Source organism: Micromonospora sp. NPDC002389 (assembly GCF_040296095.1).
GTDB lineage: Bacteria > Actinomycetota > Actinomycetes > Mycobacteriales > Micromonosporaceae > Micromonospora.
The window spans coordinates 229,790-287,460 of sequence record NZ_JBEOWP010000006.1; the positions used below are offsets into that span (position 1 = coordinate 229,790).

The 57,671-nt window shown below is 71.7% G+C and carries 48 protein-coding genes (1 of these 48 cut by a window edge); 31 read left to right on the top strand and 17 right to left on the bottom strand.

What is annotated here, in order from left to right:
- Positions 1-9: 9 nt before the first annotated feature.
- The 6 genes from ABT008_RS14050 to polA all read left to right on the top strand — a co-directional run bounded on the left by ABT008_RS14050 (position 10) and on the right by polA (position 7,836).
- A complete protein-coding gene (locus ABT008_RS14050; RefSeq protein ID WP_350696477.1) occupies positions 10-1,161 on the top strand; it encodes a branched-chain amino acid ABC transporter substrate-binding protein in 1,152 nt (383 codons plus the stop codon).
- A gap of 46 nt (positions 1,162-1,207) precedes the next feature.
- A complete protein-coding gene (locus ABT008_RS14055) occupies positions 1,208-2,206 on the top strand; it encodes a branched-chain amino acid ABC transporter permease (protein WP_396743294.1) in 999 nt (332 codons plus the stop codon).
- Positions 2,203-3,360 carry a branched-chain amino acid ABC transporter permease gene (locus ABT008_RS14060; protein WP_350696480.1) on the top strand — a complete coding sequence of 386 codons (1,158 nt, stop codon included), beginning with the start codon at positions 2,203-2,205 and terminating at the stop codon, positions 3,358-3,360. Before ABT008_RS14055 ends, ABT008_RS14060 begins: the two co-directional genes overlap by 4 nt.
- A complete protein-coding gene (locus tag ABT008_RS14065; protein WP_350696481.1) occupies positions 3,353-4,312 on the top strand; it encodes an ABC transporter ATP-binding protein in 960 nt (319 codons plus the stop codon). Before ABT008_RS14060 ends, ABT008_RS14065 begins: the two co-directional genes overlap by 8 nt.
- A complete protein-coding gene (locus tag ABT008_RS14070; RefSeq protein WP_131053259.1) occupies positions 4,302-5,012 on the top strand; it encodes an ABC transporter ATP-binding protein in 711 nt (236 codons plus the stop codon). The genes ABT008_RS14065 and ABT008_RS14070 overlap by 11 nt, the downstream gene beginning before the upstream one ends.
- Before the next feature lie 124 nt (positions 5,013-5,136).
- Positions 5,137-7,836 carry a DNA polymerase I gene (polA, locus tag ABT008_RS14075; protein ID WP_350696482.1) on the top strand — a complete coding sequence of 900 codons (2,700 nt, stop codon included), beginning with the start codon at positions 5,137-5,139 and terminating at the stop codon, positions 7,834-7,836.
- A 19-nt stretch (positions 7,837-7,855) separates the two neighbouring features.
- Here the strand turns inward: polA and ABT008_RS14080 are convergent, their stop codons facing one another.
- From ABT008_RS14080 to ABT008_RS14100, 5 genes are all read right to left on the bottom strand, one after another.
- Positions 7,856-8,272, bottom strand: a complete 417-nt coding sequence (locus ABT008_RS14080; RefSeq protein ID WP_350696483.1) for a MerR family transcriptional regulator — start codon at positions 8,270-8,272, stop codon at positions 7,856-7,858.
- A gap of 7 nt (positions 8,273-8,279) precedes the next feature.
- Positions 8,280-9,032, bottom strand: a complete 753-nt coding sequence (locus ABT008_RS14085) for an SDR family NAD(P)-dependent oxidoreductase (RefSeq protein WP_350696485.1) — start codon at positions 9,030-9,032, stop codon at positions 8,280-8,282.
- 106 nt (positions 9,033-9,138) lie between these two features.
- Entirely contained in the window at positions 9,139-9,567 is a 429-nt protein-coding gene (locus ABT008_RS14090; RefSeq protein WP_350696487.1) for a DUF3140 domain-containing protein, read from the bottom strand.
- Positions 9,554-9,772, bottom strand: coding sequence for a hypervirulence associated TUDOR domain-containing protein (locus ABT008_RS14095; RefSeq protein ID WP_350696488.1), 219 nt, complete (start codon positions 9,770-9,772; stop codon positions 9,554-9,556). Before ABT008_RS14095 ends, ABT008_RS14090 begins: the two co-directional genes overlap by 14 nt.
- A gap of 38 nt (positions 9,773-9,810) precedes the next feature.
- The gene (locus tag ABT008_RS14100) at positions 9,811-10,635 is read right to left on the bottom strand and encodes a class I SAM-dependent methyltransferase (protein WP_350696489.1); all 825 of its coding nucleotides are present in this window, start codon (positions 10,633-10,635) and stop codon (positions 9,811-9,813) included.
- Positions 10,636-10,963: 328 nt separating this feature from the next.
- Between ABT008_RS14100 and rpsA the strand changes: the two genes are divergently transcribed.
- Together rpsA and coaE are read left to right on the top strand one after the other, a co-directional pair.
- Positions 10,964-12,451 (top strand): 30S ribosomal protein S1, encoded by a 1,488-nt coding sequence (gene rpsA, locus ABT008_RS14105; RefSeq protein WP_117227135.1) that lies wholly within the window; start codon positions 10,964-10,966, stop codon positions 12,449-12,451.
- Between the two features lie 139 nt (positions 12,452-12,590).
- A complete protein-coding gene (gene coaE / locus ABT008_RS14110) occupies positions 12,591-13,769 on the top strand; it encodes a dephospho-CoA kinase (RefSeq protein ID WP_350696491.1) in 1,179 nt (392 codons plus the stop codon).
- Between the two features lie 10 nt (positions 13,770-13,779).
- Here the strand turns inward: coaE and ABT008_RS14115 are convergent, their stop codons facing one another.
- Complete coding sequence (locus ABT008_RS14115; RefSeq protein ID WP_350696493.1) at positions 13,780-15,528, bottom strand: hypothetical protein; 1,749 nt, start codon at positions 15,526-15,528, stop codon at positions 13,780-13,782.
- A 300-nt stretch (positions 15,529-15,828) separates the two neighbouring features.
- On the opposite strand from ABT008_RS14115, the gene uvrB reads away from it, so the two are divergent.
- Together uvrB and ABT008_RS14125 are read left to right on the top strand one after the other, a co-directional pair.
- Positions 15,829-17,937, top strand: a complete 2,109-nt coding sequence (uvrB, locus tag ABT008_RS14120; RefSeq protein ID WP_350696495.1) for an excinuclease ABC subunit UvrB — start codon at positions 15,829-15,831, stop codon at positions 17,935-17,937.
- 111 nt (positions 17,938-18,048) lie between these two features.
- Positions 18,049-19,008, top strand: coding sequence for a helix-turn-helix domain-containing protein (locus ABT008_RS14125; RefSeq protein ID WP_350696497.1), 960 nt, complete (start codon positions 18,049-18,051; stop codon positions 19,006-19,008).
- Between the two features lie 175 nt (positions 19,009-19,183).
- On the opposite strand, the gene ABT008_RS14130 is transcribed toward ABT008_RS14125, so the two are convergent.
- The gene (locus tag ABT008_RS14130) at positions 19,184-19,477 is read right to left on the bottom strand and encodes an antibiotic biosynthesis monooxygenase family protein (protein ID WP_350696498.1); all 294 of its coding nucleotides are present in this window, start codon (positions 19,475-19,477) and stop codon (positions 19,184-19,186) included.
- A 101-nt stretch (positions 19,478-19,578) separates the two neighbouring features.
- On the opposite strand from ABT008_RS14130, the gene pnuC reads away from it, so the two are divergent.
- Positions 19,579-20,232, top strand: coding sequence for a nicotinamide riboside transporter PnuC (gene pnuC, locus ABT008_RS14135; RefSeq protein WP_350696500.1), 654 nt, complete (start codon positions 19,579-19,581; stop codon positions 20,230-20,232).
- Positions 20,229-21,341 (top strand): AAA family ATPase, encoded by a 1,113-nt coding sequence (locus tag ABT008_RS14140; RefSeq protein ID WP_350696502.1) that lies wholly within the window; start codon positions 20,229-20,231, stop codon positions 21,339-21,341. The genes pnuC and ABT008_RS14140 overlap by 4 nt, the downstream gene beginning before the upstream one ends.
- A gap of 50 nt (positions 21,342-21,391) precedes the next feature.
- On the opposite strand, the gene ABT008_RS14145 is transcribed toward ABT008_RS14140, so the two are convergent.
- Complete coding sequence (locus ABT008_RS14145) at positions 21,392-22,282, bottom strand: C40 family peptidase (RefSeq protein ID WP_350696504.1); 891 nt, start codon at positions 22,280-22,282, stop codon at positions 21,392-21,394.
- 147 nt (positions 22,283-22,429) lie between these two features.
- On the opposite strand from ABT008_RS14145, the gene ABT008_RS14150 reads away from it, so the two are divergent.
- On the top strand, positions 22,430-23,290 hold the full coding sequence (locus ABT008_RS14150) for a tyrosine-protein phosphatase (RefSeq protein WP_350696505.1): 861 nt from the start codon (positions 22,430-22,432) through the stop codon (positions 23,288-23,290).
- On the opposite strand, the gene ABT008_RS14155 is transcribed toward ABT008_RS14150, so the two are convergent.
- Together ABT008_RS14155 and typA are read right to left on the bottom strand one after the other, a co-directional pair.
- Complete coding sequence (locus ABT008_RS14155) at positions 23,244-24,143, bottom strand: serine hydrolase (protein ID WP_350696507.1); 900 nt, start codon at positions 24,141-24,143, stop codon at positions 23,244-23,246. The two genes, ABT008_RS14150 and ABT008_RS14155, sit on opposite strands and share 47 nt — an antisense overlap.
- A gap of 8 nt (positions 24,144-24,151) precedes the next feature.
- Positions 24,152-26,020: a translational GTPase TypA gene (typA, locus tag ABT008_RS14160; protein ID WP_350696509.1), complete on the bottom strand. Its 1,869-nt coding sequence runs from the start codon at positions 26,018-26,020 to the stop codon at positions 24,152-24,154.
- A gap of 126 nt (positions 26,021-26,146) precedes the next feature.
- Between typA and ABT008_RS14165 the strand changes: the two genes are divergently transcribed.
- Together ABT008_RS14165 and ABT008_RS14170 are read left to right on the top strand one after the other, a co-directional pair.
- Positions 26,147-27,517, top strand: coding sequence for a DedA family protein (locus tag ABT008_RS14165; protein ID WP_350696510.1), 1,371 nt, complete (start codon positions 26,147-26,149; stop codon positions 27,515-27,517).
- A gap of 102 nt (positions 27,518-27,619) precedes the next feature.
- Positions 27,620-28,510, top strand: a complete 891-nt coding sequence (locus ABT008_RS14170) for a transglycosylase SLT domain-containing protein (RefSeq protein WP_350696511.1) — start codon at positions 27,620-27,622, stop codon at positions 28,508-28,510.
- Here the strand turns inward: ABT008_RS14170 and ABT008_RS14175 are convergent.
- The gene (locus ABT008_RS14175) at positions 28,456-30,585 is read right to left on the bottom strand and encodes an MMPL family transporter (protein WP_350696513.1); all 2,130 of its coding nucleotides are present in this window, start codon (positions 30,583-30,585) and stop codon (positions 28,456-28,458) included. The genes ABT008_RS14170 and ABT008_RS14175 overlap by 55 nt on opposite strands.
- A 189-nt stretch (positions 30,586-30,774) precedes the next feature.
- On the opposite strand from ABT008_RS14175, the gene ABT008_RS14180 reads away from it, so the two are divergent.
- The 3 genes from ABT008_RS14180 to ABT008_RS14190 all read left to right on the top strand — a co-directional run bounded on the left by ABT008_RS14180 (position 30,775) and on the right by ABT008_RS14190 (position 34,100).
- Entirely contained in the window at positions 30,775-31,290 is a 516-nt protein-coding gene (locus ABT008_RS14180) for a MarR family winged helix-turn-helix transcriptional regulator (RefSeq protein ID WP_350696794.1), read from the top strand.
- A 4-nt stretch (positions 31,291-31,294) separates the two neighbouring features.
- Positions 31,295-33,037, top strand: a complete 1,743-nt coding sequence (locus tag ABT008_RS14185; RefSeq protein ID WP_350696514.1) for a CocE/NonD family hydrolase — start codon at positions 31,295-31,297, stop codon at positions 33,035-33,037.
- 166 nt (positions 33,038-33,203) lie between these two features.
- Positions 33,204-34,100 (top strand): hypothetical protein, encoded by an 897-nt coding sequence (locus ABT008_RS14190; RefSeq protein ID WP_350696516.1) that lies wholly within the window; start codon positions 33,204-33,206, stop codon positions 34,098-34,100.
- 64 nt (positions 34,101-34,164) lie between these two features.
- Here the strand turns inward: ABT008_RS14190 and ABT008_RS14195 are convergent, their stop codons facing one another.
- Entirely contained in the window at positions 34,165-34,368 is a 204-nt protein-coding gene (locus ABT008_RS14195) for a cold-shock protein (RefSeq protein WP_111219891.1), read from the bottom strand.
- A gap of 237 nt (positions 34,369-34,605) precedes the next feature.
- Between ABT008_RS14195 and ABT008_RS14200 the strand changes: the two genes are divergently transcribed.
- Positions 34,606-35,214 (top strand): DedA family protein, encoded by a 609-nt coding sequence (locus ABT008_RS14200; protein ID WP_350696518.1) that lies wholly within the window; start codon positions 34,606-34,608, stop codon positions 35,212-35,214.
- A 61-nt stretch (positions 35,215-35,275) separates the two neighbouring features.
- Here the strand turns inward: ABT008_RS14200 and ABT008_RS14205 are convergent, their stop codons facing one another.
- Both ABT008_RS14205 and ABT008_RS14210 read right to left on the bottom strand, forming a co-directional pair.
- Positions 35,276-35,929: an MBL fold metallo-hydrolase gene (locus tag ABT008_RS14205; RefSeq protein ID WP_350696519.1), complete on the bottom strand. Its 654-nt coding sequence runs from the start codon at positions 35,927-35,929 to the stop codon at positions 35,276-35,278.
- 7 nt (positions 35,930-35,936) lie between these two features.
- The gene (locus tag ABT008_RS14210) at positions 35,937-36,653 is read right to left on the bottom strand and encodes a maleylpyruvate isomerase family mycothiol-dependent enzyme (RefSeq protein WP_350696520.1); all 717 of its coding nucleotides are present in this window, start codon (positions 36,651-36,653) and stop codon (positions 35,937-35,939) included.
- Between the two features lie 121 nt (positions 36,654-36,774).
- Here ABT008_RS14210 and rsgA point away from each other — a divergent pair, with 121 nt between their 5' ends.
- From rsgA to ABT008_RS14225, 3 genes are all read left to right on the top strand, one after another.
- Entirely contained in the window at positions 36,775-37,800 is a 1,026-nt protein-coding gene (rsgA, locus tag ABT008_RS14215; RefSeq protein ID WP_350696521.1) for a ribosome small subunit-dependent GTPase A, read from the top strand.
- Between the two features lie 130 nt (positions 37,801-37,930).
- A complete protein-coding gene (gene uvrA / locus ABT008_RS14220; protein WP_350696522.1) occupies positions 37,931-40,912 on the top strand; it encodes an excinuclease ABC subunit UvrA in 2,982 nt (993 codons plus the stop codon).
- 157 nt (positions 40,913-41,069) lie between these two features.
- Entirely contained in the window at positions 41,070-41,555 is a 486-nt protein-coding gene (locus ABT008_RS14225; RefSeq protein ID WP_350696524.1) for a Rieske (2Fe-2S) protein, read from the top strand.
- A gap of 60 nt (positions 41,556-41,615) precedes the next feature.
- Here ABT008_RS14225 and ABT008_RS14230 read toward each other — a convergent pair whose 3' ends face one another.
- A complete protein-coding gene (locus ABT008_RS14230; RefSeq protein ID WP_350696525.1) occupies positions 41,616-44,882 on the bottom strand; it encodes a penicillin acylase family protein in 3,267 nt (1,088 codons plus the stop codon).
- A 194-nt stretch (positions 44,883-45,076) separates the two neighbouring features.
- On the opposite strand from ABT008_RS14230, the gene uvrC reads away from it, so the two are divergent.
- Positions 45,077-47,092, top strand: a complete 2,016-nt coding sequence (uvrC, locus tag ABT008_RS14235; RefSeq protein ID WP_350696527.1) for an excinuclease ABC subunit UvrC — start codon at positions 45,077-45,079, stop codon at positions 47,090-47,092.
- Between the two features lie 546 nt (positions 47,093-47,638).
- Here uvrC and recQ read toward each other — a convergent pair.
- Together recQ and ABT008_RS14245 are read right to left on the bottom strand one after the other, a co-directional pair.
- On the bottom strand, positions 47,639-49,519 hold the full coding sequence (gene recQ, locus ABT008_RS14240) for a DNA helicase RecQ (RefSeq protein WP_350696528.1): 1,881 nt from the start codon (positions 49,517-49,519) through the stop codon (positions 47,639-47,641).
- 308 nt (positions 49,520-49,827) lie between these two features.
- A complete protein-coding gene (locus ABT008_RS14245) occupies positions 49,828-50,481 on the bottom strand; it encodes a hypothetical protein (RefSeq protein ID WP_350696530.1) in 654 nt (217 codons plus the stop codon).
- A gap of 292 nt (positions 50,482-50,773) precedes the next feature.
- Between ABT008_RS14245 and rapZ the strand changes: the two genes are divergently transcribed.
- From rapZ to ABT008_RS14285, 8 genes are all read left to right on the top strand, one after another.
- Positions 50,774-51,649, top strand: a complete 876-nt coding sequence (rapZ, locus tag ABT008_RS14250; protein ID WP_350696795.1) for an RNase adapter RapZ — start codon at positions 50,774-50,776, stop codon at positions 51,647-51,649.
- Positions 51,646-52,623, top strand: coding sequence for a gluconeogenesis factor YvcK family protein (locus ABT008_RS14255; protein WP_350696531.1), 978 nt, complete (start codon positions 51,646-51,648; stop codon positions 52,621-52,623). Before rapZ ends, ABT008_RS14255 begins: the two co-directional genes overlap by 4 nt.
- A 54-nt stretch (positions 52,624-52,677) precedes the next feature.
- Complete coding sequence (gene whiA, locus ABT008_RS14260; RefSeq protein WP_350696532.1) at positions 52,678-53,658, top strand: DNA-binding protein WhiA; 981 nt, start codon at positions 52,678-52,680, stop codon at positions 53,656-53,658.
- A gap of 333 nt (positions 53,659-53,991) precedes the next feature.
- Complete coding sequence (gap, locus tag ABT008_RS14265) at positions 53,992-54,996, top strand: type I glyceraldehyde-3-phosphate dehydrogenase (protein WP_350696533.1); 1,005 nt, start codon at positions 53,992-53,994, stop codon at positions 54,994-54,996.
- A 51-nt stretch (positions 54,997-55,047) separates the two neighbouring features.
- Complete coding sequence (locus tag ABT008_RS14270) at positions 55,048-56,250, top strand: phosphoglycerate kinase (RefSeq protein WP_350696534.1); 1,203 nt, start codon at positions 55,048-55,050, stop codon at positions 56,248-56,250.
- Positions 56,251-56,253: 3 nt separating this feature from the next.
- On the top strand, positions 56,254-57,045 hold the full coding sequence (gene tpiA / locus ABT008_RS14275) for a triose-phosphate isomerase (RefSeq protein ID WP_350696535.1): 792 nt from the start codon (positions 56,254-56,256) through the stop codon (positions 57,043-57,045).
- Positions 57,046-57,140: 95 nt separating this feature from the next.
- Positions 57,141-57,401 carry a preprotein translocase subunit SecG gene (gene secG, locus ABT008_RS14280; protein ID WP_131052175.1) on the top strand — a complete coding sequence of 87 codons (261 nt, stop codon included), beginning with the start codon at positions 57,141-57,143 and terminating at the stop codon, positions 57,399-57,401.
- A 136-nt stretch (positions 57,402-57,537) separates the two neighbouring features.
- Positions 57,538-57,671 carry the beginning of an RNA polymerase-binding protein RbpA gene (locus tag ABT008_RS14285; protein ID WP_350696536.1) on the top strand. It continues 211 nt past the right edge of the window, so 134 of the gene's 345 nt are visible here — the first part of the coding sequence; the start codon lies at positions 57,538-57,540; the stop codon falls past the right edge of the window.

A 57,671-nucleotide genomic window follows, 5' to 3' on the forward strand; every position in this document is an offset into this window, starting at 1 on the left:
CAGGAAGCCGTGAGGCGAAGCTATTCAAGGGCGCTGGGTACTGCCGCGCTCGCCGCGGTGCTGGTCGCCGCCGCTGGGTGCCAGGACGCCGGCGGCAGCGGCGACAACACCGCGTCCGGTGACTGCGGTGGCAAGATCGCCATCTTCGGTGCGTTCACCGGTGACAACGCGGGTCTGGTGCTGCCGTCGCTGAACGCCGCGAAGCTCGCGGTCAAGCAGCACAACGACGCGAACGCCGACTGCAAGGTCGAGATGGTTGAGTTCGACACCCAGGGTGACCCGGCGCAGGCCACCCCGGTCGCGAACCAGGTCGCGGGTGACAACTCGTTCCTCGGTGTCATCGGTGGTCACTTCTCCGGTGAGTCGGACGCCACCATGCCGGTCTACGAGGCCGCCGGTCTCGTGATGGTCGCCCCGTCGGCGACCCGGACCGACCTGACCCAGAAGGGCAACAAGTCCTTCTACCGGGTGGTCGGCAACGACGGCACCCAGGCGGGCGCCGTGGCGACCTACCTGAAGGGCGAGAACGCGCAGCGGGTCTTCCTGATCGACGACGCCAGCGCCTACGGCGCCGGTATCACCGCCGAGCTGACCAAGAACCTGGGCGCCACGATCGCCGCCAGCGACAAGATCCAGGAGCGGCAGTCGCAGTTCGAGGCGACGATCTCCAAGATCAAGGCGGCGAACGCCGACTTCGTCTTCTACGGTGGCTACACCCGTGAGGCCGCGCCGCTGGTCCGCCAGATGCGTGCCGCCGGTGTGCAGGCGAAGTTCATCGGTCCGGACGGTCTGTACGACCCGGCGTTCCCGGCCGGTGCGTCCGGTGGCGCCGACGGCTCCATCATCACCTGCCCGTGCCTCCCGCCGGACAAGGCCGGTGGCACCTTCACCGCCGACTACCAGGCCGAGTACGGCCAGCTGCCGGGTTCGTACGGCGCTGAGGGCTTCGACGCCGCGCAGATCTTCATCGACGCCTTCAAGGACGGCAAGAACACCCGTGCCGACGTCCTGGACTACGTGAAGAACTACGACAAGCAGGGCGTGTCGAAGTACATCAAGTTCGACGCCAACGGCGACGTGGACCCGTCGAGGGTCGTCATCTGGGCCTACCAGATCAAGGGCACGGAGATCTCTCCGCTGCAGGAGCTCAAGCTCAGCTGACGAACAGTATCGGGGTGCGGCCGGGGTGATCCCCCGGCCGCACTCGATGCAAGGAGACCTGGTGAATTTCGCGGACCTCTTCAGCCACATCGGTCAGCACACCGTCGACGGGTTGTCCAAGGGGGCGATCTATGCCCTGATCGCTCTCGGCTACACCCTGGTGTACGGCGTCCTGCGCCTGATCAACTTTGCTCACTCCGAGGTCTTCATGGTCGGTACCTTCGCGGTGCTCGGCCTGTGGACGGCCTTCGGGGTGGAGAACAACCCGCCGCTCGGTCAAGCGGTGCTCTTCCTGGTACTCGGCCTGATAGTCGCGGCGATAGCCTCCGGCGGTACGGCCCTGGCGATCGAACGGGTCGCGTACCGACCGCTGCGGCGCAAGAACGCGCCGCCCCTCATCTTCCTGATCACCGCGATCGGTCTGTCGCTGGTGCTGGTGGAGGTCTTCGGCCTGGTGTTGCCGAAGCTGCTGGGCGACCTGGTGCCGTCCATGTTCGGCCGCGGCCGGATCATCCTCGGCATGCCGACGATCATCGAGCAGAAGACGCTGTTCACGATCGGCAACACGGAGATCAACAACGTTCAGTTGATCGTGATCGTGTCCGCGGTGGCGATGATGGCGGTGCTGGACTGGTTCATCAACCGCACCCGGTACGGCCGGGGTGTGCGGGCGGTGGCGCAGAACCCGGAGACGGCGGCCCTGATGGGCGTCAACCAGGAGCGCGTGATCATGCTGATCTTCGTGCTCGGTGGCATCATGGCGGGCGCGGCGGCGCTGCTGTGGGGCATGCGTTTCGGCTTCACGCAGAACAGCATCGGTTTCGTGCTCGGCCTCAAGGCGTTCACCGCAGCCGTCCTCGGCGGCATCGGTAACCTGCGCGGCGCGTTGCTGGGCGGCCTGTTCCTCGGCATCGTCGAGGTCTACGGCGCCACCATCTTCGCGTCCAACTGGGAGGACGTCATCGCCTTCGTGGTGTTGGTCGTGGTGCTGATGTTCCGCCCGACCGGCATTCTGGGCGAGTCGCTGGGGAGGGCCCGAGCATGATCGACAAGATTCGTGACCTGGACCGTAAGCGCACCAATGCGCTGCATTCGGTCGGCGACCGGTGGCGGGCACTGCCGAGGTGGCAGCGGTCGCTGTCCTTCGTGGCCTTCGTGATCTTCCTCTACTACCTGCCGCTGCTCGGCATCCCCGGCCTGACCTGGCTGCGCACCGACTCGATCTCGGGCGGTAGCAACTGGGCCGGTGTGCTGTTCACCTGCGCCATCTACGTGTTGGTGGCGATCGGTCTCAACGTCGTGATCGGCCTGGCCGGTCTGCTGGACCTGGGCTACATCGGCTTCTTCGCCATCGGCGCGTACGCGGTGGCGCTGTTCGGCTCGGTGAACTCGCCGGTCGTGAAGTGGATCCAGGCGGAGTTCAACCTCCCGACGACCTGGGCGGTGGCCTGGGCGATCTGTGTGTTCATCGCCTTGGTGATGTCGCTGATCTCCGGGGTGATCCTGGGCTGGCCGACGCTGCGGCTGCGCGGTGACTACCTGGCCATCGTGACGCTCGGCTTCGGCGAGATCATCCGGATCGTGGCCCGCAACCTGGAGGGCGTCACCCGGGGCCCGCAGGGCATCTCGGCGATTCCCGGGCCGGAGGGTCCGCCCTCCCCGGACAACCAGGTCTTCGGGCTGGTCGACGTCAAGCCGTGGTACTGGCTGGCGATCAGCGTCGTGCTGCTCATGGTCTTCGCGGTTCGCCGGCTGGAGAACAGCCGGGTCGGCCGGTCCTGGCTGGCCATCCGGGAGGACGAGGACGCCGCGGCGGTGATGGGTGTCTACCCGTTCAAGTTCAAGCTCTGGGCGTTCGCCATCGGTGCGGCGCTCGGCGGTTTCGCTGGCTTCCTGTTCGCCAGCCGGTACGCCTTCATCGACCCGACCCAGTTCAACGTGAACCTGTCCATCCTGTTCGTGGCGATGGTCGTGGTCGGTGGGTCCGGCAACATGGTCGGCGTCTCGGTCGGCGCGGTGCTGCTGGCGTACCTTCCGGAGCGGTTCCGTGAGGTCGCCGACTACCGGTGGCTGGCCTTCGGTCTGGCCATGGTGCTGGTGATGATCCTGCGTCCGCAGGGCCTGATCCCCAGCGGACGGCGGGCCCGTGAGCTGAAGGACCGCGCGGCGGAGGCAGAGGAGGCGCCCGCTCATGTCTGACGAGACCAACACCCCGTCCGACGAGACCGAGACCACGGCGGCGCCGAAGATCCCGGCGCAGCCGGGACCACGCAAGACGCTGCTGGAGATCGACGACGTCACGCTGCGCTTCGGTGGCGTGGTCGCGCTCAACGGGATCAGCTTCGAGATCAAGGAAGGCGAGATCCTCGGCCTGATCGGGCCGAACGGCGCCGGCAAGACCACCTGCTTCAACGTGATGACCGGGGTCTACAAGCCGACGTCGGGCGCGGTCCGGTTCCGCGGTGAGCGGGTCACCGGCCGTAAGCCGCACCAGATCAGCCGGATGGGCATCTCCCGGACGTTCCAGAACATCCGGTTGTTCCCGGAGATGTCCGCGCTGGAGAACGTCATGGTCGGGACGGACTCCCGGCACAAGACGAGCGTGCCCGGCGCGCTGTTCCGGCTCTACCGGGTGCGGCCCAAGGAGGAGGAGCTGCCGCAGGTCACCGCCTCCGGCGGGATCGTGCGGACCTGGCAGCAGGTGCGGCGTTCCTTCGCCAAGACCTTCGGTCTGTCCCGGCACATCCTGGAGGAGCGGGCGGCCGAGGAGAAGGCGATGGAGCTGCTGCGCTTCGTCGGCATCGCCGACCGGGCGAACGACGCGGCGCGCAACCTCCCGTACGGCTACCAGCGACGACTGGAGATCGCCCGGGCGCTCGGCACCGAGCCGAAGCTGCTCTGCCTGGACGAGCCGGCGGCCGGGTTCAACCCGGCCGAGAAGGAGGATCTGCTCGGGCTGATCCGCCGGATCCGGGACAAGGGCGTGACGGTGCTGCTGATCGAGCACGACATGCGGCTGGTGATGGGTGTCACCGACCGGATCGTGGTGCTGGAGTTCGGCAGCAAGATCGCCGATGGTCTGCCGGCCGAGGTCAGTCGAGACCCGCGGGTGATCGCGGCGTACCTGGGGGAGCCCGCCGATGCTGCTTGAGTTGAACGACGTCAGCGTCTCGTACGGCCGGATCGAGGCGTTGCACGGCATCAGCCTCACCGTCAACGAGGGCGAGGTGGTGGCCCTGATCGGTGCCAACGGCGCCGGCAAGACCACCACCATGCGGGCGATCTCCGGTATCCGTTCGCTGTCCGGCGGTCGGATCACCTTCGACGGCGAGGACATCAGCAAGCTCCGTGCCGACCTGCGGGTGGTCCGGGGTCTGTGCCAGTCACCCGAGGGCCGGCAGATCTTCCCCGGCATGACGGTGCTGGAGAACCTGGACATGGGGGCGTACACCCGGCGGGACCACGCCGGCATCGCCGCCGACCTGGAGAAGGTGCTGGAGCTGTTCCCCCGGCTGCGCGAGCGTCGCAAGCAGGCCGGTGGCACGCTCTCCGGCGGTGAGCAGCAGATGCTCGCCGTCGGTCGGGCGCTGATGAGCCGGCCGAAGCTGCTGCTGCTGGACGAGCCGTCGATGGGCCTGGCCCCGATGATCATCCAGCAGATCTTCGACATCATCGTGGAGATCAACCAGCAGGGCACCACGGTGCTGCTGGTGGAGCAGAACGCGCAGCAGGCGCTCTCCCGCGCGCACCGGGCGTACGTCCTGGAGACCGGGCGGATCGTCAAGGAGGGGACCGGGCAGGAACTCCTGCACGACCCCTCGATCAAGGAGGCGTACCTGGGCGTGGCCTAGTCGCCGCGTGCCGTCGACGGCCGCCCGTCCCCGTGTCCCGGGGGTGGGCGGCCGTCGACGTTTCCGGTCGGCCGCCGGTGCCGCCGCGCGGGGGGTGTCGGGGGCACGGGCTAGAGTCGCTGCCGTGACAGCTACGACGCCGCGCCTGCTCCTCGTCGACGGACACTCCCTGGCATACCGGGCGTTCTTCGCCCTGCCGGTGGAGAACTTCTCCACCACGACCGGGCAGCCGACCAACGCCGTCTACGGCTTCACCTCCATGCTGATCAACGTGCTGCGCGACGAGCAGCCGACGCACATCGTGGTCGCCTTCGACGTGTCCCGCCGCTCCTTCCGCACCGAGAAGTACGCGGAGTACAAGGCCGGCCGCAGCGAGACGCCGACCGACTTCAAGGGCCAGGTCAGCCTGGTCAAGGAGGTCCTGGAGGCGTTGCGGGTGCCGGTGGTGGAGAAGGAGGGCTACGAGGCCGACGACGTCATCGCCACGCTCGCCTGCCAAGCCCGTGACCAGGGCATGCCGGTGCTGATCTGCACCGGTGACCGGGACGCCTTCCAGCTCGTCGGCGACCACGTCACCGTGCTCTATCCACGCAAGGGCGTCTCCGACCTGGCCCGGATGGACCCGGCCGCGATCGAGACGAAGTACGGCGTCGGCCCGCAGCGTTACCGCGACCTGGCCGCGCTGGTCGGCGAGACCAGCGACAACCTGCCCGGTGTCCCGGGCGTCGGCCCGAAGACCGCGGCCAAGTGGATCAACACGTACGGCGGGGTGGAGGGTGTGATCGCCCGCGCCGACGAGATCAAGGGCAAGGCCGGTGACAGCCTGCGCGAGCGGCTGGCCGACGTGATCCGCAACTACGAGATCAACTGCCTGGTCACCGACCTCGACCTGCCGGTGCGGCCGGAGGACGCTCGCTGGCAGGGGTGGGACCGCGAGGCGGTGCACCAGGTCTTCGACACCCTCCAGTTCCGCATCCTGCGGGACCGGCTCTACCAGTACCTCGACGCCGTGGAGCCGGAGGCGGAGGCCGGCTTCGACCTGACCGGTGAGGTGCTCGCCGCGCCCGGTGCACTGGCCGGGTGGCTGGAGACGCACGCGACGGCCGGCACGCCGGTCGGCGTCGCGGTGAAGCTGGACACCGGCCCCAACCGCCGACACACCGCCGTGGTCACCGGCATGGCGCTGGCCACCGCCGACGGCGCGGCCGCCTGGTTCGACCCCGCCGCGCTGGCGCAGGACGACGAGACCGCCCTGGCGGGGTGGCTGGCCGACGAGAGCCGGCCCAAGGTGCTGCACGACAGCAAACCGGCCGTGCTGGCCTTCGGCGCGCACGGTTGGTCCCTGGCCGGCATCGCCCGGGACACCCAGATCGCGGCCTACCTGGCCCGCCCGGACCAGCGCTCGTACGACCTGACCGACCTGGCGCTGCGCTACCTGCACCGTGAGCTGCGGGTCGACACGCCGGACGACGGCCAGCTCACGCTGGACGGGTTGGGCGGTGACGGTGAGGCCGAGCAGAACCTGATGCTGCACGCCCGGGCCACCCTCGACCTGGCCGAGGCGATCGACGCCGAGCTGTCCCGCGACGGGGAGCAGTCGGCGCGGCTGATGGCCGGGGTGGAGCTGCCGCTGATGCGGGTGCTGGCCGCCATGGAGCGCATCGGCATCGCGGCCGACACCGACTACCTCTCGGAGTTGGAGGCGCACTTCGCCGCCGAGGTGAAGGCCGCCGCCCAGGGCGCGTACGCGGTGGTCGACCGGGAGTTCAACCTGGGTTCGCCCAAGCAGCTCCAGGAGATCCTCTTCGGTGAGCTGAACCTGCCCAAGACCAAGAAGATCAAGACCGGTTACACCACCGACGCGGACGCCCTGCAGTGGCTCTACGCGCAGACCGAGCACCCGCTGCTGCACCACCTGCTGCGGCACCGTGACGTGGCCAAGCTCAAGTCGACCGTGGACGGTCTGCTCAAGTCGGTCTCCGACGACGGGCGCATCCACACCACGTTCAACCAGACGGTGGCCGCCACCGGCCGACTCTCCTCCACCGAGCCGAACCTGCAGAACATCCCGATCCGCACCGAGGAGGGGCGCCGGATCCGTCGCGCGTTCGTGGTGGGCGAGGGATACGAATGCCTGCTCACCGCCGACTACAGCCAGATCGAGATGCGGATCATGGCGCACCTGTCGACGGACGACGCGTTGATCGAGGCGTTCAACTCCGGTGCCGACTTCCACGCCGCCACCGCCTCGTCGGTCTTCGGGGTGCCGGTCACCGAGGTCACGCCGGACCAGCGCCGCAAGATCAAGGCGATGAACTACGGCCTGGCGTACGGGTTGAGCGCGTTCGGTCTGTCCCAGCAGCTCGGCATCACCGCCGAGGAGGCGCGGGGGCTGATGGAGGACTACTTCGCCGGGTTCGGCGGGGTCCGCGACTACCTGCACGAGGTGGTGGCGCGGGCCCGCCAGGACGGCTACACCTCCACCATCCTCGGTCGCCGTCGATACCTGCCCGACCTGGTCAGCGACAACCGGCAGCGGCGTGAGATGGCCGAGCGGATGGCCCTCAACGCCCCGATCCAGGGCTCGGCGGCGGACATCATCAAGGTCGCCATGCTGCACGTCGACACCGCGTTGCGGGAGGCGGGCCTGGGGTCCCGGATGCTGTTGCAGGTGCACGACGAACTGGTCTTCGAGGTGGCGCCGGGCGAACGGACGGCGCTGGAGGAGCTGGTACGCCGCGAGATGGGTGCGGCCTATCCGCTCTCCGTGCCGCTGGAGGTGTCGGTCGGCGAGGGCCGGGACTGGAACAGCGCCGACCACTGACCCGTGCGGCGGTCAGCGGTCAGACGGTGAGCGCGGTGTCCGGGGACGCGGCCGGCGTGGCGGTGTCGAGGCCGGTGGCCGGGGTGGCGTCGCGCAGTGCGGCGGCGAGCCGGTCGCGGAGCGCCACCTGGGCGGCGATGCGGGCGTCCAGCACGGCCAGACGGTCCCGGGCGATCCGCAGCCCGACGGGGGAGGGCGCCGCGGCGGCCACGTCCCCGTCGAGGCAGGGCAGGAACGCCCGGACGTCGGTCAGCGTCAGCCCGGCGGCCAGCAGGTGCCGGATGTTGCGGACCCGGACGACGGCCCGATCGTCGTACTCGCGGTAGCCGTTGGCGGTCCGGTGCGAGTCGATCAGGCCGTGTTCCTCGTAGTGGCGCAGCGCCCGGGGCGTGCTGCCGGTGCCCCGGGCCAGTTCCCCGATCCGCAATCCGGGCACCGTCCTCTCATGCGACGACCGCTCCGCCGTCGATCGGCAGCACCACTCCGGTGACGAAGGCGGCTGCCGGTTCGCAGAGCCGCAGGATCGCCCACGCTACCTCCTCGGGGTGGCCGATCCTGCCCAGCGGGGTGTGCGCGAGCTGCCAGGCGCGTACCGCCGCGCGTTGCTGCGGGTCGAGGCCCTGGTGCGTACCGATCGGGGTGTCGATCGCGCCGGGGGCGACCGCCACCACGCGAATGCCGTGCGGCGCCAGTTCCACCGCCCAGCTTCGGGTCAGCGAGTCGAGGGCGGTCTTGCCGGCGGCGTAGAGCGCGGAGCCGGGCCAGGCGCGCTGTCCGACCGCCGTGGTGACGTTGACGATCACGCCCCGGGTGGCGGTCAGCGCCGCAACGGCGGCGTGCGCCAGCCGGACCGGGGCGAGCAGGTTGGTCTCCAGTTGCCGGCGGGCTGCGGTCTCGTCCAGGTCGGCCAGGTCACCGCTGCCGGCGATGCCGGCGTTGTTGACCAGTACGTCCAGTCGTCCGTGGCGGTCGACGGCGGCGCGGACCACCCGGTCGGGCGCGTCGGCGGCGGTGACGTCGACGGTCAGCGGGGCGATCAGCGGGTGGCCGGCGGCGGTCTCCATCAGCGGCGCGGCGCGGCGGCCCACCGCGATGACATGGGCCCCGGCGGAGCTGAACGCCCGGGCGGCGGCCCGGCCGATTCCGGTGCCGGCACCCGTCACGACGACGACCCGGCGTGGCATGTGATCGTTCATGCCGCCGATCGTCCGACCCTGCCGTCAGTGGCAGGGTCAAGCCGCACCTCGGCCGGGCCGGGTCGGGTCGCCGAGGTCAGCGCGGGCCGCGTGTCGCTTGCCGGGGTCAGCGGGCCGGGCCGCGCCGGTTCTTCGGTGGGGCGCCGTGCCGTTCCAGTGCCTTCCGGGACGGGCCGCCGGGCGGCGGCAGCGGGGCCTTGACCGGGTCGTGACCCCAGTTCATCAGCGAGTACCGCCAGCGTGTCTCGCGGACGTCGCCGCTGGGTCGTTGGGCCATGTGCCGCCGGACGTAGCCGACGACCTTGCGCATGTGCTTGTAGTCGGCCGCGCTGAGCTGGTCCCGCTTGCGGCGGAGCAGGTCGACGATCCGGCGGCCGGATTCGTGCCCGACCGACTCGCCGCCCTCGGTCCCCTTCTTCTGCCAGCCGACGTGCTTGGACTCCGGCGTCTCCAGCCACTGCTGCAGTTCGCCGGGCTTCATGTTCACCGCCTCGGTGAACTCCCGGTAGGTCTGCTGGTCGTCAGTCCCGCTCACGGCGCAGCACCTCCGGATGGTGGGCGACGTCCCGGCCCGAGTCGTCGTTGCGGATGCGGTACTGCGGGGCCTGCGGGGACGCGTTGACGGCGTGTCCGCGTACCCGGGTGCGTTCGGTCAGTTTCTCCTGCACCACGCCGTGCGCCCGGCCGCTGTGGCTGGCCCAGGAGACGTGGTCGCCTCGGCGGAACTCCTTCTCGGCCATGTCGCGGGTTACCCGGGGGAGTGGGACGGAAACGGCGGCTACGGGCGCGCGCCGACAGCTCGGTCGGGTCGCTCGGTGACGAAGATCGCGGTGCCGGGGAAGAGCCGGCCGCGCAGTGGGCTCCACTGCCCCCAGATCCCCTCGTGTCCCGCCGGCCACTCCGGCTCCACCAGGTCCACCAGGCGGAATCCGGCACCGACCAGTTCGCGGATCCGGTCGCCGAGGGTGCGGTGCTGCTCGACGTAGGTGGCCACGCCGCCCTCGTCCTGCTCCACGTACGGCTGCCGGTCGAAGTAGGAGTGCACGGCGGTCAGTCCGCCTTCGCCGGGGTCGTCGAGGAAGATCCAGCGCATCGGGTGGGTGACCGAGAAGACCCAGCGACCGCCGGGGCGCAGGATCCGGTGCACCTCGCGCATCAGGGCCGCCGAGTCGTCGACGAACGGCACCGCGCCGAACGCCGTGCAGGCGATGTCGAAGCTGGCGTCGGCGAAGGGCAGCGCCAGCGCGTCGGCCTGGGCCAGCGGTACGCGTACGCCGCTGCGGTCGGCGGCGCGGGCGGCGTGGCGCAACATGCCGGCGGACAGGTCCACCGCGACCGGGTGGGCGCCTTCGGTGGCCAGCCAGCGGGCGCAGGACGCCGCGCCGGCGCCGACCTCCAGCACCCGGCGTCCGGCCAGCTCGCCGAGCAGCCGGGCGTCGGCCTCGCGCAGCCCCTCCGGGCACCAGACGAAGTCCACGTCGCCCAGGAAGGCCCCGTGTTCGGCCTGGTAGGCGTCGGCGTCGGTGTCCCACCAGCGGCGGTTGGCGTGGCGGATCTCGGCGTCGCCGACCCGGCGCCGGGTCACCCGGTTGTCGTCGTTCACCCGCTCACGCTAGGCGTCCGGAGGGGGTGGTATGACGGTGGGCCGGGGTGTCGTGGCACCGGCTGGCCGAAATCTCCGCTTTCGCGGGTGGTGAGGTGATGAGGAGACGGGAGGGCTTGCACGCTGTGGTAATGCAGCGGGTAGGGTAGACGATGCGCTCGCGGATCGTGTGCCTCGGCAGGGAGCAGGTGCGCGGTCGACGGAGTCACATCAAGATCTCGTTCAGCGATTTCCGGGTGGTGGGTCCGCCGGCGGATCCGTTGGCGCGCACAGGTCACCGCGACACCAGCCTGCTGTGACACACCATCCGACCGGAGCAACCGCCCACATGACGAGCAGCATCGAGGCCCCCTCGAGCGCCACCAAGGTCACCGTCGACGATCTCGGCTCTGAGGAGGCTTTCCTCGCCGCGATCGACGAGACCATCAAGTACTTCAACGACGGCGACATTGTCGAAGGCACCGTCGTCAAGGTCGATCGGGACGAGGTCCTGCTCGACATCGGCTACAAGACCGAGGGTGTCATCCCCTCTCGTGAGTTGTCGATCAAGCACGACGTGGACCCGGCAGAGGTCGTCTCGGTCGGTGACCACATCGAGGCCCTCGTCCTCCAGAAGGAGGACAAGGAGGGTCGGCTGATCCTCTCCAAGAAGCGGGCGCAGTACGAGCGGGCCTGGGGCACGATCGAGAAGATCAAGGACGAGGACGGTGTCGTCCGCGGTTCGGTCATCGAGGTGGTCAAGGGTGGCCTCATCCTCGACATCGGGCTGCGCGGCTTCCTGCCCGCCTCCCTGGTCGAGATGCGGCGTGTGCGCGACCTGCAGCCGTACGTCGGCCGCGAGCTCGAAGCCAAGATCATCGAGCTGGACAAGAACCGCAACAACGTGGTCCTGTCCCGCCGTGCCTGGCTGGAGCAGACGCAGTCCGAGGTGCGCACCGAGTTCCTCAACAAGCTCCAGAAGGGGCAGGTCCGCAAGGGCGTCGTCTCCTCGATCGTCAACTTCGGCGCGTTCGTCGACCTCGGCGGCGTGGACGGTCTGGTGCACGTCTCCGAGCTGTCCTGGAAGCACATCGACCACCCCTCCGAGGTGGTCGAGGTGGGCCAGGAGGTCGAGGTCGAGGTCCTGGACGTCGACCTGGACCGCGAGCGGGTCTCGCTGTCGCTGAAGGCGACCCAGGAGGACCCGTGGCGGCAGTTCGCCCGCACCCACGCGATCCAGCAGATCGTGCCGGGTAAGGTCACCAAGCTGGTGCCGTTCGGCGCGTTCGTCCGCGTCGACGACGGCATCGAGGGCCTGGTGCACATCTCCGAGCTGGCCGAGCGCCACGTGGAGATCCCCGAGCAGGTCGTGCAGGTCGGCTCCGAGGTCATGGTCAAGGTCATCGACATCGACCTGGAGCGCCGCCGGATCTCGCTGTCGCTCAAGCAGGCCAACGAGGGCTTCGTCGAGGGCGAGGAGCACTTCGACCCGACCCTCTACGGCATGGCCGCGACGTACGACAACGAGGGCAACTACATCTACCCGGAGGGCTTCGACCCGGAGACGGGCGAGTGGCTCGAGGGGTACGACAAGCAGCGCGAGACCTGGGAGAACCAGTACGCCGAGGCGCGGCAGCGCTGGGAGGCGCACCAGAAGCAGGTGCAGACCTCTCGGGCCGCCGAGGCCGAGGCCGCTGCCAACCCGCAGCCCGCCCCGACCGGCACCACCACCTCGACCAGCGCGGCCCCGAGCCGTCAGGCCGAGGAGCCCGCGGGCACCCTGGCCACCGACGAGGCGCTCGCCGCTCTGCGGGAGAAGCTCGCCGGCGGTAAGTGACCCGCTGCTGACGACGACGGGCCCCGCCCCGACCCGGATCAACCGGGTCGAGGCGGGGCCCTCGCCGTCGACCGGCCCGCACGCGCGACCCCCGCCACCCGGGCTTGGCGCAACCGCCCTGGTCAGGTTGACTGGTGCCGTGTTGAAGATCGGACTCACCGGCGGGATCGGCTCGGGCAAGAGCGCGGTGGCGCGCCGGCTGGTCGAGCGCGGGGCGGTACTCGTCGACGCCGACCGGATCGCGCGGGAGGTCGTCGCCCCCGGCACCGACGGGTTGGCCGAGGTCGTCGCGACCTTCTCCGAACGGGTACTCGCCGCCGACGGCGCCCTGGACCGGGCCGCCCTCGGCGAACTGGTCTTCGCCGACGAGTCGGCCCGCCGCCGGCTGGAGGCCATCGTGCACGGCCGGGTGCGGGCCCGTACGGCGGAACTGGTCGCCTCGGCGCCACCGGACGCCGTGGTGGTCAACGACGTGCCGCTGCTGGTGGAGGTGGGGCTGGCCGCCACGTACCACCTGGTGGTCGTGGTGCGCACGGAGGTGGAGACCCGGCTGCGTCGGTTGGCCCGCGACCGGGGGATGAGCCGCGACGAGGTGGAGCGGCGGATCGCCGCGCAGGCCGACGACGCCCGGCGCGCGGCGGCGGCGGACGTGCTGCTCACCAACGACGGCACCCTCGACGAGTTGCACGCGGCGGTCGACGCGCTCTGGCGGGACCGGCTGGTGCCCTACGAGGTCAACCTGCGACAGCGACGGCCGGTCCGGCTGGATCGGGTACGCCTGACCGAACCCGATCCGACCTGGCCGCAGCAGTACGCCCGGCTTGCCGCCCGGATCCGGCACGCGGTCGCCCCCGCCGACCTGCGCGTCGACCACATCGGGTCGACCGCGGTCACCGGACTGGCCGCCAAGGACGTCATCGACATCCAGCTCAGCGTGTCGTCGTTGGTCGACGCGGACGGGCCGATGGCCGACCGGCTCGCCGACGCCGGGTTCCCCCGGTTGCCCGGCGAGTGGTGGGACACCGCGCGCACCGGCGGCGGCCGGTGGGAGAAGCGGCTGCACGGCAGCGCCGATCCGGGCCGCCCGGTGCACCTGCACATCCGGGAGACCGGCTCGCCCGGCTGGCGGTACGCCCTGCTGATGCGCGACCACCTGCGCGCCGATCCGGACCGGCGGGCCGCGTACCTGGGACTCAAGCGGGAGCTGGCCGCCTCCGCGCCGGAGAGCGGCGCGTACGCCACGGCGAAGGACCCGTGGTTCGACGAGGAGCACCTGCGCGCCGAGAAGTGGGCCGCCCAGACCGGGTGGCGTCCCTGACCGGACGCTCTCAGGTCGGCGGGGTCAGCCGGGGCACCCGCCCGACGGTCAGGTCGAGTTGTGCCCAGGCCCCGGCCGGGGTCCGGGCCTCCAGTCGGCGCAGCAGCCCGGTGCGGTCGACCCAGTAGCGGGTCGGCCCCCGGGCGGTCTCGACCTCGACGACGTCCACCGGGACGCCGTCGTGGCTGTCGCCGCGGACCCGGCGGGTATCGCCCTGCGGACCGGCGCCCCGGGCGGCCCGCAGCGCGGCGGACACCAGCGGATCCAGCGCCGAGGTGCGGTGCGGGCCGGTCCGCCAGCCGGTGGCCGGGGGTGGCAGCGGTGGCCGTGCCGCCGGATTCGTGGCGGGCCGGGTCTCGATCCGCGTCACCGCATGTCGGTCGTGCCGGACCAGGACACGGCGGTCCGTGGTGTCGAGTTCGGTGACGCCCAGGTACGCGGTGCCCGCCGTCCAACTCAACCAGCCGGAGCCACGCAGGTCGAGGCCGGTGCCGACCGGGCCGACCAGGGTGACGGTGGCGCCACCGGCGGCGCGCAGTCGGGCGGGCAGCCGTCGCCAGCGGTCCCGTTCGGCTGTGGTGAGGGCACGGGGCAGGCCGGGTCGGCCGCCCAACGCGTCGACCGGGCGCAGCGTGGGCCGGTCGGCGCGGTGCACCTGGAGGTGCACCGTGCCGACGCCGGGCAGTGCGGTCTCGAGCCGGTGCAGCCGTCCGGCCGCGTCCAGCCAGTACCGGGCGGTGTCGCCGGGGACGGTGCGGGGCGCGGCGGTGGGCGACCCGGTCGGGGAGGGGGCGGGGCGCGGCAGGGTCGCCTCCAGCACGTCGACCGTCTCGCCGTTGACCTGCTCGTCTCGCAGCCAGCGGCCGGACAGTTGGTCGGCGGGTTCGGGCCGGTCGCGGGCGAGGTCGAAGAGCAGGTCGAGCAGGGGGCCGAGGCTCGGGTCGGCGGGCAGTCGCCAGCCGCCGCCCGGGGGCATCAGCGGTGGCATGGCGGGGGTCGACATCGCCTCCGGGTCGGGGCGGACCACGGTCACCGTGGGGGTGGCCTGGGCCAGTCCGCGCAGCGGGCCGGCGCCGGGACCGCTGACGTCGAGGTAGACCAGTCGGCGGGCCCAGTCGACCCAGCCGAGCAGGTCGGTGCGGCCGGCGGTGCCGCTGACCGTGAGGTGCAGCCCGGCGCGGACGTCCCGGTAGTTGACGACCCGCATGGCGGCCAACCGGTCCCGCTCGGCCGCCGTCAGCTCGCGGGCGGGCGGTGCGGCGGGCGTCCAGTTCACCAGCGTCGCGACCAGGGTGACGGCGGAGGCCGCGGCGGTCAGGGCGAGTGCGGCCAGGACGACGCGGCGACGTCGGGCGGCGGCCTGCCGGAACTGCTCGACCTCCTGGCCGGTGCCGGCGAGGTCGTCGTCCTCGGCCGGATTGCCGGCCGCCGGGTCGAGCATGCCGTGCACCACGGCCGCCCGGCGGACGCCGGGGCGCGGTCGGGGTGCTCCGGTGGCCGGATCGGGCCCGGACAGGCCGAGGATCGCCGGTGGGGTGATGCCGGCGCGGTGCCGACGGGCACCGGCGCGGTGGCGACGGCTGTCCCGTCCGGCGGGGCCGTCCGTCGGAGGGTCGGCCGTGGTGCGCGCGTCGGCCGTGGTGCGCGCGTCAGGCGGGGTGTGCGCGTCGGCCGTGGTGCGCGTCGGAGGCGGGGTGTGCGCGTCGGGCGGGTCGCCGGGGCCGGTGTCGTCGGAGGCCGGTCGTGAGGTGTCCTTCACGGGAGGTTGAACGGGACGGACCGGGCTGGGGTGACGAGGTGGCGGCGCTCGCGGCGGCCGGTCTGCGCGTTCGGCGCGACCACGTCGGGCGCGCACGCCGGGCATGCCGGGTGCTGCGGCCTTCGGTGCCGGGGGCGGCGTGGCCTGTGGGGCCCGCCACCGGCCCGGTCGGCCGCCGCGAGCGGCCTACGGAAAAATCGTAGCCGGGTGAGAAGAACCACACAATGCGAATATCGAAGCCGATCAGGTGCCGCCTGTAGTCGCGGCGGAGTGTCGGTCTCCGGGCGTACGGTTGACGTCATGGCGCTCGACATTCCCCGGCTCGACGGCCGTTTCCAGGTCGTCAGCGATTTCCAGCCGGCCGGTGACCAGCCGGCGGCGATCGACGACCTGGAGCGACGGGTCCGCCGTGGTGACCGGCACACGGTGCTGCTCGGCGCGACCGGCACCGGCAAGAGCGCCACCACCGCCTGGCTGGTCGAGCGGCTGCAACGGCCCACGTTGGTGCTGGCGCCCAACAAGACGCTCTGCGCCCAGCTCGCCAAGGAGTTCAGCGAGCTGCTGCCGGACAACGCGGTGGAGTACTTCGTCTCGTACTACGACTACTACCAGCCCGAGGCGTACATCCCGCAGACCGACACGTACATCGAGAAGGACTCCTCGATCAACGAGGAGGTCGAGCGGCTGCGGCACTCGGCCACCATGTCGCTGCTCACCCGGCGCGACGTGGTGGTGGTGGCGACCGTCTCGGCGATCTACGGCCTGGGCACCCCGGAGGAATACCTGGACCGCGCGGTGCGGGTCGCCGTCGGTCAGGAGTTCGACCGGGACCAGTTGCTGCGCCGGCTGGTCGACATCCAGTACACCCGCAACGACATGGCCTTCCAGCGGGGCACGTTCCGGGTCCGGGGCGACACGTTGGAGATCATCCCGGCGTACGAGGAGCTCGCCATCCGCATCGAGCTCTTCGGCGACGAGGTGGAGAAGCTCTACTACCTCAACCCGCTGACCGGCGACGTGGTGCGCGAGGTCGACCATCTGCTGATCTTCCCGGCGACGCACTACGCCGCCGGGCCGGAGCGGATGGAGCGGGCGATCGGCGACATCGAGACCGAGTTGGGTGTGCGCCTGGAGGAGCTGGAGCGGCAGGGCAAGCTGCTGGAGGCGCAGCGGCTGCGGATGCGCACCACGTACGACATCGAGATGATGCGGCAGGTCGGCTTCTGCTCCGGCATCGAGAACTACTCGATGCACATCGACGGTCGGTTGCCCGGCAGTCCGCCGCACTGTCTGCTCGACTACTTCCCCGACGACTTCCTTACGGTGGTCGACGAGTCGCACGTGACGATCCCGCAGATCGGCGGCATGTTCGAGGGCGACGCCTCGCGTAAGCGGATGCTGATCGACCACGGGTTCCGGCTGCCCAGCGCCGCCGACAACCGTCCGTTGCGCTTCGACGAGTTCCTGGAGCGGGTCGGCCAGATGGTCTTCCTGTCGGCCACCCCGGGGCCGTGGGAGCTGGAGCACGCCCAGGGCGAGTACGTCGAGCAGGTGATCCGCCCGACCGGTCTGGTGGACCCGGAGGTCGTGGTCAAGCCCACCAAGGGCCAGATCGACGACCTGATGCACGAGATCAAGCTGCGCACCGAGCGCGACGAGCGGGTCCTGGTCACCACGTTGACCAAGAAGATGGCCGAGGACCTGTCGGACTATCTGCTGGAGAACGGCATCCGGGTGCGTTATCTGCACTCCGAGGTGGACACGTTGCGTCGGGTCGAGTTGCTGCGGGAGTTGCGCCGGGGCGACTACGACGTGCTGGTCGGCATCAACCTGCTGCGGGAGGGGCTGGACCTGCCCGAGGTGTCGTTGGTGGCGATCCTGGACGCGGACAAGGAGGGCTTCCTGCGCAGCGGCCGGTCGTTGATCCAGACCATCGGTCGGGCGGCCCGGAACGTCTCCGGCCAGGTCCACATGTACGCCGACAAGATCACTCCGTCGATGGCGGACGCGATCGAGGAGACCGACCGGCGCCGGGCCAAGCAGATCGCGCACAACGAGGCGCACGGGATCAGTCCCGAGCCGCTGCGCAAGAAGATCCACGACATTCTCGACGACATCTACCGCGAGGCGGAGGACACCGAGGCGACCCGGGTCGGCGGTGCGGTGCGTCAGTTGTCGCGGGGCAAGGCGCCGGTCAAGGAGACCCGCAGCCGGTCCCGGGGTGGTGCGGCCACCCCGGCTCGCGAGGGCATGGCGCGGGCCGAGTTGGCGCAGCTCATCCAGGAGCTCAACGACCAGATGCTGGCTGCCGCGCGCGAGTTGCAGTTCGAGTTGGCCGCCCGGATCCGCGACGAGGTCGCCGACCTCAAGAAGGAGTTGCGGGGGATGGACGCTGCCGGAGTGACGTGACCGCAGGAGCGGGTGTGGTGGCGCGCGGTGATATCGGTTCGTTGCATAGCGCAAGCGAGGTATTGCCGTGCGTGACTGTCCTGCGTACTCTCCGACGGTGGGGAGGCCGGGATGCCGTTGTCAGCAAGTCCTGTCATCCGCCGGGTACGGCTCGGTGCAGAGTTGCGCCAGCTACGCCGCGGGGAGTCGCTCACCTTGGAGCAGGTCTGTGGCCAGCTCGGGTGGGCGTCCACGTCCAAGTTGTCCCGCATCGAGCTGGGCCAGAGCCGGCCGGACCTGGCCGACGTGCTCGACCTGCTCGACGTCTATCAGGTGCCGGCACCGCAGCGCGAGGCGTTGATCGTCATCGCTCGGGACGCGGCGGCTGGTCGTGGCTGGTCTCGGGCGCTGGGTGAGATGGGGGAGCGGCAACGCGCGTACGCGGAGCTGGAGGCGGGTGCGGCCGGCATCGTCGAATACCAGCCTGCTGTGCTGCCCGGGTTGTTGCAGACCCCGGCGTACGCCCGGCTGCGGCTGACCGCCGCAGCGCTGATCGCTCCCGAGCTGGACCTGGAGGCCGAGGTGCGGGCTCGCGGGCTGCGGCAGCAGGTGCTGCGTCGGGCCGATCCGCCGCACTACACGGCCCTGCTGGACGAGCGGGTCTGCGCCCCCGACGGCATGCCGGTGGACGTCTGGCGGGAGCAGGTGTCGCACCTGGTGGCGTTGACCGAGCTGCCGCACGTCACCATCCGGCTGGTGCCCGGTGACGCCGCGCCGCACAACGGTGTGCACCCGCTGGCCGGGTTCTCCTGGTATGTCTTTCCCGATCCGGCGGATCCCCGCACGGTGATGCTGGAGACGCTCACCACCGACCTGCGGTTGGTCGCCGAAGCCGACATCGCGCGCTACGAACGGATGGTCGACTGGCTGTCCGCGGTGGCGCTGCCGGCCACGGAGACCGCGTCGGTGCTGGCCCGGCAGGTCGAGCGGCCGGAGATCCCCCGGCCCGCCGACCCCGTCGAGGACGCCGCGCCGCCATCCGTCGAGGAGGTCCCGGCCGTGGAGCGCGACGCGGAGCGCCTCGCCCGCTGACGCGCCCCGCTCCCGACGGGACGCGTCCGCAGGACGCGGGTGATCGGGTGGGGACGCGCGGCCGTCGGGCCCGGCGCGCCCCCGAGCCCGTCGGGACCGGCGACCGCGCGTCGCGGGCACGATAGACGAGGGGTACGACACTTTCCGGGCGGCAGCCCGGCAGCCGCAGGTGTCGTCAGGCGGGTACGTCGACGAAGTGCTCGACGAGCGGCGGACCGGCGAAGTACGGGCCGATCAGCCCGCGCCACTGCGCGAAGCGGTCGGTCTGCCGGAAGTTGACCTCGTGCGCCTCGACCGAGTCCCACTCGACCAGCAGCACGAACCGGGTGGGGGACTCGACACCCCGGGTCATCCGGACCGATCGGCAGCCGGGCGTGTCGGCAAGGACCGGGTGCGCCGTGCGGTACGCGGCGGCGAACTCGTCCTCCTGCCCGGGAATCACGTCGATCAGCGCGACTTCAAGCACCATGTCAGCAGCCTCGCACGGCGGCGGGGCCGAGGTGGCCGCAGGGGTCTGTTCCGCCGCCGGTCGGCGCTCTAGGGTGAGCGCGCGAAGGACCGGGAGGACCTGTGATCGACTGGCTCACCAGCACGGCGTTCAGCGTCGCCGGGGCGGGCATCAGCTGGGCGGAACTGCTGGGCTTCGGCACCGGTGTGGTGAACGTCTGGCTGATCGCCCGGCAGCACATCGCCAACTGGGCGATCGGCATCGCCAACGTGCTGCTGCTCGGGCTGCTGTTCTGGACCGCCGGCCTGTACGCCGACGCGAGCCTGCAACTGGTCTACGTGGCTCTCGGCTGCTACGGGTGGTGGCACTGGCTCTACGGCGGCGAGCGGCGCAGCCGGCTCACCGTGACCCGCACCGGACGGCGGGAGTGGTGGGCGCTCGGCGTGGCCGGGGTGCTGCTCACCGGTGCGATCTGGCTGCTGCTGGACCGGGCCACCGACTCGACCGTGCCGCTGCCCGACGCGCTCACCACCGCGCTGTCGTTGCTGGCCACGTACGGGCAGACCCGCAAGCTGGTGGAGAGCTGGTGGCTGTGGATCGCCGCCGACCTGATCTACATCCCGCTGTACGGGTACAAGGGACTCTGGCTGACCGCCGTGCTGTACGTGATCTTCCTCGGTCTCTGTGTGGTGGGTCTGCGGGCGTGGCGGTCGGATCTGCGGCGGCGTGAGTCGCCCGCGCCGGTGCCGCCCGGTCCGGCGCCGGTGGTCGCGTGAGCGGCGGGACCGACCCGGCGGCCACCTCGTCCGGGGCCGCGTCCCGGTTCCGGCACGGCATGGTGGTCGGGAAGTTCTATCCGCCGCACGCCGGCCATCACGCGTTGATCGAGGCGGCGACGGCCCGTTGCGCGACGGTGACCGTGGTGGTCGCCCCGTCGCGGCGGGAGTCGATTCCGCTCGCCGAGCGGGTCGCCTGGTTGCGGGAGGCGCACGCGGGCAGCGGCCGGGTGCGGGTGGTGGGTCGCTACGACGACCATCCGGTCGACTACGCCGATCCGGCGGTGTGGGACGCGCACTGCGCGGTGTTCCGGGAGGCGGTCGGGCCAGAGCCGGTGGACGCGGTCTTCTCCTCCGAGGAGTACGGCGCGGAACTGGCCCGTCGCTTCGACGCGGTGGCGGTCTGCGTGGACCTGGACCGGCGTATGGTGCCGGTCTCCGGCACGGCGGTCCGGGCCGATCCGGTGGCGCACTGGCGGTGGTTGAGTCCGGCGGTGCGGGCCTGGTTCGTCCGCCGGGTCGTGGTGGTGGGCGCCGAGTCGAGCGGCACCACGACGATGGCGCAGGCCCTGGCCGCGCACTACGGCACGGTGTGGGTCCCCGAGTACGGCCGCGAGTTGACCGCCCGCAAGCTGGCGCGACTGCGTCGGCGGGAGCCCTCGGCGACGGTCTTCGACGTGACCTGGGACCGGAACGACTTCGTCGAGGTGGTCCGTGGTCAGCAGGCGGCCGAGGATGCAGCGGCCCGGGTCAGCGGCCCGCTGCTGTTCTGCGACACGGACGCCCGGGCCACGGCGGTCTGGGAGGAGCGGTATCTGGGCTCGACCTCACCGGCGGTGCGGGCGGCAGCCCGGAGTCCGGCGCAGTATCTGCTGACCGACCACGAGGGCGTGCCCTTCGACGACGACGGCCTGCGCGACGGCGAGCACCTGCGGGCCTGGATGACCGAGCGGTTCCGCACCGAGTTGGCCGGGTGCGGGGTGCCGACGGTGGCGTTGCGCGGCTCGCACGCCGAGCGGCTGGCCACGGCGGTGGCCGCCTGCGACGCGCTGCTGGCGGCGGGGTGGTCCCTGGCCGATCCGATGTTCCCGGCCACCCACGACACCTAGCCTCCTAGGAAGCTGTAGCGGGAGAGTGCCATGTCACCCTGGCGGCCGGCTCAGATGCGGTGCGCGCCGACGAGAGTGGCGGTGCGCTCCTCGGGCAGCCGTTCCTCCACCACGCGGCGGTGCCGGAAACAGGCGTGCAGCATCCGCCGCTCGTCGTGTCGCCGGGGAGCGGCGGTGACGATGCCGATGTGGTGGATCCGCTCGCCGGGTCGGGCGAAGGTGTACAGGTCACCCGGCCGTTCGGCGCCGAGCGCCACCGGGCGGGTCGCGACGGCCTGGTCGGCGGCGTCGCGGGGGAGTCGCACTCCGAGCCGTCGCCAGGCCAGGTGCACCAGGCCCGAACAATCGATCCCGTACGCGGACAGGCCGCCCCACAGGTAGCCGACGTCGACGAGTCGTGCCGCCAGGGCGGCCACCTGCGCGACGTCGGGTGGAGCGGTCGGCGCGGTCGCCAGGTGTGCCGCCGGCAACCACAGCGGGTCGGCGTACCCGGGGGCGTGCACCGGGCGCCAGCCGTCGACGGCCGCACCGGCGGCGGCCAGTCGGGTGCCGAGGACGACGCCGGGGAGCACGACGCGTCCGCTCGGGCCGGTGCGCAGTGCGGTGACCCGGGCGTCGACGACCACTGGCGTGCCACGCTCGGCGGCGGTGGACGGGGCGAGTTGGGCCGCGGACAACCAGCCCGGATAGCCGCGCGGATCGAGCCGTGCCGAGGGCTGTTCGAGCGCCACCACGTGCGCCCAGCCGTCCGGCCGGATCTCGGTGACCAGCACCCGCTCGCCGAGCAGGAGTTGGCTCAGCACGCAGGAGTCGACCTGCTGACCGGCGTCCAGGCCGGCGATCCACGCCCCGACCTCGGCCGGTGCGCCGAGTGCCGGGGCGTCGACCGCCCGCACCTCGTCGGGAGATCGCCAGAGGGTGGCGACGGCGACCCGGACCACCGCTTCGGCACCGTGTCGCACACCCACCCCCGGCCGGTTGCACCCCTGGGTCCGGACGATAGGAAAGTTCTCGACGATCGACAATCCTCAGTCCGCATCTTTACCCCGGGTGGCACGGTCACTCCTGCCTGCACCGGGCGTGTGGTGATGATCGTCGGATCGGGCACGCTGGTGGGCGTGGTGTACAGCGATGGGGAGGATCTGAACGTGGGCCTGGAACGGGACTGGCGGCTCGTGGGCGCACCCAATGCGCGGGACCTGGGTGGTCTGGTCGGTGCGCGGGGACGGCGGGTACGGCCGGGGCGGCTGATCCGTACCCCGGCGCTGGGTCGGCTGACCGACGAGGACCTGACGGTGCTGGCCGGGCTCGGTCCGGCGTGCGTGGTGGACCTGCGGGACCGCTCCGAGGTGTCGGTGGCCCCGCCGGACCGGTTGGTCGGCGCGCCGACCGTGGTGCACCTGCCGGTGCACGACCCTGCCCATCCGGTCTTCACCTATGTCTCGGCGGTGCTGCTCGGGCACGACCTGGACGGGTACGCGGACCTGGCGCGGCAGGGGACCCCGGCGGCGATGGCGGACATCTATCGCTGGTTCGTGACCGGAGAGTCGGCTCGGGCGGGCTTCGGCGCGGCGGTGCGGCTGGCGGCCGAGTCGCCGAACCTGCCGCTGGTGTACCACTGCTCGGCGGGCAAGGACCGCACCGGGTGGCTGACCGTGGTGCTGCTGCACGCCCTGGGTGTGGACGAGGCCGCTATCCGGGCCGACTACCTGGCCAACAACGAGTTGACCGAGAGCCTGCGCGAGGTGCTGATCGAGGCGATGCGGCGGCGGCATCCGGGGTTGGACGACGCGACGGTGCGTCCGGTGCTGGAGGTCCGCCCGGAGTATCTGGACGCCGGGTACGCGCAGGTGCGGCGGGTACACGGGTCGTTCGACGCGTACCTGCGGGACGGGCTGGGGATCACCGACGAGACGGTGGCGGCGTTGCGGACGAACCTGTTGGAGTGAGGTAGTGGCGGTCGCGCCACAGCCGGGCGGAGATGTCGGCGACCAGCCGGCGGGCGTGCGTGTCGGCCGGGCCGCTGGGCTGCTGCGCGGTCAGCGGGGTGGTGGTGCACACCGCCAGCAGGTACGGGTCGGCGTCGGTGGGGAAGACCACTGCGGCGCCGTGGCGTACGCCGCGTACCCAGCCGTTCTTGTGGGCCAGCCGGGTGCCGGCGGGCAGGCCCTCGGCGATGTCCTGGCGGACCTGCTGGGCGCAGAGCACGTCGAGCATCGCGGTGCAGGCGGTGGGTGCGGCGATCGGTCCGGGGCGGGTGGCCCCGACGGCGACGGCCCGTAGCAGGGCGGCCAGGTCGGCGGCGGTGACCAGGTTGGTGATGCCCGCGTCACGGGCGGCGAGGTCCTCGATGCCCCGGGCGGTGACGCTGTGCCGGGCGCCGGCCGCCGCCCAGACCTCGGCGACGGCGGGGCGGCCGACGTGTTCGAGGACCAGGTTGGTGGCGAGGTTGCTGGACCGGACGATCATCCGTTCGGCGAGCCAGCGCAGTGGCTCCTTCCGCCCGAGCCGGTGCCAGACGTCCTGGTCGTTGTCGTACTCCCGGACGCAGGAGTACGCGGGTGCGTCCGGGAGTGCGGAGGTGAACCGGTTGCGGACCGGCACCGGGGTGTCCAGGTCGAGCCGTCCGGCCTCGGCGGTGCGGTGCAGCGCGGCGAGCACCGCGAGTTTCATGGTGCTCGCCGCGTAGTGGGTGGCCTCGGCGTGTCGGGTCCAGGTGGGCGGGGCGTCGAGCCGCCCCGCGTACACCGAGATCGTGCCGGGTTCCCGGTCCAGCCGCGCGTCGAGGTCGTCGGCGGACATGGCAGGGGTCAGCCGGCGTGCTTGCGGCGGGCTGCGGTGCGCGCCCGCTGGGTCTGGTCGAGCACGACCTTGCGGATGCGTACGGCGGCGGGGGTGACCTCGACGCACTCGTCCTCGCGGCAGAACTCGAGGGCCTGCTCCAGCGACAGCTTGCGCGGCGGGATCAGCTTCTCGGTCTCGTCGGCCGTGGAGGAGCGCATGTTGGTGAGCTTCTTCTCCTTGGTGATGTTGACGTCCATGTCGTCGGAGCGGGAGTTCTCCCCGACGATCATGCCCTCGTACACCTCGGTGGTGGGCTCGACGAAGAGCTGGCCGCGCTCCTGGAGGTTGGTCATCGCGAAGGCGGTGACCGCGCCGGACCGGTCGGCGACCAGCGAGCCGTTGTTGCGGGTCCGCAGCTCGCCGAACCACGGCTCGTACGACTCGAAGACGTGGTGCAGGATGCCGGTGCCGCGGGTCTCGGTGAGGAACTCGGTGCGGAAGCCGATCAGGCCGCGCGCCGGGACCAGCCACTCCATCCGGATCCAGCCGGTGCCGTGGTTGACCAGTTGCTCCATCCGGCCCTTGCGGGTGGCCAGGAGCTGGGTGATCGCGCCGAGGTACTCGTCGGGCGAGTCGATGGTGAGCCGCTCCACCGGCTCGCAGGTGCGGCCGTCGATCTCGCGGGTGACCACCTGCGGCTTGCCGACGGTCAGTTCGAAGGACTCGCGGCGCATCTGCTCGACCAGGATCGCCAGCGCCAGCTCGCCCCGGCCCTGCACCTCCCAGGCGTCCGGGCGCTCGGTGGGCAGGACCCGCAGCGACACGTTGCCGATGAGTTCCTTGTCCAGCCGGTCCTTGACCATGCGGGCGGTGACCTTGGCGCCCTTGACCCGGCCGACCAGCGGCGAGGTGTTGGTGCCGATGGTCATCGAGATGGCCGGCTCGTCGACGGTGATCAGCGGCAGCGGCTGCGGGTTCTCCGCGTCGGCGAGCGTCTCGCCGATCATGATCTCCGGGATGCCGGCGACGGCGATGATGTCGCCCGGGCCGGCCGACTCGGCGGGCTTGCGCTCCAGGCCCTCGGTCATCAGCAGCTCGGAGATGCGGACCCGCTGGGTGCTGCCGTCGGTGCGGCACCAGGCCACGCTCTGGCCCTTGGCGATGGTGCCCTGCCGGACCCGGCACAGCGCGAGGCGGCCGAGGAACGGGGAGGCGTCGAGGTTGGTGACGTGGGCCTGCAGCGGGGCCTGCTCGTCGTACGCGGGCGGCGGGATGGTGTCCAGCAGGGTGCGGAACAGCGGCTCCAGGCTCTGGCTGTCCTGGGGTACGGAGCCGTCGGCGGGCTGGGTCAGCGAGGCGATGCCGTCGCGGGCGCAGGCGTAGACGATCGGGAAGTCGATCTGCTCCTCATCGGCGTCGAGGTCGAGGAAGAGCTCGTAGGTGTCGTCGACGACCTCTTTGATCCGGGCGTCGGGACGGTCCACCTTGTTGATCACGAGGATGATCGGCATCCGGGCCTTGAGGGCCTTGCGGAGCACGAACCGGGTCTGCGGCAGCGGGCCCTCGCTGGCGTCGACCAGCAGCACCACGCCGTCGACCATGGTCAGGCCGCGCTCGACCTCGCCGCCGAAGTCGGCGTGGCCGGGGGTGTCGATGATGTTGATGGTGACCGGGTCCGAGCCGTCCGCCGGCAGGTAGCGCACGCCGGTGTTCTTGGCGAGGATGGTGATGCCCTTCTCGCGTTCGAGGTCCATCGAGTCCATCACCCGCTCGGTCACCTCGCCCCGGGCGCCATAGGCGCCGGCCTGCCGCAACATGGCATCGACCAGGGTGGTCTTGCCGTGGTCGACGTGAGCGATGATGGCGACGTTGCGAAGGTCGGTGCGCAGCTGCATGAGCTCCATCCTCCCGCCTGGGCGGTAGCCGCGTGGCGTCGGGGTCACCGGAGAGTGGGGCCGCGCGGTGACGGAGAGCACTGTCACACTTGCAGGGCAGTCCTGCCGAGGTGATCCGGGGGCGCCGTGCACGACCTGCTGAACTCGGTGCAGAGCCTGCCACCGGGTCTGATCTACGTGGTGGCGGCCCTGGTGGTCGCGGCCGAGACGGCGTTGCTCGTCGGGTTGGTCGCGCCGGGTGAGGCCACGCTGCTGTTGGTGGGCTTCCTCACGTACACGGGGACGTTGCGGCTCGGTCCGGCGCTGGCGGTGATGGTCGTCGCGGCGGCGGCGGGGGACGCGGTGGCGTTCCGCGCCGGGCGGCGCTACGGGCCCCGGTTGCGGGCGAGCCGGTGGGGTGCGCGGGTGGGGCCGCAGCGGTGGGCGCGGGCGGACGCGATGCTCGGCCGGATGGGCGGCCGGGGTGTGCTGACCGCTCGTTGGGTGGCGTTCGCCCGGACGCTGGTGCCCCGGCTGGCGGGTGCGGCGGGCATGCCGTACCGCCGGTTCGCGCCGTGGAACCTGGCCGGGGTGGCGACCTGGGTGGGCGGGTCGGTGCTGGTCGGGCACCTGGCGGGCGAGTCGTACGAGACGGTGTCCCGGCTGCTCGGGCGGGCCACCGGCGCGGTGCTGGTGCTGATCGCGGCCCTGCTCGCGGTGGTGCTGGTGGGGCGGTGGCTGGGGCGTAACCCGGACCCGGCGCGGGCGTTGTTGACCCGGGCCGCGCGGCTGCCGCCGCTGCGGTGGTTGTCGGCCCGGTACGGGTTGCTGTTCTTCCTGCTCAGTCTGCGGCTCGGTCCGGCGTGGGCGTTGCTGGCGAACCTGGCGGCCGGGGTGGTGCTGCTGTTCGTGGTCGGTCTGGTCATCGCCTGGACGTTGCGGGCGGTGGTCCGGCACAGCGGTCTCGCGCTGGTTGACGGGGCGATCGCGGGGTGGTTCGCGGCCCGGCGCACGCCGGACGCGGTGGAGGCGACGCAGGCGGCGGTGTCGGTGCTGCGCGGCTCGTCGTTGATCGTGGTGGTCGCGGTGGTGGCGCTGGTGCAGGCGTGGCGGCACCGGCCGTGGCAGGCGGACCTGCTCAGTGTGGTCGGCACGGTCGGCGCGTTCGTGCCGTTGGTGGTGCTGGCGGTGGTGGCCGACCTGGCCGCCGGAGGTCGGACGGTGCTGTTCTCCACGCAGAACGTGGTGGTCACCGCCAGTCTGTGCACGCTGGCCTGGTTGCTGTCGCGGGGGGCGCGGTGGCCGTTGGCGGTGGCGGCCTGGACGGTCGCGGCGGTCGGGGTGGTCGCCATCGGCGGGGCGCGGCTCTATCTGGGGATGAGCACGGCCAGCGGGACGGTGGGCGCGGTGTTGCTGGGCGCGGCGTGGCCGGCGGTGTTCATGGTGGCGTGGGCCACTCGGGACCGGGCGGTGACTGCCGGGTCGCGGGGCGATCCGGGCTACGGCTCGACGGTGTAGCCGAGAGGGGGGTTGACCTGGGCGGGGTGGATGTGCGGGCCCCGAATCGCGACCTGCGGCTGTTAGGGTGCGGCGGGCTCGTCACTGCCGAAGGGGGTCGACATGGGACGGAGCGTCACCAGGCTGGGCGCTGTGCTGCTCGCCGGAGTGTTGTTGGCGACCGGGGGAGGTTGCGCCAGAGTGGACGCTCCCGCGACGGAGGTGCCCGCGCCGGTCGCGTTGCCGACCGAGGCGGCGGAGCCGACGCAGGCCACCGAGTCGGAGGAGCCGGACGAGGCCAGTCCCACGCCGAAGGCGGTCCAGTCGATGGGGGCCGCGCCCCGGTCCGCTGCCGCGCCGTCGCCGACGGCGAGCGTGCGGCCGACGCCGCGACGGAGCGCCCCGGCACCCCGGGCGGTGCCGAAGCCGCCGACGGAGACCAACGTGCCGCCGAAGCCGCCGAAGCCCGCGCCCAGTGGCTGCCGGCCCACGTACAAGGGCGAGCAGGCCAGCCGGGCGCAGGCCAAGGCGGCGCTGACCGACGCGGCAGGCCGGACCTACTGGCCGACCTCCGCGCCGGACATCCGCGTCCCGCTGAACCTGATCAAGGCGACCGCCTGGCAGGAGAGCGGGTGGCAGTCCAACATCGTCGCCTGCGACGAGGGCATCGGCCTGATGCAGGTGATGCCGGACACCGCGACCTGGATGAACCAGCGGTTCGGGCAGAGCTACGACGTGTGGGACTACCGGGACAACGCCTACCTCGGCGGCACCTATCTGGCGTGGCTCACCAAGTACATCGGTGACATGTACTTCGACGCCGACTACCGGCTGGACGCGAGCCTGTGCACCTCGGGCGTACTGGACTCCTGTCTGCTCAACGCGGTGATCGCCGCGTACAACTTCGGTCACGGGGCGGTGGCCCGGCCGGGAGAGCCGTTGGCCATCCCCAATCCGGGTTACGTGCGCAACGTGCGGGCGCTCATGTCGGAGTGCGTCTGCCTGGGGTTCTGATCGCGGGTGATCCGGCCGGGCCACCAGAACTTCTCGCCGAGCAGGAACGCCAGCGCCGGCACGACGACCGTGCGGACGAGCAGGGTGTCCAGCAGGACGCCGAGGCAGACGATGATGCCGATCTGGGTCAGCGTGATCAGTGGCAGCACGCCGAGCAGCGCGAAGACGGCGGCGAGCAGGATGCCGGCGCTGGTGATGACGCCGCCGGTGGCGCGGAGCGCGGAGAGCATGCCCTCGCGGGTGCCGGTGGCGCGGGCGTCCTCCCGGGCCCGGGTGACCAGGAAGATGTTGTAGTCCACGCCGAGCGCGACGAGGAAGACGAAGGCCAGCAGCGGGACCGTGGTGTCCAGTGCCGGGAAGCCCAGGACGTGATCGAAGAGCAGCCACGCGCCGCCGAGGCTGGCGAAGTACGAGGCGACCACGGTGACCACCAGCAGCACCGGCGCGATGATGCCGCGCAGCAGCAGGACGAGCACCGCGCCGACCAGCAGCAGGATCAGCGGCAGGATCACCCGTAGGTCCCGGTTGTCGGCGGCGGCGGAGTCGTAGTCGCCGGCGAGGCTGCCGCCCACCAGGGCGCCGGAGACGTCGTCGACGCCGGCCGGGGCCGGGGGCGCCGAGTCGGGTACCGCGGCGACGGCGTCGCGCAGCGCGGCCAGGGTGCGGTTCGCAGCGGCGGTGCCGGGTTCGGCGTCGAGGACGACGTCGATCTGGGCGACGGCGTCTCCGGCGAGGCCGGGTCGGGCGGAGGCGACCCCGTCGACGGCGGTGGCGGCCTCGGTGACGGCCGGTACGGCGCCCGGGTTGGTCATCACGGCGACGGGTTGGGTGGTGCCGGCGGGGAAGGCGCGGCCGAGAGTCTGCGCACCGGCCACCGCCTCCGGCTCGACCCGGAACTGCTCGGTCTCGGACAGGCCGGTGCGCAGGCCCAGCCCGCCCAGGGCGAGCGCGGCCAGCAGCAGGGTGGCCAGCGCCGCGACGGGCACCGGGCGGCGGATCACGGCGGCGCCGAGACGGCCCCAGATCCGGCCCTCGCGGCCGACGCTGCCGACCTCGGGCACCAGCGGCCAGAACAGGCGGCGGCCGCCGAGCACCAGGGCGGCGGGCAGCACCAGCAGTGCCGATGCCATCGCGAGCAGGATGCCGGTGGCGCAGGCCACGGCGAGGGCACGGTTGAGTTCCCGTTCGCTGAGCAGCAGCGTGAGTACGCCGAGCATGACGGTGCCGCCGCTGGCCAGGATCGGCTCGGCGGTGCGGCGCAGGGCCTTGCGCATCGCGACGAAGCGGTCCTCCTCGCGGCGCAGTTCCTCGCGGTAGCGGGCGATGAGCAGCAGGGCGTAGTTGGTGGCGGCACCGAAGACGAGGACGCTGGCGATGCCGGTGACGGCGCCACCGGCGAAGTTGATGCCGACCGCCGGGATGATGGTGTCCAGGGCGCGCAGGGTGATCTGTTCGGTGGCCGCCACGATGGTCAGCGGGACCAGCCAGAGCAGCGGGCTGCGGTAGGTGACCAGCAGCAGGACCGCGACGACGGCGGCGGTGAAGGCCAGCAGGGTGAGGTCGGCGCCCTCGAAGACCTTGGTGAGGTCGGCGGTGAAGGCGGGCCCGCCGGTGACCTCGACGGTCAGTTCCCCGGGCAGGGCGGTGAGTGCCTCGCGCAGCTCGGCCACCTCTGCGCTGACCGCGTCCTGGCCGCCGGCGGTGGACATCGGCACGACGACCAGGGCGACCGTGCCGTCGGGGGAGACCTGGGGCGGGACGACCTGGCCGCCGACGGCGAACTCGCTGAGCCCGCTGGTGCCGTTGGTGATCGCGGCCCGGTCGGCGTCGGTCAGCGGGGCGTCGTCGTCGCGGCTGACCACGACCACGGCGGCGGCGACGTCGCTCTGGGGTAGTTCGTCCTGGAGTAGCTCGACCTGGGTCGACTCCCAGCTCTCGGACAGCCCGGTGGCGGAGACCGGCGCCGGGTTGTCGGGGGTGGGCAGGGCGAAGACGATCGCGCCGAAGACGACCGTCAGCAGGACGGTGAGCCAGGCTGCGCGGCGGCTGCGCGCGACGCGGGTTAACACGGACATCCGTAAGGGCCCCTCGAAACAGGTCTCTCGACAGCCAGATATCTAGACAGTCGAGAGTTTTACCCATCAAGATAGATGTGGCAACTACTGACGGGGTGAGAATCTCGACAACGGTGTGCAACGTCCGGCTGGGTATGCTCCGACGCGGGCGTTCGGGAGGGGAAGCGGCGCGACGTGGCGGCTCAGGGGATGTACCGGCGGCGGGATACCCGCCGGGACCTGCTGATCGCCGAGATCACCGCGGAGCTGCGCCGCTACGGCGTGGACGCCCAGCACGTGGGGCACGCCTTCGCCGGGCAGCACGGCCTCAACGTCACCGACCTGCAGGCGCTGATCGCGGTGATGGACGCCGAGCTGGCCGATGCGCCGATCACTCCCGGGCGGCTCGGCGAACACCTCGGCATCTCCTCCGGGTCGGTCACCGCCCTGATCGACCGGCTGGAACGGGGCGGGCACATCCGGCGGGACCGCGATCCCACCGACCGGCGCAAGATCCTGTTGCGCTACGCCGACCGTGGTGCCGCGCTGGCGATGGACTTCTTCCGGCCGCTGGGCGAGCGCACCGACCGGGTGATGGGCGGCTTCCGCGACGACGAGCTGGAGGTGGTGTACCGCTTCATCTCGGCCATGGGCGCGTCGCTGCGGGAACACCGGGACACGGTCCGCGGCGCCCGACCCGAGTCGCCCCGACGCCGGACGGACTGACCCGATGTGGGATCGGCTGACGTCGGCGCTCGCCGGGGCCGCGCTGCGACTGCCGCCGGCGCGTACCCGTCGGGTCACCGTCACCCGGGACATCCCGGTGCGGGCCCGCGACGGGGTGATCCTGCGTACCGACCACTACCGCCCCGACCTGGTGGACGCGCCCACCGTGCTGATCCGCACCCCGTACGGGCGGGGCGGGCCGATGCGGCTGCTCTGCCGGCTCGCCGCCGAGCGTGGATTCCACGTGGTCATCCAGTCCTGCCGGGGCACCTTCGGCTCGGGCGGGTCGTTCGACCCGTTCGTCTTCGAGCGCGACGACGGGCTGGACACCCTCGACTGGCTGCGCCGGCAGCCCTGGTGGCGGGGCGCGTTCGGCATGTTCGGCGCGAGCTATCAGGGTTTCGTGCAGTGGGCGCTGGCCGCCGACGCGGGTCCGGAGCTGCGGGCGATGGTCGCCGTGGCCACCGCCTCGACCACCCGCGACTCCACCTACGCGGGTGAGTCGTTCGCCCTGGACACGGTGCTGACCTGGGTGGAACTGCTCCAGGCGCAGACCGTGCCGTGGCTGGCCCGGCAGTGGGAGCTCAAGCGGGGCCAACCCCGGCTGGCCGCTGCCCTGGCACACCTGCCGCTGGTCGAGGCGGACCGGATCGCCACCGGGGTCACCGTGCCGTTCTTCCAGGAGTGGCTGGAACACCACACCCCGCAGGCCGACTACTGGCGTACCCGGGTCTTCGACGACCGGCTCGATCAGGTGCGGGCCCCGGTGGCGATGGTCAGCGGGTGGCACGACATCTTCCTGCCCGCCCAGTTGCGCGACTACGCGGCTCTGCGCGCCACCGGCGCCCGGCCGAGGCTGGTGGTGGGGCCGTGGACCCACGGCAGTCCCGGCCTGTTCGTGGCCGCGCTGCGCGAGGGATTGGGCTGGCTCGACGAGCACCTGAACGACCGCACCGCCGCGCCGGTCGGCGCGTCCTCGGCTGGCGGCGACGGGGATGCGGGTGCCGGTGAGCCGGCGACCGGCGACGATCGGGGCACCGGTGCCGGCGCGCCGGTGCGGGTGCACCTGGGCGGTGCTGGTGGCGGCTGGCGTGACCTGCCCGACTGGCCACCACCGGCCCGGACAGTCCGGTGGCACCTGCACCCGGGCTTCGCGCTGCGCACCTCGGCGCCGGTGCCGTCACCGCCGGACGGCTTCTGGTACGACCCGGCCGACCCGACCCCCTCGCTGGGCGGCCCGCTGCTGGTGGCCCAGCGCGCCGGGCCGTTCGACAACCGTCCGGTCGAGGCCCGTCCCGACGTGCTGACCTGGACCACCGACCCGCTGGCGCACGCGGTCGAGGTGATCGGTCCGGTGCGGGCGGAGATCCACCTGCGCAGCGAGCTGGCCCACCTGGACGTCTTCGTGCGACTGTGCGACGTGGACCGGCGGGGCCGTTCCTGGAACGTGTGCGACGGGCTGGTCCGCGTCGACCCGCAACGGTTCCGGCCGGACGCCACCGGTGCGGTCGCGGTGCCGGTGGAGATGTGGCCGGCCGCCCACCGCTTCGCCCCCGGGCACCGGTTGCGGTTGCAGGTCTCCGGCGGGGCCCACCCCCGGTACGCGCGCAACCCGGGCACCGGCGAACCACTCGGCGCCGCCGTCACTCTCCGTGGTGGACATCGGGAGATCATCCATGACCCGGGGCATCCGTCCGCAGTGGTCCTGTCGGTTGTCCACTCTGCCTCACAGCCTTCTCCAAGCTGAATTAAAGCGGCTCTGAGCTGGGCATTCGTCCAGAAGTGGGGCTATGGTGGGAGTACGCCCGGCGCTGTGCAACCACTGGCCGGGCGCCGTTGTGTAACCTTCCTAGCGCGCACGCGGTGTCACGAACGTGCCCGGCCCCCGACGAATCCGCAGAGGGGGGAGAACCATGACGCGGGCACCGGCGAACCTGATGGCCGTCCGCAGTTTGCTGCTCAAACACCTCAACCGCGACCCGAATCGGGTACGCGACGAGGACCTGGAACCCAACGAGGTGGGCATCGTCGGCGACGCCAACCACCGCGGGGGCTACCACACCGGTTCGGACCGGGTCGTCGCCAACGACTACTCGGTGGTCGAGTCGCCTCGGGACCGCAACGGTCTGACCCTGGACGCGGCCGCGCTGGACGTGGGCATGTTCCGGGTCAGCAGCGGCGGTCGCCAGCATGACCTGTTCACGTTCTCGACCTGGTGTGTGACCCAGTGCGCCGCCAACACGGCGGACACCCGGGACATCCGCGAGATCATCTACTCACCCGACGGCAAGGTGGTGCGACGGTGGGACCGACTGGGGCGGCGCAGCACCGGCGACAGTTCCCACCTGTGGCACACCCACTTCAGTTTCTTCCGCGACTCGATCAAGGCGGGGCGCGACCAGACGCCGCTGTTCCGCCGCTACCTGAGCACCATCGGACTCATCACGCCCGAGCAGGAGGAGAGGGACATGACCCCCGAGGAGCACAACTGGCTCAAGACCGTTCACCGCAACCTCACCGTCCTGGACGGGCGCAACCCGATCGGGCAGACGTACACCCGCACGACCATGGGTGAGGACCACACCGACCCGAAGTTCAAGGTCGGGCACCCGACACTGCGGAGCCTGGGCGCGCAGTTGACCGCGTTGCAGGCGGCGGTGGATGCGCTGGCCAACCGCGACTTCACCGACGAGCAGGCGATCATCGCCGGTGTGCTGGCCGGGCTCACTCCCGAGGAGATCGCGGCGGCGATCCCGCCGACCGTGGCCGAGCAGGTCGTGCAGGAACTCGGCCGGCGGCTGGCCGCCTGAGGCGAGGCGCCGGTGGACGTGCGGCGGCGGCCGGTCGTGCCGGCCGCCGCCACCCCGGCACGGGTCACATCGGTCGGACGTTGTCCGCCTGCGGCCCCTTCTGCCCCTGGGTCACGTCGAACTCGACCTTCTGTCCCTCGGTCAGCTCGCGGTAGCCACTGCTCGCGATGGCCGAGTAGTGGACGAAGACGTCCGGGCCTCCACCATCCTGTTCGATGAAGCCGAAGCCCTTTTCCGAGTTGAACCACTTCACGGTGCCGGTTGCCATGCGTCTCTCTCCCTGTTCCAGGCGGGCGACCGCCGGCTCCACGCCGGTGGCCGCCCGATACCTTCCCGACAGTAACCGGTGAATAGCGGATTTGCGGGGCGAAGCGCCTCAGGGAGTCGCCGGCGGGGCGATCCGGGCGGTGGAGAGACGGATCAGGGATGACCCGGAGCACACCAGCCGCAGTGTGGGGAGGAATCCTGATGTTCACCACCAGGGTCAGGCAATAGCGTACGGGGCATGGCGAACCAGCTGGCCCAGGTCGGAGAACTTCCCGTCGCCCTGTTGATGGCGGTGCTCGGGGTGGTCATGCTCTTCGACGCGGTCCCGCTGTTCGGTGTCCTCGTCCCCGGCGACGTGGCGATCCTCGCCGCCGTGGCGGTCGGCAGCCCGACCACGGGGCTGGCGACCTTCGTCGCCGTGGTCACCGGATGCCTCGCCGGATGGTCGCTGACCTTCCTCGTCGGCCGGCGGTGGGGCTCCGACCTGCGCCGCAGCCGCTTCGGTGGCTGGGTCGGGGAGACCCGCTGGGCCACCGCAGAGGTCATCCTGCGTCGCAACGGCGGCCGGCTGGTGCTGGTCGCCCCGTTCCTGCCGGTGTTCAACGCGCTGCTGCCGCTCGCGGCCGGCGGCCTGAACATGTCGTATCCGCGCTTCCTCGGCTTCGCCTCGCTCGGGGCGGGCGCGTGGGCCGGGCTCTATCTGGCGGTGGGCACCGCGTCGCGCTCGCTGGTCGGGCTGCTGCCCGGTGGCGCCAGCCCGATGCTGGTCACCATGGTCGGCGGCCTGCTGCTGGCCGCCCTGGTGCTGCTCGGCGTGCGTCGCCGGCTGCGCGAGGTCACACCCTGAGCTACGGACGCCGGTCCGGATTCGACGGCTGCGCATCGCACCCGGACCGGCGTCGGCCGACTCACCAGCCCCGGGCGCGCCACTCGGCCAGGTGCGGGCGTTCCGCGCCGAGCGTCGAGTCCCGGCCGTGGCCCGGATAGAACCAGGTCTCGTCGGGCAGCCGGTCGAACAGCTTGTGTTCCACGTCGTCGATGAGCGCGGCGAAACGCTCCGGGTCCTGGTCCGTGTTGCCGATCCCACCTGGGAAGAGGCTGTCGCCGGTCCACAGGTGCGGGGTGCCGGCCGGGTCGCGGTAGAGCAACGCCACCGAACCCGGCGTGTGCCCCTTGATGTGGATGACCTCCAGGGTGCAGTCACCCACCGGCACCGTGTCCCCGTCGGCCAGGGTCTGCGCCGCGATCGGCAGCCCCTGGGCGTCGTCGGCGTGCACCAGCGCGCGGGCCCCGGTCTTGGCGACGACCTCCTCCAGCCCCACCCAGTGGTCCATGTGCTGGTGGGTGGTGACCACGGTGCGCAGCCCGCCGTCACCGATCAGTTCCAGCAGCCGGGGCGCCTCGTTGGCGGCGTCGATCAGCACCTGCTCACCGGTGTGTCGACAGCGCAGCAGGTACGCGTTGTTGTCCATCGGACCGACCGACACCTTGGTGATGGTCAGCGCGTCGAGTTCGCGTACGGCCGGCGGGCCGCCGGGGGTGACATCTCCGCTGTAGGTCATCGTCTTCCTAGATCCATTCCGGTGGGCGGGGCAGGTCACCGTCGGGGACGACGGTCAGGGCGGTGCCGGTGCTGCGGCCGGTCAACCAGGCGGCGAGTTCCGCCGCCGGACCGGTGACGACGGGCGCACCCGCGCGCTCGCCCACCACCAGTTCGTGGCCGGCGCCGTCGAAGCGCAGCACCATCGGCGGTGCGTCGTCGCGGCCGGCGAAGCCGGTGGCCACCTCGTGCAGCAGCCGATGGCCGAAGGTCGGCGACCAGTCCGCCGGCCGGTAACCGGCGGCCAGGTCGACGTGGTGGATCTCCAACTCCCGGAGTCGTCCCCAGACCAGCAGGGCGGCCGGCCAGGGGCCCCGCCGGGTCTCGACGGTGGCCGCCCAGGCCGGCACCGGCATCGCGGCGACCGCCTCGGTGAAGCGGTCCGCGCTGCGGCGCAGGTCGTCCAGGTGCTCCTCGGGCGGGCGGGACGCGCCGGCCTCGATGTCGGCGTCGCGGGTTTCGAGGCTGGCGTACATCGGGATCGGCTCGCCGGTGCGCGCCGAGGTGAGCAGGTTGACGAATCCGTCGGCGTTGCGACAGAGGTGGGCCAGGACGTGGCCGCGGGTCCAGCCGGGCAGCAGCGACGGTGCGGCCAGCTCGTCGGTGTCGAAAGCGGCCGCCGTACGCAGCAGCCGGGCGGTGGCGTCGGTCACGTCACCGGTCAGTAAAAGGGGATCCGTCGTCACGTTCCGACCCTAGCCGTCCGGGCGTGCCGCGTCGCCGGGGAATTCACTTCCGGCGCGGCGTCGCCGGGCCTACCGTCTGCGGTGACTGACGACGCCGGAGTGGAAGAGGTGGCGGTCGAGCATGAGTATCACGTTGACCGCCCTGGGCTGGGACGCCGAGCGGGCGGCGCACCTACGACGGATCCGTACCGATCATCGTCCGGGCCGGGTGGCCCGGGTCGACCGTGGGGTCTGCACCGTCCTGACCGAGGCGGGGCCGGTGCGCGCCACCTCGGGTGGGGCGGTGCTGGTCGCCGCCGCCGGTGACCCCACCCGGCTGCCGGGCGTGGGTGACTGGGTGCTGCTCGGGCGCTGGCCCGACGCCCGGATCACGGTGGAGGCGGTGCTGCCCCGGCGTACCGCGTTGGTGCGGCGCACCGCCGGCAAGGACGCCGCCGGTCACCTGCTGGCCGCCAACCTGGACGTGGCCGCCGTGGTGGAGGCGGTGCACCCGGAGCCGGACGCCGCCCGCGTCGAGCGGCTGCTGGCGCTGGCCCACGAGTCCGGCGCCCGTCCCCTGGTGGTGCTGACCAAGACCGACCTGGCGGCCGACCCGGCGGCGGTGGCGCGGCAGCTCGCGGCGCTCGCCCCCGGCGTGCCGGTGCTGCCGGTCAGCGCCGAGCGCGGGACCGGTCTGGACCCGTTGCGCGCCGAGGTCGGCGTCGGTCGCACCCTCGGCCTGCTGGGGCCCTCCGGTGCGGGCAAGTCGAGCCTGGTCAACGCGTTGGCCGGGGCGACGGTCATGCCGACCCAGGCGATCCGGCGGGTGGACGGCAAGGGCCGGCACACCACCACCTGGCGGGCGCTGGTGCCGCTGCCGGGCGGTGGGGCGGTGGTGGACACCCCGGGGGTCCGGGCGGTCGGTCTGCTCGACGGCGCGGCCGGGCTCGACCGGGCCTTCGGCGACATCGCCGCACTGGCCGCCGAGTGCCGGTACGGCGACTGCGGGCACGAGGCCGAGCCGGGCTGCGCCGTGCAGGACGCGCTGCGGGTCGGCGAGCTGACCGCCCGGCGCTGGGAGAGCTGGCGGCGGTTGCACCGCGAGATCGCTCACGAATCCCGGCGGCGCGCCGCCCGGCGGCCCCGCCGTCGGGGCAGATTGTCGTAGGGCGGGTCTACAGTTGCCGAGGCGCTTTCTGGGCGCCGGCACAACCGCAGGGACACCCCCCATAACCTCGGGTTCGACCCGAAAGCGGACAGATCTTCCTTCGTCATTCTCACCCGGGAGTACACGGACCGTGGCCGACCGTTTGATCATTCGTGGCGCACGTGAGCACAACCTGCGTGACGTCAGCCTCGACCTGCCCCGGGACGCCCTGATCGTGTTCACCGGGCTGTCCGGGTCGGGCAAGTCGAGCCTGGCCTTCGACACGATCTTCGCCGAGGGGCAGCGCCGCTACGTCGAGTCGCTGTCGTCGTACGCGCGGCAGTTCCTCGGCCAGATGGACAAGCCGGACGTCGACTTCATCGAGGGGCTGAGCCCGGCGGTCTCGATCGACCAGAAGTCGACCTCCCGCAACCCGCGCTCGACCGTCGGCACCATCACCGAGGTCTACGACTACCTGCGGCTGCTGTTCGCCCGGGTCGGCGTACCGCACTGCCCGGTCTGCGGCGAGCGGATCTCCAAGCAGAGCCCGCAGCAGATCGTCGACCGGGTCCTGGCGATGGCCGAGGGCACCCGCTTCATGGTGCTCGCCCCGGTGGTGCGCGGCCGCAAGGGCGAGTACGTCGACCTCTTCGCCGAGCTGCAGTCCAAGGGGTACGCCCGGGCCCGGGTCGACGGGGTGGTGCACCAGCTCACCGACCCGCCGAAGCTCAAGAAGCAGGAGAAGCACACCATCGAGGTGGTGATCGACCGGCTCAGCGTCAAGGCTGGCGCCAAGCAGCGGCTGACCGACTCGGTCGAGGCGGCGCTCGGGCTCTCCGGCGGGCTGGTGCTGCTGGACTTCGTCGACCTGGCCGAGGACGACCCGGACCGGGAGCGTCGCTACTCCGAGCACCTGGCCTGCCCGAACGACCACCCGCTGGCGATCGAGGACCTGGAGCCCCGGGTCTTCTCCTTCAACGCGCCCTACGGCGCCTGCCCGGAGTGCACCGGCCTGGGCACCAAGAAGGAGGTCGACCCGGAGCTGGTCGTCCCGGACCCGGAGCGCAGCCTGCGCGAGGGCGCGATCCAGCCCTGGGCGACCGGGCACAACCTGGAGTACTTCCTGCGGCTGCTGGAGGCGCTCGGCGAGGCCGAGCACTTCACCGTCGACACCCCGTGGCGGGCGCTGCCGTCGCGGGCTCAGAAGACCATCCTGCACGGCTCCGACGACCAGGTGCACGTGCGCTACCGCAACAAGTACGGCCGGGAGCGCTCGTACTACACCGGTTTCGAGGGCGTGGTGCAGTGGATCGAGCGCCGGCACTCCGACACCGAGTCGGAGTGGTCCCGGGACAAGTACGAGGGGTACATGCGTGACGTGCCCTGTGCGGCCTGCGGCGGTGCCCGGCTCAAGCCGGAGGTGCTCGCCGTCACGCTGGCCGGGCGCAGCATCGCCGAGGTGTGCAACCTGTCCGTCGGCGAGTGCGCCGACCTGCTGGCCGGCATCGAGCTGACCGACCGGCAGAAGCTGATCGCCGAGCGGGTGCTCAAGGAGATCAACGCCCGGCTGCGGTTCCTGCTCGACGTCGGTCTGGACTACCTCTCCCTGGACCGGGCCGCCGGCACGCTCTCCGGTGGTGAGGCGCAGCGCATCCGGCTCGCCACCCAGATCGGTTCCGGCCTGGTCGGCGTGCTCTACGTGCTGGACGAGCCGTCGATCGGGCTGCACCAGCGCGACAACCACCGGCTGATCGAGACCCTGGTCCGGCTGCGCGGCCTGGGCAACACGCTGATCGTGGTCGAGCACGACGAGGACACCATCCGCACCGCCGACTGGATCGTGGACATCGGTCCCGGCGCGGGGGAGCACGGCGGGCAGATCGTGCACAGCGGCTCGGTGCCGGAGCTGCTGAGCAACCCGGAGTCGATGACCGGGGCGTACCTGTCGGGTCGCCGGGAGATCCCGATCCCGGCGGGGCGCCGCCCGCAGACGCCGGGCCGGGAGCTGGTGGTGCAGGGCGCCCGCGAGCACAACCTGCGCAACCTGACGGTGAGCTTCCCGCTGGGCCAGTTGATCGCCGTCACCGGGGTCAGCGGGTCGGGCAAGTCGACGCTGGTCAACGACATCCTCTACGCGGTGCTGGCCAACCAGATCAACGGTGCCCGGCTGGTGCCCGGCCGGCACACCCGGGTCGGCGGGCTGGAGCACGTGGACAAGGTCGTCGGGGTCGACCAGTCACCGATCGGCCGGACGCCGCGCTCGAACCCGGCCACCTACACCGGCGTCTGGGACCACGTGCGCAAGCTGTTCGCCGAGACCACCGAGGCCAAGGTCCGCGGGTACGGGCCGGGGCGGTTCTCGTTCAACGTCAAGGGCGGGCGCTGCGAGGCGTGTTCCGGCGACGGCACCATCAAGATCGAGATGAACTTCCTGCCCGACGTGTACGTGCCGTGCGAGGTCTGCAAGGGCGCCCGGTACAACCGGGAGACCCTGGAGGTGCACTACAAGGGCAAGACCGTCTCCGACGTGCTGGAGATGCCGATCGAGGAGGCGGCCGAGTTCTTCTCCGCCATCCCGGCCATCCACCGGCACCTCAAGACGCTTGTCGACGTGGGTCTGGGCTACGTCCGTCTGGGCCAGCCGGCGCCGACGCTCTCCGGCGGTGAGGCGCAGCGCGTCAAGCTCGCCTCCGAGTTGCAGAAGCGGTCCACCGGACGGACGGTGTACGTGCTCGACGAGCCGACCACCGGCCTGCACTTCGAGGACATCCGCAAGCTGCTGCTGGTGCTGGAGGGGCTGGTCGACAAGGGCAACACGGTGATCACCATCGAGCACAACCTCGACGTGATCAAGAGTGCCGACTGGCTGATCGACATGGGCCCGGAGGGCGGCCACCGGGGCGGCACGGTGCTCGCCACCGGCACCCCGGAGGAGGTCGCCGAGGTCACCGAGAGCCACACCGGGCAGTTCCTGCGTACCGTGCTCAAGCTCGACGGCACGGCCAAGGGCGCGAAGGCGGCCACCGCCCGGGCCGCCAAGGCCAACGGTGCCAAAGCCGGCGGTGCCAAGACCAACGGTGCCAAGGCCGACGGTGCCAAGACGCGTGGTCGCAAGGCGGCCGCCGCCCGCTGATCGGCAGGCCCGGCCGTCGCCCGTGGCGGCGGTCGGGTCCACCCGTTGGGGTACGCCCGAGTGGCCGATCGGGTGAACCACCGGGCAGAGTGGTGCGTGTCGTGAGATGTAGCCACGGATCATGCACGGTGGTAGCCGAACAGAGAAGCGAGGCAGCATGAGTGACGAACAGGTGCTGGCCGGGCCGGACACGCGTACCCGACGGAGCCTGCTGACCGGCGTGGGCGCGGTCGGCGCGGCGGTGGTGCTGGCCGGGTGCGGTGGCGGTGACGATTCCGGCGACGGCGCGGCCCCGACCAGCGGCGGCCCGGAGGTCACCGACACCGGTGACCCCGGCGGCGGGGACCGCGAGGGGGCGCAGTCGCTGGCCCGGACCGCCGACATCCCGGTCGGCGGGGGAGCGGTCTTCGCCGCGCAGGGCGTGGTGATCACCCAACCCAGCGCCGGTGAGTTCAAGGGGTTCGACCCGATCTGCACGCACCAGGGCTGCCCGGTGTCGAACGTCGACGGCGGGACGATCAACTGCACCTGTCACGGCAGCAAGTTCTCCATCGAGGACGGCTCGGTCAAGGCCGGGCCGGCGACCACCGGCCTGCCGGCCAAGGAGGTCAAGGTCGACGGGGACCAGATCTCGCTGGCCTGACCGGGGCACGTGGGTACGGGCGCGGCCGGGGCGATCTCGCCCCGGCCGCGCCCGTCTGTGTCACTGCGCGTACGCGGACAGCTCCCACAGCGAGAAGCCGTACGTGGTGGCCCGGGTGAGCCCGTACACCCGCACATAGCGGGCCTGTTGGGGGGCGAAGGTGAGCACGTCCGTGCCGCCGTCGCCGGCCGTGGTCGACCAGACCGTCCGCCAGGTGCCGCCGTCGTCGGAGACCTCGACGCGGTACGACCGGGCGTACGCGGACTCCCAGGCCAGGACCACCCGGCCGACCTGCCGCACCGAGCCCAGGTCCACCCGCAGCCACTGGTTGTCCGACCAGGAGCTGGCCCAGCGGGTGTTCAGGTCACCATCGACGGCGCGGGCGGCGCCGTTGCCGAGTTGGCTGCTGGAGGCGGTCACCGGCCGCCCGGTGGCCAGGTTGGTCACCGTGTCGCCGCGCCGGGCCGGGAACGACACCACCTGCTGGTAGGTGGGGCGGTTCTGCCAGGCGATGGTGGCGTGCTTGATCCCGCCCAGCGGCGACTGGACGATCGCGTCCGCGCACCACTGGTCACCGGCGGCGCAGGTGGCGTCGCCCGGGTACGTCTGGGCGGCCGGGGTCGTCGACGCGGTGCGCAGCGTGTCCAGCAGCACCTGACGGCACGTACCCAGGTTGCCGGCGCCGCAGAAGGTCCGCCCGGGGCCTCCGGCGACCGGGTCACCCAGCACCGCCCGCAGGTCCTTGTCGACGTAGCCCCACCAGCCGTACTGGAACGCCGAACCCTTGTGGGTCTGCGCGCTGTTCGCCGACGACGGCAGGTTCGACACGTCGCCCTGTTGCAGACCGGACGGCGACTCGTTGATCTGCATCGCGTTGATCACCGACTGGTAGAGGTCCGTGCCGAGCTGGTCGCGGAACATGCCCCGCACCAGCAGCGGCCACCAGGCGTCGAAGGTACGGATCGCCTCGGCGTGCTGGTACACCTTGGAGCCCTTGGCGGTCTCCACCCGCAGCGCACCCGCCTGCCGCCAGGCCTTGAGCCGGTTGATCTCGGTGGTCAGCGCGCTGTCGGTGACCGGTTGGCTCTCCAGCACCCGGATCAGCTCGCCGAGCACCTCGGCACCGCGCAGGTCGGTCAGCCCGGCCTTCTGCACCAGCTCGGTCAGTGAGGCCCGGTCGAACTTGCGGCCCGCCGAGATGGCCGCCTTCATCGGCTTGTCCAGCAGGTCACCCCGGTGTACGGCGCCGAAGCTGAAGTTGCCGTCGGCGGCACCGAAGTCCTTGGCCTGCTTGTTGTTCCAACTGATGTAGTAGTCCTGGTTGATCGACTGCGGGTGGGCCGCACGCGGCGCGTACCGGGCGGTGCCGGTCGCCGGGTCGAAGTCCTGCCACTCGTAGGCGCGCTCGGCCTTCATCGGCAGGTTCGGGTTGCTGCCGGCCGCCCGCACCGGGTTGAGCCCGGAGTTGAAGTACGCCGACTGGGTGGAGTTGACGTAGAACCAGTTGAAGGCGTACTCGACGTTGTTGGCGGAGGTGAGGAACGCCTCGGCGGAACCCATCTGGGTCGGGTCGTTGAACATCTGGAAGCCGATGGCCGAGTCGGCCTCACGACCGTAGGTGGAGCGCAGTTGGGTAAACGCGTGCGGCACGCCGCCCACCGTGCCGCGCCAGCCCACCAGGCCCAGCTTGGTACGCCAGGCGACCAGCTTGTACGACCCGGCCGCGGTGCCGTCGGCGACGGTCGGGGTCCACCGGTTGACCCGGGACAGCTCCTCCATCGCCAGGCACTGACCCCGGAACAGGTAATGGTTGCTGGCCAGCGTCGGCGAACCGCCGCCGGGGACGCAGAGCGGCACCGCGTACGTGTCGGTGATGTCGTGGATCGAGGAGGTGGCGCTCCACGCGTAGTCCTGGCCCCGGCCGAGCAGGACATAGAGGTTGAGTCCGGCGAAGGCGGCGCCCCGGGCGCTGATGCCCGGTCCCTGCAACTCCTGCACCATCAGCAGTTGCGGGGAGAAGTAGCCGGTCTGCGGCCCGAAGACGGCGATCGGGTGCCCGGTGGCGGAGTGGGCGGCGGAGACCACGGCCGCGTTGGACATGCCCCGGTGCGCCGGGTCGATGGTCAGCCCGGAGAGCGCGGCGGCCAGCTCGGAGCTGCGGTTCGAGGTGGTGGCGGCGGTGGCGGAGCCGGTCGGGTCGGTGAAGATCGGCTCGACCCGGGCCGACCCGGCGTCCGGCAGCACCACGCTGGGCGCGTTCGGCGAGGCGTCACCGTACGGGAAGCTCTGCCCGTCGTGCAGGGTCAACACGGTCTCCGGGTCGTTCTGCCCCCGGAAGGCGTTCCACACCCGGTCGCCCTCGGTCGGCCCGAACTTGGCCCGGGAAGCGATGCGCACCAGCGCCGACTGCATCTCGGTGCCGCCACCACCGCCGAACAGGCCGCCGACGACCCCGGCGATGGCGATCAGGTCGGTCATCACGAACGGCTTCGGCCCACCGGCGTTGGTGATCGCGTCGAGGTGACCGGTCAGCACGTACTCGCCGGGGCAGTTGCGGTTGGCCATGCAGGTCTGGATGTAGGCGTTGACCCCGGCGACGTACTCCTGCACGTCGGCGTAGAGCTGCTCGCCGCGCGCCCCGCCCTTGCCGCGCAACGCGTTCACCTGGGCCTGCAGGTCGGCCTCCGTGTAGGGGGAGGTACGCCACACGCTCTGCTCCAGCGCCCGGTTGCCCGGTGCGCCACCGGCGAACGGGGTCAGCGTGCCCCGACCCACGTGCCGCAGCAGGTCCATCGTGAAGAGTCGGTCCTCGGCTCCGGCGTAGCCGGCGCCGTACATGGTGCCGCCCCGGGTGGTGCCGGTGATGTGCGGGACACCGTTGGTGCGGTCGCGCACGATGCGTACGTCGGAGCGCGGGGAGTAGTCGCGTTCGACCTGGCTGGGCGCGACGCCGAAGGAGGCGTCCCGGAAGAACGTGCTGACCTGGTCCTCGCGCAGCCCGGCGTAGCCGTAGACCAGGTTGGCGTACGTGTCGAGCTGGTCGGCGGAGTGCCGGGGCAGCGTGCCGAACGCCTGGTTGCCCAGGACCTCGACGAGGGTGGCGTTGCCGTTCTGGCCGGGCGGCAGGATCTCGGAGCACTCGCCGAGGCAGTAGTCGTTGCCGGCGAAGGCGCTGGCGACGTTCACGGCGAGGGTGCCGGCGTCGGGGGCGGCGGTGGCGGTGGCGGTGGCGGTGGCGGGGGACGACACGCCGACGAGTGCGGTGGCGACCGCGAGGGCTGCGGTCGCACCGGCGAGCAGCCGGCGGGTGGCGGTGTGACCAGGCATGGCGATCCTCTGTGGACGGGGGACCATCGGGCGGGATCATTACGTGAAGAACATTCGGTTACTGGATGGTAGGCGTCGGCACCCGAGATTGGAAGGCGTCAATCACGACTCCCGGTACGACGGACCCACGCGGGCGCAGAAGAGGCCAAGTGGGGATGATCAGGGCTGTCGGGGGTGGCGACTAGTCTCGGAGTGTGGCTGATCCGTCGACCTACCGTCCCGCGCCGGGCACCATCCCCGAGGCGCCGGGGGTCTACCGCTTCTACGACGGCACCGGCCGGGTGATCTACGTCGGCAAGGCGCGGAACCTGCGCAGCCGGCTCAACTCGTACTTCGGCGACCTGTGGGGCCTGCACCAGCGCACCCAGCAGATGGTCACCACCGCCGAGTCGGTCGACTGGGTCACCGTCGGCACCGAGGTCGAGGCGCTCCAGCTCGAATACCTCTGGATCAAGCAGTACGACCCGAGGTTCAACGTCCGTTACCGCGACGACAAGTCGTACCCGTACCTGGCGGTCACCCTCGACGAGGAGTACCCACGGTTGCAGGTGATGCGGGGCACCAAGCGTAAGGGCGTGCGCTACTTCGGGCCGTACTCGCACGCCTGGGCGATCCGCGAGACGCTCGACCTGCTGCTGCGGGTCTTCCCGGCGCGGACCTGCTCCGCCGGGGTGTTCAAACGGGCCGGGCAGGTGGGCCGTCCGTGCCTGCTCGGCTACATCGGCAAGTGCTCGGCGCCCTGCGTCGGCACCGTCACCGCCGAACGGCACCGCGAGATCGTCGACGACTTCTGCGACTTCATGGCCGGACGCACCGACTCCATGGTGCGCAAGCTGGAACGCGAGATGGCCGAGGCCAGCGAGGCGCTGGAGTTCGAGCGGGCGGCCCGGCTGCGCGACGACGTCGCCGCGTTGCGCCGGGCGATGGAGAAGCAGACAGTGGTGCTCGGCGACGGCACCGACGCCGACGTGGTCGCGTTCGCCGACGACCCGCTGGAAGCCGCGGTGCAGGTCTTCCACGTACGCGGCGGCCGGGTACGCGGCCAGCGCGGCTGGGTGGTGGAGAAGACCGAGGACCTCAGCACCGGCGACCTGGTGCACCACTTCTGCACCCAGGTCTACGGCGGCGAGCAGGGCGAGACCGACGTCCCGCGCGAGCTGCTGGTGCCGGAGCTGCCCGCCGACGCCGACGCCCTCGCCGACTGGCTCTCCCAGCACCGGGGCAGCCGGGTGACGCTGCGGGTGCCGCAGCGCGGCGACAAGCGCACCCTGATGGAGACGGTCGAGCGCAACGCGAAGGACGCGCTGGCCCGACACAAGCTCAAGCGGGCCGGCGACCTCACCACGCGCGGCAAGGCGCTCGACGAGATCAGCGACGCGCTCGACATGCGTACCGCGCCGTTGCGCATCGAGTGCTTCGACATCTCGCAGATCCAGGGCACCGACGTGGTGGCCAGCATGGTCGTCTTCGAGGACGGCCTGCCCCGCAAGAGCGAGTACCGCCGGTTCATCATCCGGGGCGCCACCGACGACCTCTCCGCGATGTCCGAGGTGCTGCGCCGCCGCTTCGCCCGCTACCTCGACGCCCGCGCCGAGACCGGCGAGGCGGGCGTGGAGTCCGCCGGTGACGAGCCGGAGGTGGGTGTGCTGGTCGACCCGACCACCGGACGGCCGCGCAAGTTCGCGTACCCGCCGCAGTTGGTCGTGGTCGACGGCGGCGCACCGCAGGTGGCCGCCGCCGCCCAGACGCTGGCCGAGCTGGGCATCGACGACGTGGCGCTGTGCGGTCTGGCCAAGCGACTGGAGGAGGTCTGGCTGCCCGACGACGACTTCCCGGTCATCCTGCCGCGCACCTCGGAGGGGCTCTACCTGCTCCAACGGGTACGCGACGAGGCCCACCGCTTCGCCATCACCTTCCACCGGCAGCGCCGCTCGAAGCGGATGACCACCTCCGCGCTGGACAGCGTCCCCGGCCTCGGCGAGGTACGCCGCACGGCGCTGCTGCGCCACTTCGGCTCCCTCAAGCGCCTCTCGGCCGCCACCGTGGACGAGATCACCGAGGTCCCCGGCGTCGGCCGCCGCACCGCCGAGGCGATCCTCACCGCACTCGGCGCCCCCGACAACCAGGCCGCCGCCGATCACCTGGCCCCCGACAATCAGGCCAGCGGCGACAATCAGGCCGCCGCCGACAGTCCGGCCGCCGCCGAGTGATCCGCACGGTCGGCTCCGACTCGACCGCCTCATCGACCCGCGCGGCAGCCTCCATGGGCTTCGACGCCGCCTCGTCGGCTTCCGTGCGGTCTCGGTCGTGGTCAGGTTCAGCCCGACCTGGTCGAGCACCAGGCTTGTCGGCGTGAGCGTGACCTAGTCGGCGGTGTCGATGTCGATGCGCGTCGCCCAGGGGCCTGCCAGGTCAGGTGACGCGACTGTCGAGCTGACTGCACCGACGGATCGCCTCTCCCGAGAGCACGGACGGTTCAGCGCGAAAGGCGCTGACCTGGAAGGTGACTGCATCGACTGACAACCCTTCCGAGAGCACGGACGGTTCAGCTCGAAAGGCGTTGACCTGGTTGGGGGAGGGGCATCGCCCGCCGGACACGCCGACATCGCCGCTCCGGCCGAGCGCCGAGTGGCACAGCCGCCGAGCAGCAAGCGGTGAGCAGCGCCCGGCCGACCAGCGCCCGGCCGACCAGCGCCCGGCCGACCAGCGCCCGGCCGACCAGCGCCCGGCCGACCAGCGGGCGGGGGAGCGTCGGGTCAGGCCGGGTCGGCGAGCACCCCGAGGATCTGCTCGCCGTACTTGGCCAGCTTGTTCTCGCCAACACCGCTGATCCGCGACAACTCGGCCAGCGAGGACGGAGCATCGGCGGCGATCTGCCGCAGCGTGGCGTCGTGGAAGATGACGTAGGCGGGTACGCCCTGCTCCTTGGCGGAGGCCGCGCGCCAGGCGCGCAGGCGCTCGAACGTACCGGCTGCCTCGGCCGGCAGCTCCGCGACCACGGTGGCCGCGCCCCGGGGCTTGGCCACCTTCGCCGGGCGGGCCGGCTCCCGGCGCATCATCACGGTGCGCCGCCGGCCGAGCACCTCGGCGCTGGCGTCGGTGAGCGCCAGGGTGCCGTAGTCGCCCTCCACGGCGAGCAGGCCCTCGGCGAGCAACTGGCGCACCACGCCCCGCCACTCCGCCTCGCTCAGGTCGTCGCCGATGCCGAAGACGGTGAGCGAGTCGTGCCGGTGCTGGACGATCTTGTCGGTGCTCTTACCCAGCAGGATGTCGACGCAGTGCCCGGCGCCGAACCGCTGGTTGCGTTCCCGGTCCAGCCGGAACACCGTGGAGAGCAGCTTCTGCGCGGCGACCGTGCCGTCCCAGGACTCCGGCGGGGCCAGGCAGGTGTCGCAGTTGCCGCAGGTGCCGTCCAGGCGCTGCCCGAAGTAGTCGAGCAACTGCACCCGTCGGCAGCGGACCGTCTCGCAGAGCGCCAGCATCGCGTCGAGGTGCGCGGCGAGGTTGCGTCGGTGGGCCAGGTCGCCCTCGGAGGTGTCGATCATCTTGCGTTGCTGGACGACGTCCTGGAGCCCGTACGCCAACCAGGCGGTCGACGGTAGCCCGTCCCGGCCGGCGCGACCGGTCTCCTGGTAGTAACCCTCGACCGACTTGGGCAGGTCGAGGTGGGCGACGAAGCGGACGTCCGGCTTGTCGATGCCCATGCCGAAGGCGATCGTCGCCACCATCACCACACCGTCGGCGCGCAGGAACCGCTGCTGGTTCGCGGCGCGGGTGGCCGCGTCCAGACCGGCGTGGTACGGCAGCGCGTCGATGCCGTTGGCCACCAGGAACTCGGCGGTCTTCTCCACCGAGGCGCGCGACAGGCAGTAGACGATGCCGGCCTCGCCCGGGTGCTCGTCGCGCAGCAGGGCGAGCAGTTGCTTGCGCGCCTCCCGCTTCGGCACGATCCGGTACTGGATGTTGGGCCGGTCGAAGCTGGCCACGAAGTGCCGCGCCTCGGTCAGGTTGAGTCGGGTGGCGATCTCCGTACGGGTGGCGCTGGTCGCGGTGGCGGTCAGCGCGATCCGGGGTACGCCCGGCCACCGCTCGTGCAGCATCGACAGGTTGAGGTAGTCCGGCCGGAAGTCGTGGCCCCACTGCGACACGCAGTGCGCCTCGTCGATGGCGAACAGGCTGATCCGCCCCCGGTCCAGCAGGCTCAGCGTGGCACGACTGGCCAGCGCCTCCGGGGCGAGATAGAGCAGGTCGATCTCCCCGGCGACGAACTCCGCCTCGACCAGCCGACGGGTGTCCAGATCCAGCGTGGAGTTCAGGAAACCGGCGCGCACCCCGACGGCGGTCAAGGCGTCGACCTGGTCCTGCATCAACGCGATCAACGGCGAGATCACCACCGCGACACCGTCACGGACCAGCGCCGGGATCTGGTAGCACAGCGACTTGCCGCCACCGGTCGGCATCAGCACCAGCGCGTCACCACCGGCCGCCACGTGCTCGATGACCTCCTGCTGAAAGCCACGGAACGCGTCGTACCCGAAGACCCGCCGCAGCACGTCGAGCGCCGCTGTCACCTTCTCGGCGACAGGCGCGTCGGAGGTGGCCAGGTCGGTGACGCTCACGTCGGCGGGAGAGACCATCCGAGGATTCTACGAGCCACACCACCGGCGGTACGGCCCGCCGTTCCCGACCGAGACCAACACTGCGCGCAGGTTTCGTCCTGCCAGTTGAGGGCGTCAGACGACCGGCTAGGCGATCGGCGTTAGTGACCACGCTGCGCGACTGATCGGGCGGCACTCGGATCGTGGCAGTGCAGCTGGTCTCGCCCCGGCGTGTCGGCTAGCTGCGGTGCCACGTTAAAGGCTCGGTCGCTGGTCCGGCCACGGCATGACGGGGCTGGGCGGGGCGAGGCGGGGCGGGGCGAGGCGGGGCGGGGTTGGGCGGGGGTTCAGTAGGTCGGTGGGACCGGGATGCGCTTGGCCCAGCGCACCTCGCCGTCGGCGTCGACGTAGCAGAAGGCCACCACCAGGCGGGTCGGGTCCTCCAGGGGCAGGGCATCGGGATCGAGGCGGAACAGCCCGATCAGGCTGCCGTCGCCGATGGAACGGGTGCCGATGGCGCCGACGTGCGGTGGGCTGTTCTGCGTACCGTCCGGCTCCTCGCGGGCGGCGGTGTCGGCCAGCCAGTCGTAGCGGGCGGCCAGCACCTCGTACGCGTCGGACCAGTTGAATCCGGCGTCGCCGGCGGCGTCGGAGCCGCCCTCGGGGCGCAGCACCCGGGGCGGTGAGTTCCGGTCGTCCAGCAGCATGACCTGGTAGTGGCCCTTGCGCGGTGGGCCGGACCAGCGCAGTCGCAGCACCACCGACTGCCGGTCGGGATCGCCGTGTATCCGGTCGGTCGCGTGCGGCCAGCCGAGCGCGGCGGCGGTGCGCCCCACCCGGTCCGGCTCCGGCAGACGGGCCTCGACGGTCACCGCGACCTGGTCGCCGCCGTGTGCCCACTCACGTTCGCGTTCGACGAGTCGATCCACCGTGGCCAGCACCGCGATCGTGACCGAGACAAGGGCCACCACCCAGCGCAGCCGCGCCCCGTGCCTCCCCATTTCCGGAGGATAACGGCCTCGGGCGTCACGTGCCGTCAGTCAGCCGACACGAGCCGTGTTAGGAAGGGGCCCTTTCTAACGCCTGGTGCATAGCAGGGGTCCCCTCCTTACACCCGCAGCCCAGCGAGAGTGTGGGTGCGGCGGTGCGCTCCGTCGGGCCGGGAGCGGCGAGCTAGAGTCGGCGCTTGACCATGCCCGGTCGGCTCCGACCGCGGCGCCACGGCTTGGGGGTTGATGGGTGGGCGAGGCGCACACGACCGGTCACCACGGCGGCGTACCCGGTGAGTCCGGGATGGTGGCCGGCGAGACGGACACCACCCTGGTCGTGGTCACCGGCCTCTCCGGTGGCGGGCGCAGCACCGTGGCCCGGGCCCTGGAGAACGTCGGCTTCTACGTGGTGGACAACCTGCCGCAGGCGCTGTTGCTGGACATGGCCGAGCTGGCGGTGAAGGCCGGTGGGGCGGCCCGGCGTACCGCCATGGTGCTGGACGTGCGCTCGCGTGCCTTCTCCACCGACCTGGCCGAGGCGATCCGGGAGTTGAAGGAGCGTGGCTACGCCCCCCGGGTGGTCTTCGTCGACGCCGACGACGAGGTGCTGATCCGGCGCTTCGAGAGCGTGCGGCGCTCGCATCCGTTGCAGGGCGACGGGCGGCTCGCCGACGGCATCGCCGTCGAGCGGGGACTGCTGGAGGAGGCCCGCGACCAGGCTGACGTGATCATCGACACCAGCCACCTCAACGTCAACCAGCTCCGCCGTCGCGTCGAGGAGTTGTTCGGCGCGGAGGACGCGCGGCGGCTGCGACTGACCGTGATCTCGTTCGGCTTCAAGTACGGCCTGCCGCCGGACGCCGACTTCGTGATGGACGCCCGGTTCCTGCCCAACCCGTACTGGGTGCCGGAACTGCGTGAGCACACCGGTCGGGAGGAAGCGGTCAGCGCGTACGTGCTGAGCCAGGCCGGCGCCGACGCGTTCGTCGACGGGTACGCGGACCTGGTCGGCGCCACCACCTCGGGGTTCGAGCGGGAGGGCAAGCGGTACCTGACCGTGGCCGTCGGCTGCACCGGCGGCAAGCACCGCAGTGTGGCGATCGCCGAGGAACTGGCGGCCCGGCTGCGTCGTGCCGGGCTGGCAGCCAACGCACAGCACCGGGATCTGGGGCGGGAATGACGGTCCGGGTGGTGGCCTTCGGGGGCGGGCACGGCCTGTCCGTGTCGTTACGGGCGTTACGTCGCTGCGCCCCCGGACTCGATCTCGACATCACGGCGGTGGTGACCGTCGGCGACGACGGCGGCTCCAGTGGGCGGCTGCGCGCCGAGCGGGGCGGGCTGCCCCCCGGTGATCTTCGGCAGGCGCTGGTCGCGCTGGCCGGCGACCATCCGGCGACGCGGCGCAGCGCCGGGCTGTTCCAGCACCGGTTCGGCCCGGCGACGCGCGGCCTGCCCGGTAAAGGCGACGGGCTGGGTGGGCACGCGGTGGGCAACCTGGTGATCGCCGGGTTGATGGAGCAGCTCGGCGACCCGGTGGCGGCCCTGGAGCACGCCGGGGCGATGCTCGGCACGGTCGGGCGGGTGCTGCCGATGTCCTGCGAGCCGGTCGACATCGAGGCCCGGGTCCGCGCCGCGGACCCCGGCCGTCCGGACCAGGTGTGCACGGTACGCGGCCAGCACCAGGTGGCGGTCACCACCGGCCGGGTCGAGTCGGTGCGACTGACCCCGCAGGCGCCGGCGGCGTGCCCGCAGGCGGTCGCCGCGATCGGTGCCGCCGACTGGCTGATCTTCGGTCCGGGAAGCTGGTACACGAGTGTCCTGCCGCACCTGCTGGTGCCGCAGTTGGCCGCGGCGATCCTGGCCAGCCCGGCCCGCCGCCTGGTCACCCTCAACCTGGCCGCCGAGAAGGAGACCCTCGGCCTCTCCGTCGCCGATCACCTGGCGGCGCTGCGCTGGTATCTGCCGGAGTTGACGGTCGACGTGGTGCTCGCCGACGCCAAGGCGGTCGGTGCCCCCGAACCGGTCGACCGTGCGGCAGAATCCCTGGGAGCCCGACTGGTCCTCGCTCCCGTCGCGGTCGATGACGGCACTCCCCGGCATGATCCGGCCGCCCTGGGCGCCGCCCTGGTGCCCGTACTGGGCGCCGATCGTTAGACACGTACGTAATCTCCGGCGACACGCCGGAACGGGTCCGTGAGGGGACGCACAATGGCGATGACGGCTGCGGTCAAGGACGAGCTGAGTCGGGTCGACGTGCCCAAGCCCTGCTGCCGGCGGGCGGAGATGGCCGCGCTGCTGCGGTTCGCCGGTGGGCTGCACATCGTCTCCGGGCGGGTGGTGGTGGAGGCCGAACTCGACACCGGCGCGGTGGCCCGTCGGTTGCGGCGGGAGATCGCCGAGGTCTACGGCTACTCGAGCGAGATCCACGTACTGGCCTCCGGCGGGCTGCGCAAGGGCAGCCACTTCATCGTCCGGGTGGTCAAGGACGGCGAGGCCCTGGCCCGACAGACCGGCCTGCTGGACGTGCGGGGTCGGCCGGTGCGGGGGCTGCCGCCGCACGTGGTGGCCGCCAACGTCTGCTGCGCGGTGTCCGCGTGGCGGGGGGCGTTCATGGCGCACGGCTCGCTGACCGAGCCGGGCCGTTCCAGTGCGTTGGAGATCACCTGCCCGGGCCCGGAGTCGGCGCTGGCGCTGGTCGGTGCCGCCCGCCGGATCGGCATCACCGCCAAGCAGCGGGAGGTGCGCGGTGTCGACCGGGTGGTGGTCAAGGACGGTGACGCGATCGCCGCGCTGTTGACCCGGGTCGGTGCCCATTCCAGCGTGCTGGCCTGGGAGGAGCGGCGAGTCCGCCGGGAGGTGCGGGCCACGGCGAACCGGCTGGCCAACTTCGACGACGCCAACCTGCGGCGTTCGGCGCGGGCGGCGGTGGCCGCCGCCGCGCGGGTGACCCGGGCCCTGGAGATCCTCGCCGACGACGCGCCCGAGCACCTGACCTCGGCCGGCCGGCTGCGGCTGGAGCACCGGCAGGCGTCGCTGGAGGAGCTGGGCGCGCTGGCCGACCCGCCGTTGACCAAGGACGCCATCGCCGGGCGGATCCGCCGGCTGCTGGCGTTGGCCGACAAGCGGGCCCGCGACCTGGGCATCCCGGATACCGAAGCGGCCGTCACGCCCGACATGCTCGTGGTCTGATAGGACGGTGGGTCGTCCCGGCGCGGGCGGGCCGGCGAGGCGTGCCCTCGTCGCCGCGCGTCGTCGAGGCGGTGCGGCGTCCGGCGGCGCGGGTGAGGGCAACCACCCGGCGCGGCACGGCTCGCCGCGCTCGGATATGGTCGCTGCGTACGGCAAGGGGGCCGGCACCGGCGCTCCCCGCCGAATCCACCGCCTCGGGGCGGTCAGGTCCCTCGGACCGCGGCGGGGTGGCCGAGATGAACCGTCAACGGCCGGCTCCAACGGTCGGCGCACATCACTTCGCCGGCCGAGGGTCTCCACGCCGGCGAACCAGAACGCGAGGAGATGGGACCTGTGACCATCCGGGTTGGCATCAACGGCTTCGGCCGGATCGGCCGTAACTTCTTCCGGGCAGTGCTGGCGTCCGGCGCTGACGTCGAGGTCGTGGCCGTCAACGACCTGACCGACAACGCGACGCTCGCTCACCTGCTCAAGTACGACAGCATTCTGGGTCGCCTCCCGCACGAGGTCAAGGCCACCGCCGACGAGATCACCGTCGGTGGCAAGACCATCAAGGCGTACGCCGAGCGTGACCCGGCCGCCCTGCCGTGGGGTGACCTGAACGTCGACGTCGTCATCGAGTCCACCGGGTTCTTCACCGACGCCACCAAGGCCAAGGCGCACGTCGACGGCGGGGCCAAGAAGGTCATCATCTCGGCGCCGGCCAAGAACGAAGACGTCACCGTGGTGATGGGTGTCAACCAGGACCAGTACGACCCGGCCAAGCACACCATCATCTCGAACGCCTCCTGCACCACCAACTGCCTCGCGCCGATGGCGAAGGTGCTGCACGACACGTTCGGCATCGAGCAGGGTCTGATGACCACGATCCACGCGTACACGCAGGACCAGAACCTGCAGGACGCGCCGCACTCGGACCTGCGTCGGGCCCGGGCCGCCGCGCTGAACATCGTGCCGACCTCGACCGGTGCCGCGAAGGCGATCGGCCTGGTGCTGCCGGAGCTCAAGGGCAAGCTGGACGGGTACGCGCTGCGGGTGCCGATCCCCACCGGCTCGGCCACCGACCTCACCGTGACCGTCGGTCGGGAGACCACGGTGGACGAGGTCAACGCCGCGCTGAAGGCTGCCGCCGACGGTCCGCTCAAGGGCATCCTGGTCTACAACGAGGACCCGATCGTGTCGGCCGACATCGTCACCGACCCGGCGTCCTGCATCTTCGACGCGCCGCTGACCAAGGTGATCGGCAACCAGGTCAAGGTCGTCGGCTGGTACGACAACGAGTGGGGCTACTCGAACCGTCTGGTCGACCTGGTCAAGCTGGTGGGTAAGTCCCTGTGAGTGCGAGGAGTGAGCTTGCGAGCCCGCAGTCACGAACGGAGGGGTAGCTCTGTGACCATCCGCAACCTCGACGACCTGCTCGCCGAGGGGGTGTCGGGTCGGCGCGTGCTGGTGCGCGCCGACCTGAACGTCCCGCTCGACAAGCAGACCGGGGCGATCACGGACGACGGTCGCATCCGCGCGGTGCTGCCGACGCTGGGCGCGCTGGTCTCGGCCGGCGCGAAGGTGGTCGTCTGCTCCCACCTCGGTCGCCCGAAGGGCGCGCCGGACCCGCAGTTCAGCCTCACCCCGGTCGCCGGCCGGCTCGGTGAGCTGCTCGGCGCGCCGGTGCACTTCGCCACCGACACGGTCGGCGAGTCGGCCCAGGCCACCGTGGCGGCGCTCGCCGACGGCGAGGTCGCGCTGCTGGAGAACCTGCGCTTCAACAAGGGCGAGACCAGCAAGGACGACGCCGAGCGCGGTGCCTTCGCCGACCAGCTCGCCGCGCTGGGCGACGCGTACGTCGACGACGCGTTCGGTGCGGTGCACCGCAAGCACGCCAGCGTGTACGACGTACCGGCGCGGCTGCCGCACGTCGCGGGTCGCCTGGTGCTGCGCGAGGTGGAGGTGCTCTCCACGCTCACCGGGTCGCCGGAGCGGCCGTACGTGGTGGTGCTGGGCGGTTCCAAGGTCTCCGACAAGCTCGCCGTGATCGAGGCGCTGCTGCCGACCGTGGACCGGCTGCTCATCGGTGGCGGCATGTGCTTCACGTTCCTCAAGGCGCAGGGCCACGAGGTGGGTACCTCGCTGCTCGAGAAGGACATGGTCGAGACCTGCCGCAACCTGCTGGAGCGCGGCGCGGGCAAGATCATGCTCCCGGTCGACGTGGTGGCCGCGGACGCCTTCGCCCCGGACGCCGCGCACGACGTGGTGCCGGCCGACGGCATCCCCAGCCACCGGGTCGGGCTCGACATCGGTCCGGAGACCGTGGCCGGCTTCGCCGCGGCGCTGCGTACCGGTGCCCGGACGATCTTCTGGAACGGCCCGATGGGCGTGTTCGAGATGGCCGCGTTCGCGGGCGGCACCCGGGGGGTGGCCGAGGCGATCGCCGAGTCCGAGGCGTTCAGCGTGGTCGGTGGCGGTGACTCGGCGGCGGCGGTGCGGTCGCTCGGCCTGGACGAGAAGTCCTTCGGCCACATCTCCACCGGCGGCGGCGCCTCCCTGGAGTACCTGGAGGGCAAGACCCTCCCCGGCATCGCGGCCCTGGAGAACTGACTGATGGCAAGTGCTCCCCGCCGGCCGCTGATGGCCGGCAACTGGAAGATGAACCTCAACCACCTCGAGGCGAACCTGCTGGTGCAGAAGCTGGCGGCCAGCCTCACCGAGAAGCAGCTGACCGACGTGGAGACGGTGGTCCTGCCGCCCTTCACCGACCTGCGCACGGTGCAGACCGTGGTGGAGGGCGACAAGCTGCTCATCGGCTACGGCGGTCAGGACCTCTCGGCGCACGCCTCCGGCGCGTACACCGGTGAGATCGCCGGGTCGATGCTGGCGAAGCTGGGCTGCACCTACGTGGTGATCGGGCACTCCGAGCGGCGTGCCTACCACGACGAGGACGACGCGTTGGTCAACGCCAAGGTGCAGGCCGCGCTGGCCAACGGGCTCACCCCGATCCTCTGCGTGGGGGAGGGGCTGGACGTCCGCGAGCAGGGCGGGCACGTGGCGCACTGCGCCGACCAGCTCGACGCGGCCCTCAAGGGGCTCACCGCCGAGCAGGTCACCAAGGTCGTGGTCGCGTACGAGCCGGTCTGGGCGATCGGCACCGGCAAGACGGCGACCCCGGACGATGCCCAGGAGGTGTGCGGCGCGGTGCGGTCCCGGCTCGCCAAGACCTTCGACCAGGCCACCGCGGACCAGGTCAGGGTGCTCTACGGCGGTTCGGTGAAGTCGTCGAACGTGGCCGCGATCATGGCGCAGCCGGACGTGGACGGTGCCCTGGTGGGCGGCGCCAGCCTGGACGCCGAGGAGTTCGCGAAGATCTGCCGGTTCCCGGAGCACATCACCGGCTGATCGCTCGCTATCCTTGACTCCGCCCGTCCGCCGGTCGGTGCCGCCGTGCCCGACCTGTCCGGGCGAGGATCGTAACGAGAGGACTGACCCCCGCCATGCCGATCTGGTTCGCCTACACGTTGATCGTGTTGCTGGTCATCACGAGCGTTCTGCTCGTCCTGCTGATTCTGCTGCACCGGGGCAAGGGCGGTGGGATGTCCAGCATGTTCGGCGGTGGGGTCAGTTCCAGCCTGGCCGGGTCGTCGGTCGCCGAGAAGAACCTCGACCGCTACACCGTCCTGGTGGGCATCGTATGGTTCGCCTGCATCGTCGGGCTCGGGCTCTGGCTCCGGCTCGAAGTCGGCACGGGAGTCTGAGCGCCCTCTCCAGTCGTACAATCTGCGCGCGGTCCGTCACTCGACGGGCCGCGCGCAGTCCGTTTCACCCGCTGCACCGCGTCGCCCGCCGTCCACCCCTCGACGGCGGTCCCCTCCGACGACAGGAGCGAGCGCCGTGTCGAACGGCCAATTCATCCGGGGCGCCCGGGTCGGGTCCGCGCCCCCACGCCACCCCGAACGCCATCAGCCGGTCCCGTGCCGGTCGGTGAGCTACTGGTGCCGTAACGGGCACCGTACCGACATCCGGCT

Coding starts and splice junctions, on each gene's coding strand:
- ABT008_RS14255 (WP_350696531.1), top strand. CDS start 51,646: ATGACGGTCCGGGTGGTGGCCTTCGGGGGCGGGCACGGCCTGTCCGTG.
- ABT008_RS14185 (WP_350696514.1), top strand. CDS start 31,295: ATGTGGGATCGGCTGACGTCGGCGCTCGCCGGGGCCGCGCTGCGACTG.
- ABT008_RS14060 (WP_350696480.1), top strand. CDS start 2,203: ATGATCGACAAGATTCGTGACCTGGACCGTAAGCGCACCAATGCGCTG.
- ABT008_RS14095 (WP_350696488.1), bottom strand. CDS start 9,772: ATGGCCGAGAAGGAGTTCCGCCGAGGCGACCACGTCTCCTGGGCCAGC.
- ABT008_RS14225 (WP_350696524.1), top strand. CDS start 41,070: ATGAGTGACGAACAGGTGCTGGCCGGGCCGGACACGCGTACCCGACGG.
- ABT008_RS14200 (WP_350696518.1), top strand. CDS start 34,606: ATGGCGAACCAGCTGGCCCAGGTCGGAGAACTTCCCGTCGCCCTGTTG.
- recQ (WP_350696528.1), bottom strand. CDS start 49,519: ATGGTCTCTCCCGCCGACGTGAGCGTCACCGACCTGGCCACCTCCGAC.
- ABT008_RS14125 (WP_350696497.1), top strand. CDS start 18,049: ATGCCGTTGTCAGCAAGTCCTGTCATCCGCCGGGTACGGCTCGGTGCA.
- whiA (WP_350696532.1), top strand. CDS start 52,678: ATGGCGATGACGGCTGCGGTCAAGGACGAGCTGAGTCGGGTCGACGTG.
- ABT008_RS14175 (WP_350696513.1), bottom strand. CDS start 30,585: ATGTCCGTGTTAACCCGCGTCGCGCGCAGCCGCCGCGCAGCCTGGCTC.
- rsgA (WP_350696521.1), top strand. CDS start 36,775: ATGAGTATCACGTTGACCGCCCTGGGCTGGGACGCCGAGCGGGCGGCG.
- ABT008_RS14230 (WP_350696525.1), bottom strand. CDS start 44,882: ATGCCTGGTCACACCGCCACCCGCCGGCTGCTCGCCGGTGCGACCGCA.
- ABT008_RS14070 (WP_131053259.1), top strand. CDS start 4,302: ATGCTGCTTGAGTTGAACGACGTCAGCGTCTCGTACGGCCGGATCGAG.
- ABT008_RS14155 (WP_350696507.1), bottom strand. CDS start 24,143: ATGTCCGCCGACGACCTCGACGCGCGGCTGGACCGGGAACCCGGCACG.
- rpsA (WP_117227135.1), top strand. CDS start 10,964: ATGACGAGCAGCATCGAGGCCCCCTCGAGCGCCACCAAGGTCACCGTC.
- ABT008_RS14170 (WP_350696511.1), top strand. CDS start 27,620: ATGGGACGGAGCGTCACCAGGCTGGGCGCTGTGCTGCTCGCCGGAGTG.
- rapZ (WP_350696795.1), top strand. CDS start 50,774: ATGGTGGCCGGCGAGACGGACACCACCCTGGTCGTGGTCACCGGCCTC.
- secG (WP_131052175.1), top strand. CDS start 57,141: ATGCCGATCTGGTTCGCCTACACGTTGATCGTGTTGCTGGTCATCACG.
- ABT008_RS14055 (WP_396743294.1), top strand. CDS start 1,208: ATGCAAGGAGACCTGGTGAATTTCGCGGACCTCTTCAGCCACATCGGT.
- ABT008_RS14130 (WP_350696498.1), bottom strand. CDS start 19,477: ATGGTGCTTGAAGTCGCGCTGATCGACGTGATTCCCGGGCAGGAGGAC.
- ABT008_RS14085 (WP_350696485.1), bottom strand. CDS start 9,032: ATGAACGATCACATGCCACGCCGGGTCGTCGTCGTGACGGGTGCCGGC.
- ABT008_RS14205 (WP_350696519.1), bottom strand. CDS start 35,929: ATGACCTACAGCGGAGATGTCACCCCCGGCGGCCCGCCGGCCGTACGC.
- ABT008_RS14190 (WP_350696516.1), top strand. CDS start 33,204: ATGACGCGGGCACCGGCGAACCTGATGGCCGTCCGCAGTTTGCTGCTC.
- typA (WP_350696509.1), bottom strand. CDS start 26,020: ATGCAGCTGCGCACCGACCTTCGCAACGTCGCCATCATCGCTCACGTC.
- ABT008_RS14195 (WP_111219891.1), bottom strand. CDS start 34,368: ATGGCAACCGGCACCGTGAAGTGGTTCAACTCGGAAAAGGGCTTCGGC.
- uvrB (WP_350696495.1), top strand. CDS start 15,829: ATGGCGCTCGACATTCCCCGGCTCGACGGCCGTTTCCAGGTCGTCAGC.
- ABT008_RS14180 (WP_350696794.1), top strand. CDS start 30,775: ATGTACCGGCGGCGGGATACCCGCCGGGACCTGCTGATCGCCGAGATC.
- tpiA (WP_350696535.1), top strand. CDS start 56,254: ATGGCAAGTGCTCCCCGCCGGCCGCTGATGGCCGGCAACTGGAAGATG.
- ABT008_RS14065 (WP_350696481.1), top strand. CDS start 3,353: ATGTCTGACGAGACCAACACCCCGTCCGACGAGACCGAGACCACGGCG.
- ABT008_RS14245 (WP_350696530.1), bottom strand. CDS start 50,481: ATGGGGAGGCACGGGGCGCGGCTGCGCTGGGTGGTGGCCCTTGTCTCG.
- ABT008_RS14150 (WP_350696505.1), top strand. CDS start 22,430: ATGATCGTCGGATCGGGCACGCTGGTGGGCGTGGTGTACAGCGATGGG.